The organism is Acinetobacter sp. LT1 (assembly GCF_059800965.1).
In genome coordinates this window covers 288358-346028 of record NZ_JBBAXE010000001.1, presented here as the reverse complement: position 1 = coordinate 346028, position 57671 = coordinate 288358, and the positions used below count along the sequence as shown (strand labels likewise).

Genomic DNA, 57671 nt, shown 5'->3' with positions numbered 1-57671 from the left:
ATTGGGAATGGAAGCTGGAAAAAGCCGTCAGACTAAAGTGAAATATCTCCTCTTAGGTATTTTATTAATTTCTGCTATTTTCTCTCAAAACCTTATTCCAGTTCATATTGCCTTTATTCCTGTACTGGTTCCGCCACTGTTACGGGTAATGAACCATTTAAAATTAGACCGCCGCGCCGCAGCCTGTGTACTTACGTTAGGTTTGGTTGGTACTTATATTTTTCTTCCGGTTGGATTTGGTGCAATTTTCCTTGAACAGATTCTGATGGGAAATATCAACAAAATTGGGGCAGCGTATGGCTTGCATGTTGATCGGGCAATGATGCCAATTGGCATGGCCATTCCTGTTTTAGGTATGGTGTTAGGCACCTTGGTTGCTGTATTTATTAGCTACCGTAAACCAAGAATTTATGCTGATCGTGCGATTACACCTGTGACCACGATTGATCTAGATAAACCTCTTCGCGCAACAACCCAGGATGAAACAGCTGACTTAAAAGCAGATGCTGAAGAGTTAAAGCATGAAGCAGAGCAAGCACCAGTTATTGCAAAGAAAACGATCTTGATGGCATTGCTCGCAATTGGCTTAACGCTCGCTGCGCAGCTGTATTCAGGTTCGATGATTTTGGGTGGTTTAGTCGGTTTTGCTGTTCTATCTACTGCCGGAATTTTTAAATGGCAAGATGCAGATGATGTCTTTGTACAAGGCATGCGAATGATGGCTTTAGTGGGCTTCATCATGATTTCTGCTGCCGGTTTCGCCTCAGTAATGACTCATACTGGTGATATTAATCAGCTAGTAAATGGTGTAGTCGAGATTATTGGAGATAACCGCGCGCTTGCTGCTTTCCTAATGCTTTGTATTGGCTTATTTGTGACAATTGGTATTGGTTCATCTTTCTCAAGTGTTCCTGTATTAGCTGTTATTTATGTGCCTTTATGTGTGCAGTTTGGTTTCTCACCATTAGCAACGATTGCACTTATTGGTACAGCAGCAGCATTAGGTGATGCTGGATCGCCAGCCTCTGACTCAACCTTAGGGCCAACAGCTGGTTTAGGTGTAGATGGGCAACACGATCATATTTGGGATACAGTCGTACCTACCTTTATTCACTTTAATATTCCGCTATTAATTTTTGGCTGGATCGCTGCAATGGTTTTATAAAGTTTTCATAAAATATTAAAGTGTAAACCTTCTTAATAACGATCTTTAGATTTAAATTAAGAAGGTTTTTTTATTGTCTAAATAAAACATGTATTCAAAATAAATTATATTAAAATACTCGGAATTTAAAAGTATATTAAAATGGTTGGTAATATAAAATAATCTTGATTAATGAGGTTGGGATAAAAACCTATTAAAATAGTTGGATAATATATAATTTTATTTAAAACAGTAGTTTAAAAATAAACTATAAAATAATTTTATAATGAGTATTGCATGGTTTTAAAATAAATGTTTATTATAAATATAAATAAGGTTGGAGATATTAAAGTGTTCAAAAAAGCTTTGGTTATTGCATTAATGGGGATGTCTTCTTTTACTTTTGCTGGTAACTGGCAAGTGAAATTTGGTGGTAGTGTTATTGCTCCATCTGAAGATACAACAACACCTTTAGGCGTGGTAAAAGCAGATCATGAATATGCATTTACACCATCGGTAGAATACTTTTTTGGTCAGTCTCCATTTTCGGCAGAATTATTATTAGCAACACCTATTAATCATGATGTATTGCTAGATGGTAAAAATGCAGCACGTATAAAACAATTACCACCAACAATTACTGCAAAATATCATTTTAAAAACTCTACACGTTTCACACCGTATATTGGTATTGGTGCTACAGCATTTATTCCTTGGGATGAAGAAGGTGCAGCGGTAAAGGTTAAAGAAGATTTTGGTTTGGCAGGTCAAGTTGGTTTTAATTTCCAACCTGCTGATGCTAAAAACTGGGGTGTATTTGTAGATGTACGTTATGCTGATATTAGTCCGGAAGTAACAATTGATCCATCAATTGCTAACTACAAGTTTGATCTAGATATTAATCCTTTTGTTTATACTTTGGGTTATAGCTATAAATTTTAAGCATAATAATAAATAGAAAAATATAATAATAAACCTAGACTCAGGCACCTCACATATATTTTATGTGAGGTTTTTTTATGGATTTTATTTGCACTAAAAAAAGCATAAAACAGACAGTTTTATACATATTTTCTGCAAGTTTTTTTCTAAACTAATTTCTATTCATTACAAGCATGGGAATAAAAACATGAATAACAAATTAGCGATTTGTTTAGCACTTTTGAGTGGTATTGCTTTTACTCAAAATTTACAAGCTGCAAGTTTTTCGTGCGATACTGCAAAAACGAAAACGGAAAAAAGTATTTGTAAAAACCGTTCTTTAAATGATGCAGATGTAAAAATGGCAACGACGTATCAAATCGTTTTGCATGCTTTACCTATGGGTGGGCGAGATAACCAGAAAGATACTCAGCAACAATGGCTGAAAAAAAGAAATGCTTGTGCTGCCAATGTCAGTTGTATTAGCAAAGCTTACCAACAACGTCAAAAGCAGTTAGATACGATATTGCAAGATAGGGTGTTAAGCCACGGCCCATTTTAATTAGAGTAAAAATTTTTGATATTCAGGATTGAAAAATTCTAGAAGTACTCCATTCATAAAGCATTCGAGAACAAACAGCTTCAAAATTTAAGGAGTGATTTATGAGTGAACAAGCATCACAAAATTATAGTTTCCAAGCAGAAGTTGCCCAGCTTTTACATTTAGTGACGCATTCTCTCTATTCTAACCCTGAGATTTTCTTACGTGAGCTTATCTCTAATGCATCAGATGCATGTGATAAGTTACGTTTTGAAGGAATTAATCATCCTGAATATTATGAAAATGATCCAGACTTACATGTACGAATCAGTTTAAATAAAGAAGATAAAACGTTAACGATTTCTGATAATGGTATTGGTTTAAGCCAGCAAGAAGCAATTGATAACTTAGGTACAATTGCTAAGTCAGGTACTAAAGATTTCATGTCAAAATTAACTGGCGATCAAAAAGCAGATGCTCAGTTGATTGGTCAATTTGGTGTGGGTTTTTATTCAGGTTTTATTGTTGCCGACAAGATTACGGTTGAATCACGCCGTGCGGGTCTAGAGGCATCTGAAGGGGTGCGCTGGATTAGTGGTGGTACAGGCGAGTTTGAAGTTCAGCAAATTGATAAAGCCTCACGTGGTACTGACATTATTCTTCACTTACGTGATGATGCGCTTGATTATTTAGAATCTTATAAAGTTAAGCAAATCGTTAATAAATATTCTGACCACATTAGCTTGCCAATTGAAATGCAAAAAGAAGTTTGGCAGGAAGAAGAAGTTGCTGAAGGTGAAGAGCCTAAAGGCGGCCAAATGGTCAAAACTGACGAGTGGGAAGCGATTAACTCGGCAAGTGCTTTATGGACACGTAACAAAAGCGAAGTGACTGAAGAGCAATATATTGAGTTCTATAAAAACTTAACTCATGACTTTGAAGCACCACTCGCTTGGGCACACAACCGTGTTGAAGGTAGTACGGAATATACCCAGTTACTTTATATTCCAAGTAAAGCACCACATGACATTTTTACTCGTGAAGCAAAAGCGGGAATTAAGCTATATGTAAAACGCGTCTTTATTATGGACGATGCGGATAATTTAATTCCAAACTATTTGCGCTTTGTGCAAGGTGTAGTGGACAGCGCTGATTTACCGCTTAATGTTAGCCGTGAGTTGTTGCAAGAAAGCCGTGATGTCAAAACGATTCGTGAAGGTAATGCACGCCGTGTATTAACTGTACTTGATAGTTTGGCTAAATCGGAAGATGAAAAAGACCAAGAAAAATTCAAGACCTTCTATAGTGAGTTTGGTTCAGTACTTAAAGAAGGCTTGGGTGAAGACTTTGGTAACCGTGAACGTATTTTAAAATTATTACGTTATGCGACTTCAACAAATGATGAAGTAACGACTTCTTTTGCTGACTATAAGGCACGTATGAAAGAGGGCCAAAAAGCCATCTATTATGTGACTGCTGACAGTCTAGCAGCAGCGAAAAACTCGCCGCAGCTTGAGTTGTTTAAGAAAAAAGGCATTGAAGTGTTATTAATGGCAGAGCGTGTTGACGAATGGGCAATGAATTTTGTTCAAGAGTTTGACGGTACACCATTAAAGAATGTGTCGAAAGGGGCTGTTGATTTAGGCGATTTGCAAGATGCTGAAGAGAAGAAAGCACTTGAGCAAGCAGCTGAACAGTTTAAGCCTGTTGTTGAGAAACTAAGTGACTCATTAAAGGCTAAAACTAAAGAAGTACGTGTAACTACACGACTAGTTGATTCTCCAGCGTGTTTAGTAACAAGTGAAGGTGAATTGTCTCCACAACTTATTCGTATGCTTAAACAAGCGGGGCAAGCCGTACCTGAAATTAAGCCAATTTTAGAAATTAACCCTGAGCATCCTTTAGTGAAAAAACTTGAAGGCTCAGAGCAATTTGATGACTTGGCAAATGTGATTTTCGATCAGGCTGTGATTGCTGAAGGTGGTTTACCTGAAGACCCAGCAGCTTACGTGAAACGCATTAATAGCTTATTGTTGAAATAATTTTTTGATATAAAAAAAAGCCTCTGAACTGTCAGGGGCTTTTTTGTGGATAAAGAAAGAGTTATCCACAACCTGATGATTTTTGTTTAAAAATTAGCTTCAAGATTCATTTGCACACTGAGTTGGTGTTTCGGATCATCATCAATATGGTTAAAAAAATTAAGATCATTTTGGATAAAAATCCAATCTCTCCATATCGGTTGACGCCATGAAATATAAGGCCCCCAGCTATTTAGTCGAATATCATTTTTAGTATATACGCCACCGCTATAAATACCGTAAGTCAGGCTATTATCTTTCACAAACTCAAATTGTTGAAAAGTCCAATTGCCCCAGTTGTAATCTTCATTTTCGCTCTTGTTCACATTAAATTTATTAGAAAATAATGTGTTATCTTGCATTTTCTGCGTTAAGTTTAGGGTAGTTTCAGAATAATTTCGGCTGGTAGAGCCGTAACGAAAGATCTGTTCTGTATCAATTCTAATGTTATGTCTCAAATTCCATTTCTTCTTTGCTAAAAATTGTACGTAGATATCACTATCTGAATTTGAGCCTAAATCGAGGTCATTTTCAAAAGGCATCCATGTTGAAATGGTGGCCCAGCTCGCACTCAGTGGATTTGTGACTGAAACCTGAGTTGATGAATTCTTCTTCTTTCTTTTACCCAAAGCTTTATACGTTTGTTCAGGTTGAGTCGCACGTTTCCATAACGTATCATTTCCAAATACAGCCATAAGCTCTTGAATTAAACCAGCATCAGATAAAGTATTGTTTGCTTCTACTTCACAAGGTGAGCGTGAAAGTGATTGTCTTTTTACTTTAGCGAAACTCGTAGAAGAATAGGGATAACGCCGTGACCGTTGGTGTTTTAAAGAGTTATAAAAAAAATGAGTATGTGGAAGTAAAGCTAATACACCTAAACTATAAATACAAATGAAGACTGTCGATTTATTTTGAAATGGAGAAGAAAATTGATTCATTTTTAAAGATAAGGAATCAAAAACAAAAATTAGAACAGTACTTTAGAAGGCTAAGCTTAAAATTTTATTTAAAAGTATTTTGTTATTTATCACCTTGGATGAGGTCCAAGGTGATGTTTGCTAGCTTAGAAAAGTGCTTCTAAACGTAAGAAGGTGCTGACAAAATGATTACGGTCTTCGCGGTGGTCATTAAAGTAATTTACATCGCCTTGTACAAAGAACCATTCACGTAAAACGGGTTGGCGCCATGAAACAAAGGGTCCCCAACTGTTTAAACGTAAGTCATTGTCGTTGTAATAACCGCTAGTATAAATACCATAGTTAAAACGGTTGTTTGCAAAGAAACTGTGCTCGCGGAATGTTCGGTTTTCCCAAGCTAGATCGTCATCTTGATCATCGGCATAGGTTAGGCTGAACTGATTGGATAAAATCGGTTGATTCGGTCTAGCATGGGTAAGTTCAAGATTAGTACGTAAGTAGTTTTCGCTGTCTATGCCGTAACGATAAATTTGTTCAGCATAAAACTTAAAATCATTACGAAGTTGCCAATCTCTCGATGCTTTTAAACGAACATAAATATCGTCCCCAGAACGAATACCTAAGTCGGCATCGGTTTCGAAAGGCAGTTTTTTAGAAAAATTTGACCAACGTAAGGCAATTGAGCTGTTGTCATCTCGAGTTCGTTTGCCATCTAACTTCTTATTGGAGTCTTGATTTGGGTTTTGGTTAATATTAGCTGGACTGTTATTAAATTCATCATCTAAAGAATCATCACCAAATACCACGCTTAAACGTTTTTCTAGCGTAGGGAGCTTAATTTTACCGCGAATTCTGGGCTTAATTTCAAAGTTGTCGTATTCATTCCAATAGTTATCCACCATGACGCGAATGGTTGCTGTTGCAGGTTTTTGTGGATCAACTTCACCAAACCAATTATCAATTTTTTCAGAAGTACGATCGGCCCAATTACGAATTTTCTTTTGCTTACGATCAACCCAGGTTTGATCTTCGGTTTGTTCGGTAGGCGGAACAATAGGCTCACTAGATTGCTCTGGAAAAATGGTTGGGGTTGCATCTACCCAACGCGGAATTTGATCTAAGAGATTTTCGTCTGTGGTGACTTCAGTTTGTACTCCAGATGATGTACTTCCTACTTGTTGGTTTGCCGAAGAAGAGGCGGTCTCTGCATGAGCGATGCATACTGAACCAAATCCAATCGTTAAAAGTGCAAAAAGCTGCCTGTACGGCATTACATGAAATGTTTTCATATCTATCTTTATGTTTTGTTGTTGTTTCCACTTTTGTTGATTTTTCTAATAAAATCAAGAGGGAGACACAAAAGTTAAGTAAATTTAACTTTTTTTACATATTTGAAATAAATGAAAAAGTTTAAGCTATTAGCGATTATTTTTAGCCAAAAAAAAATCCCCCAGTGAAGGGGGATGATAGATCAAGGAAACTTCAAATTCCGATCATTAAACACATAAAAAACAGAACATTACAGCGCGAATATTCTAAGCGGCAATAATAAACTGATTTTTAGCAATTAGATAGTTCTTTTTTTAGAACGCTCTATTGCTAAAATGATGATAAAACATACGATTTGATCACATTTTAATTGTGTTCATTTATTTCTTTGGAATATCGCAAGTTTCATCGGTACAAGCAGCTGCATCATCTTGCTCGACTTCTTCACTATCTGCTTTGATTTGTGCTTTTTCCAAAACTTGTAAAAAGACTTCACGTGGTTGAGCGCCAGCAAGAGCGATTCTTTGGTCAAATACAAAAAATGGCACGCCAGTTACATTAAGCTGCTCACGTGCAATTTTTTCATCATGACGGACAAAGTCAGATAGTTCGTTGGTATCTAGTACGTATTCAACTTCAGCATTGTCTAAACCAATACGAGATGCAATTTCTTCTACAACTTCACGTTCGCCAATTGCGAGACCTTCGGTCATATAAGCATGGAAAAAAGCTTCTTTAGCTTCATTACCTAAACCTTTGCTTTGCGCAAGGTGAATAATACGGTGTGCATTAAAACTATTGCCTGAGTTGGCTTTTTGCCATTGAAAATCAATACCTTCAGAAGCAGCCATGGCCGCAATATTGCGCTCCATTTCTTCCATCTCTTCATAGGTACGGCCATATTTTTTAGCTAGACGTTCAGTATTTGAAGTGTCATGTTTAGCTGGCGCATCAGGATCTAATTCAAAACTATGCCAGTGAATTTCAAGATCAATACCTGCTTCAGCAGCTACATGCTCAAGGCGTTTTTTACCAATATAACAAAAAGGGCAAACTACATCAGACCAGACATCAACACGCATGGGAGAATCTCATAAATTTTAATTACCCATCATAATAGGGATGATGGATAAGGATTTAAAGCTTTGGGTAGCGAATACAGTGTTGCGTATTGTGAAATAAATGGCATATAAAGAAGAATAAGCTCTATTTTATAACTATAAAGAGCAAAACTATAAGAAGGGAAATAGGAGGTGTGTATGCGCCGAGTTTTGATTGCGATTGCAAGTCTGATTGTTATCACAAGCATTATTTTTTTCACCTATCAACATATCAAACAGCAGCAGGCCAAAGACAGTAGTCAAATGTTTGATGTCGTCATGACTGAAAAAATGAATCAGCTTTATGACCAAGCACAAGACTGGTCTAAACCCGTCCAGCTCGATATTCACGATAAGCGTTTGGCAGGACACTATAAGCAAATTTCAGAATTTCTTTTAAGTTATTGGATTCAAAATATTAATGCACGTAATGCATACTTAAGAGAACTCAAAGCAGCCAAATGGGATACTTTCTTAAATGTGGACCGTTTAGATATTGATAAAAAACAGAAGTATGCAGAAACTGAAAAGATGCTAGCCGATGTCCGTAAAGCATCAGATCAGTACCAGACTGAATATGAAAAGATTCATAAAACTTTCTTAGCAAAGGTTCAAGAATTATCGGTTGATGCAGAGATGAGGCAACTTCTTGAAATGAAATTGGGAACTCAGCAAAAAGCAGATCAAGATCATGCAATTTTTATGATTGAGCTACAAATTTTAGATAAAGCAGAAGAAATGTTTAAGCTTCTAAAAAATTATGAATGGCAAAAGAAAGATCAGATGATTCTTTTTCATGAAAATGCTCAGGTCAAAAAATTTAACGGGCTTTATCAAGATGTTCTAAAGCTAAATGCAAAAATTGAAAAAATTAAGAAAAAGAATGTAGCTGCACTCGAAGGAGATTTAAAAGAATAAGCAAAGCATGAGCATCAAATATTATGATTTGGTGCTCTCGACTTTCCCTTTGGTTAAAAAAGATTGTAATAAACTTTGAGAAGTTTGCAGTTTGTTTAACTGCTCAGACACATGCATGAGTTCAGTTTGCAGTTTTTCTTGAACCACTGAGCACAGCGTAAATACGCGTTCATCTAAATCAAAACAAGGCAGCAAAACCTGAATATCTTTTAGGTGCATGCCTGCATCATTTAATATTTTAATTTTCTTAATATTTTCAATATCTTTTTGCGTATAACTTCGATAGTTATTACTCGCTCGAAGAGGCTGTATAAGCCCTAAGCTCTCGTAATAACGCAGCATACGAGGACTTACTTTTGTAAGCTCGGCAACTTTAGCTAAGTTCATAAAATGGGGTTGACCTTAACAGTGGTGTTATAGTTTAGCATGTTTTTATCTTTCAAAATGGTACTTGTTCAATGATCAGAAAACTCATTTTATTGGTGTTATTCGGATTAATGTCATTTGTTGCAAATGCCAAAACACTTGAACTTCAGGAGAAGAACATGCGTCAAATATTTGTGCTTCACGGTTACTCTGCTTCTATAGATGATCATTGGTTTCTAGATTTAAAACATCAAATAGAAGATGAACATACAACGGTTACCTTAATTCCATTTCCAGATTCTGAGAATCCTGATGTAGATGCATGGCAAAAGGTTTTAGACCAACAGATCCCTAAGGTGGATGAGAATACCTATTTTGTTGCGCACAGTTTAGGGGTGATTACGTTACTGCACTTTTTGCAAAGACATGATTATCAAAATATTGGAGGAATGATTTTAGTATCTGGATTTTCTGGTTTCATTTCAGATTCTTCTGTACTTAATAGTTATATAACCAAGAGTAAAGTCGATACAAATTACTTTAAGGGCATAAAGAAAAAGCTGGTGTATTTATCGGATAATGATGATTTAGTTCCGCCAAAACTGACTATTGAATTGGCGAAAGAAATTGATGCGCCGTACATTACCGTTCCTAATGGTGGGCATTTTTTGGGTAGAGAAGGTTATACGAAATTTCAGCAATTAGTTGATTCTCTAAAAGAGATGTTAGATAGCAAATAAAACCAATAAGTTAAATTGCACTCTATAATCTGAATACTTTTGTTTTGTTCAAGTTATAGAGTGTTTTATATAAATTTCATTCTTGAATAAATAAAGTCCCTTACTATTACATTAAAAATTTTAATTATATTTACCGTTTATCTGAGCCTTACTGAATCATATTCGACTTTGTTGTAGCCTATTTATAGATACTTTTAATTTAATCATCATCTTTTAATTGAAATAGGGTGACTGATTTTTGGAGCAAGTTATGAACTTTCTAAAACAATCAGCCTTCATTGCTGCATTTGCTTTTATGGGTTTACCGACTGTTCAAGCAGAAGAAGTGGCTACTTTACCAACAATTCGCGTTATGGCTGAATCTGAGCTACGTGAAGAGGTGGGATTTGTACCCTTCCAAGAAGATAAAAAAGTGCGTCAGGCGCTGCAACATCATGAGTATAAAACTCATTACGATATACAGAATGCTTTAGTCCCTGAAGGTATGACTACAGTAGATTATCAGCCAGTTATGGCACAGCCTGATTTGTCTCAACTTTCTCCATTCTTACAACAATACATTTTAGCGGTAGCGGGTGGAATACAGTCTTCTGATCCAACCAATGGCATTTTTGAAATGTTAAGACCTTTGAATATTAACCGAAGTAATGTTGGTGCTTATCGTGATGGTACGATGAAAGTTAACCTTAATGACCTCATAAATTTACAACAGCAAATTCAAGATGGTTTAAAAGGCCATTAAAAATAAACACTAGAAGGTCCTTTCCAAGATTATTATGTAACTTATTTTTTTTATTTATAAATTTATCAATGGATTATATGAAATAGTATATGGTTTTGTGCGAAAGGTATCAGTAGAATGAAAAAGTTAATTCGTATTGCGTAATTTTATTAATCTGTGAAGATAACTTCTCTCAAAATAGTTTTTGAATTTTTTGCTATTCATCTGTAGCTGATAGACATTTTTTAGACAAAAATGATAAAATTAGCATTAATTTAATATTTGTAATCTCTATATTCTAATATTTATAAATGAGATGTTTAAAGGTGATTATTATGAATCTATTTAGTGATGTTAAAGCAGCAGAAGTAGCTGCGTACTTTCTTTCTAGATCTGATGGTCAATTGCCTGTTTTAAAATTAATGAAATTGATGTATCTTGCTGAAAGAGAGTCTTTTAAACAGCACCATTTTCCTATAATTGGCGACTATCTTGTCTCAATGCCTCATGGTCCAGTTCTGTCCTTAACTTATGATAGATTAAATGGAAATTGTAGAAATACATATATGAGAGAACTTTTATCTGATAAAGAAAATTATAATATTTCTCTAAAATCAAATATTTCTATAAATAGTGATTTAAAATACTTGAGTAAAGATGACCAAAATATTTTAGAAGAAGTATGGAATGAGTTTGGTCATATGAATAAATGGGAAATTCGAGACTATACGCACAATGGTGGATGTCCAGAATGGTCAGATCCGAATGGGTCAAGTAGACCAATAACATATAGAGATTTATTTAAAGCTTTAGAGTTTGATGAACAAACTGCTTCAAGCATTGAAGATTACCTGAATGAAGAATCAGATATAGATAGTTTTTTTTCAAATTTGGTATAGGACTGCTTAATTTCATGGTCGAAGGTAATAATTCAGAAGATAATAAAAAAGCGAATGAAGAACAAATTACAAAGACTTTATCGAGTATACAGTGGGATGCAAAAGCTGGTGACACTTTATTAGTGCCTTCGGGACCATCTGGAAACCATCTATTTGTTGTATTATTTGATCCTCAGGTACCAATAGATACAAGTTTTGGAAAAAAACTTCACTTAGCTCAAGTTAATTTTACATCTGTACGTCCAGGTATGATACATGATACTAGTTGTATTATTGAATCTGGTGAGCATGAGTTCATTAGCCATCAAAGCTATGTTAATTATAGAGGTTTGAGATACGAGGAATATGAGCCAATCAAAAGAGGTGTAGAAAATGGACGCCTGTCTTTACATACTCCAGTTGAATATGGTTTATTGTGTCGGATTAGAGAAGGTGCACTTATTTCTGGTAAAACACCTCCATATGTTAAATACGAGATTCAAAAATTATTAGATTCTGCTGATATAAGTAAATCAGCATAAAAAATCCCCGCATTGAGCGGGGATTTTTTTTTATCTTGGTGTTAATTAAACACGTTCGATCACTGTTGCAATACCTTGACCAAGGCCGATACACATGGTCGCAAGACCGATTTGAGTATCTTGTTGTTCCATTACGTTCAACAATGTAGTGGTGATACGTGCACCAGAACAGCCTAGTGGGTGACCCAAAGCAATCGCACCACCATTTAAGTTAATGATGTCTTGCTTGTCATAAATACCTAAGCCTTTCATTACTGATAAGCCTTGAGCAGCAAATGCTTCGTTTAACTCGATAGTTTGAATATCAGCCATCGTTAAACCAGCACGTTTAAGCGCTTTTTGAGTTGCTGGAACTGGACCGTAACCCATGATTGCTGCATCACAACCTGCAACGGCCATAGAGCGAATTACAGCGCGTGGTTTTAAACCTAACGCTTGTGCGCGTTCAGCAGACATAAGTAACATTGCAGAAGCACCATCAGATAAAGCTGAAGATGTAGCAGCCGTTACCGTACCACCTTTCGGGTCAAATACAGGACGTAATGCTTTGAACGCTTCAAGGTTTGCATCTGGACGAATTACTTCATCGATGTCGCAAAGGATTTTAAAGCCATTAGCATCGTGGCCTTCAACACCAACGATTTCGTTTTTGAAACGACCTTCTTGAGTTGCAGCCCAAGCACGGCGGTGAGATTCAACACCAAAAGCGTCTTGCTCTTCACGGCTAATGCCATTCATACGACCTAACATTTCAGCAGTTAAGCCCATCATGTTAGATGCTTTTGCATAGTGTTTAGATGCTTCTGGGTTTAGGTCGATGCCATGCATCATACCTACGTGGCCCATGTGCTCTACACCACCAATAATGAAAATATCACCTTGGTTTGTTGCAATCTGTGCAGCAGCAGTATGAAGCGCTTGCATAGAAGAACCACAAAGACGGTTTACTGTTTGACCAGCAACAGTTTTTGGTAAGTCAGCCAATAAGCCGATGTTACGGCCAATGTTCATACCTTGTTCTAGAGTCTGGTTTACACAGCCCCAGATCAGGTCTTCAACTTCGTTTACATCAAACTGGTTACGGGCAACGAGTGCACGAACCAATTCAGCAGATAAGCTGTCAGCACGTACATTACGGAACATACCGTTTTTGGTTTTACCCATTGCAGAACGTACGCCATCAACGATGACAACGTCACGTGGATTTAAAGTAGCCATTCACGTTGCTCCTTAACCGTAGAATTTTTTGTTGTTAGCAGCCATGTCGCGCAACATTTGTGGCGCTTCATAAGCCTTACCTAAGTGTGCATATTTGTCGCAAAGTGCAACGTATTCAGCAACACCAGTCTGGTCGATATAACGACATGGACCACCACGGAATGGAGGGAAACCTACACCCATAATCATCGCCATGTCTGCTTCAGCAGCAGTTGCAACGATGTTGTCTTCTAAGCAACGAACTGTTTCGTTACAGAAAGCAAGCATCATGCGGTCAATGATTTCTTGGTTATCAAACTCGCGTTTCTCACCCGTTACGAAAGGAGCAATGATTTCATATGCTGTTGGATCAACAGTTTTTGCTTTTTTGCCTTTCTTATCAAGTTCGTATTTGTAGAAACCAACGTCATTCTTTTGACCAAGTCGTTTAGCTTCGTACATTGCTTGGATTGAACCTTTAAAGTCTGGCTTCATACGGTCTGGGAAACCTTCAGCCATGACTTCTGCACCATGTACACCTGTGTCGATACCTACAACGTCGATGAGGTAAGCAGGACCCATTGGCCAACCAAACTTAGACATTACATTGTCAACTTGCTGGAAGTCTGCGCCGTCTTTTACAAGAAGGTCAAACGCACCAAAGTAAGGGAACAATACACGGTTAACCAAGAATCCTGGGCAGTCGTTTACAACGATCGGTGTTTTGCCCATTTTTTGAGCAAGCACAACAGTAGTTGCAATCGCTTCTTCAGAAGTCTTTTCACCACGAATTACTTCTACAAGCGGCATCATGTGAACTGGGTTGAAGAAGTGCATACCAACGAAGTTTTCAGGACGTTGTAATGCTTTTGCTAAACGTGTGATTGAAATCGTAGAAGTATTAGAAGCAATAATCGTATTTTCACGAACATTTTTCTCAGTATCCGCAAGTACCATTTCTTTTACTTTTGGATTTTCTGTAACTGCTTCGATCACGATATCAACTTCTTTAAACTCATCGTAGCTTAAAGTAGGACGGATACGTGCAAGCGTTTCACCCATTTGCGCAGGTTTCATTTTCTTACGTTCAACTTGTTTAGTTAACAAGCTGTTCGCTTCTTTCATACCTAGAGCAAGTTGTGGATTACCAATATCTTTCATGATAATTGGTGTGCCTTTGCTTGCCGCTTGGTAAGCAATACCACCACCCATGATACCAGCGCCAAGTACAGCTGCTTGGTTTACAGGGTGTGCACCTTTTTCATATTTTTTAGCAGTTTTCTTAACAACTTGGTCATTGAGGAATAAACCAATCAATGCACCAGCTTGTGGCGTAATCGCAGCTTTTGCAAAGCCTTCAGCTTCAGCTTTTAATGCTTCGTCACGCGCAAGACTTGCACCCGCTTGTAATGAATCAAGTAATAATTTTGGAGCAGGGTATTGAGCAGGGTTTGCTTTAGCAAGCACTGCACCTTTCGCAGTATTGAACGCCATCATTTGTTCAAGTGGGTTCAATTTTACAGCTTCAAGCTTTTCTTGACGTTTTGCTTTCCAGTTTAAACGACCAGAAATTGCTTGCTTAACTAAGTCAGTTGCAGCTTCAAGTAATTTATCAGCAGCTACAACCGCATCTACCGCACCATCTTTTAGGGCAGCAGCTGGTTTTTTAGGAGCAGCCATCGCCATCCATTCAACCGCGTTGTCGATACCAATCAGACGGCTTAAACGTACGCTACCGCCGAAACCTGGGTAAATACCAAGTTTAATTTCCGGTAAGCCCACTTGTGCAGCTTCTGACATCACACGATAGTCACAAACCAAACACATTTCAAAACCGCCACCTAACGCCATACCGTTAATAGCAACAACTTTTGGAATTTCTAAATCTTCAAAGCTATTGAAGATTTCGTGAACAGGCATAAGCCAGTCAACAATTGCTTTTTCGCCTTGTGCGAAGTTTTCACCAAATTCGGTAATGTCTGCCCCAACAATAAATGTCGATTTGCCCGAGGTAACAACTAAGCCTTTAATATCATTATTTGCTTTTACCGCAGCAATAGCAGCTTGGAAATCTTCAATTGTTGCACGGTTAAATTTATTGACCGACTCACCTTGTAAGTCAAAGCGGAATTCTGCAATTCCGTCCGAAAGCATTTGGACGGTAATGGCATTGCCAGCGTGGATCATGCCTGATCTCCTTAGTTTTGGAGGACTTCTAAGTTGATGTTATGAAGCGTGTGCACATCTTAGGTACACATTTATGCTTCGCTAATCTTACGATAACTATATCTAAAAAAAACCTGACAAGTTGTATCAAGCCGTGACGCAAGGGTCATCTTATTTATTATTCAATTCATCTATATGAAATGCATAAAAGAAATCATAAAGATAGCTAATAACGAAAGACATTTGTTTTAATTTAACTTTTTCTTGATAAAGCATAGGAATTATCAATTTTTTATATAAAAACGAATAAGTTTTAAAAGTTAATTTTTTGTCAAAAATGTCAATTGTTAGTGGGATCATCTGTAAATAACAGTAATAATAGTAATAAATTTTAACTTCCTTAAATTTATGGAAAAATACACTATATTTAAAATTTTTATTACACCAGCGCTGTCTATTATTTGACTTAATTTTTTTACATTCGCTTTTTCTAAGTCAATTTTGTTAAAATTTGCACCAATTAAATAAACTTCCGGTTTCTCTCTCCTTAAATATAAGGTGAAGTTGCCCCTAATCTTTTGAAAGAGTAGCAATATGATTAAGTGGATCATATTAGCGATTTTTGTGATATCAGCATTGTATATCCAACATCGCGGCAAAGTGCGTCACTCGTTTTATCGTCAATTTTTTGACCATTCAACCTTGCTCGCACCGATTAACTTTTTAATGTACATCTTTTCAAAGGTGCCGAATCAACCTTATATCGATACACAGCATTTTAAAGATTTAAAAGTGCTGGATGAAAATTGGGAAATGATTCGAGATGAAGCGAAAGCTTTATATGACCAAGGTGGGATTAAAGCTTCAAGTACCTATAACGATTTAGGTTTTAACTCATTCTTTAAAACAGGTTGGAAGCGTTTTTACCTCAAATGGTATGAATCGAGTCATCCATCTGCTGCTGAGCTTTGCCCAAAAACTACAGCACTTCTTAAAACATTGCCGACAATTAAAGCAGCAATGTTTACCGAGCTTGCACCTGACAGCCGTTTGGTAAGACACCGTGATCCGTATGCAGGTTCTTTGCGTTATCACTTAGGTCTAATTACACCAAATGATGACCGTTGTTTTATTGATGTCGATGGCGAAAGATATTCTTGGCGTGATGGTCAAAGTGTCGTGTTTGATGAAACTTATATTCACTATGCTGAAAATAAGACTGATCAAAACCGTATTATTTTCTTTGCAGACGTTGAACGTCCAATGAAAGTAAAATGGATGGAGCGTTTCAACCATTGGTTTGGTCGTAAAGTGATGACTGCGGCAAGTTCACCGAATGAAACAGGCGACCAAACAGGTGGCTTAAATAAAGCTTTTGCTTATCTTTATCAAATTCGTATTAAAGCTAAAGCCTTAAAAGCATCGAACCGTAAGTTGTATTATTTCTTGAAATGGTTCTTGATGCTTGGGATTTTCTTTTTGATTTTTGTTCGACCATATGTATTTTAATAAAAAACGCCCCAAAGGGCGTTTTTTACTTTAAGCAATTTTATTTAAATTATTTTAAATATCAATTCTCTAAAAATAGTTAAAGTTCCAATAAATTAAGTTTTTATTAAGTTTTAATTAATAAAAAGTCACATTGTTCCATTCAGCAGGTTTCTTACTATTTAAAAAATTAATAATTCGAGATGGTTTTATTTCAAGTGTTGCTTGACCGTAGTCCGAGCTAAAAAGAGTATTAATGTAATTTGTAGGTGCCTGATCAATTTCAATCACATTAGGTAAAACCCATTTTCCTGTTGGATTTTCTGGAACCTCATTAACGACTTGAATATTATTTGATGTCTTGGATGTTGCTAAACGCAAAGCATGTGTCAATACCCCATCTTTATGGTAAACAACGGCGTAGGCATTATTACCATATTCTTTTGCTAATGGAGATTGATTGGCGGGTGTATTAATTAGTTCTCCATGTGCACTTACACCTATATGCGTCACTTTACCATCCTTCATCCAGACTACAGCGTGCTCTAGATCATGTCGGTGTCCTATGAAGTCTAAACTACCATTTACGGCTTTATCTTTAACAGTGTAAAGTGCAAAAATACGACCGCAGTAAATGGAATTCTGATAAGTCGTACATTTTTCTTTATAAATAATATTTGCTTTGCTCAATTGATCCCTATAGCTGCATTGACCCTCTAAAGTGCCTGAAGTATCCAAACCATTATTAGGGAAATAGTTTTCACCTTGTTTTTGTACTGGTGCTGAAGCTAAACATCCATCTGTATCGAAATCAAAGACAATTTTTCCATTTTCTAAATTTACAGGTTTCAACGTAGAAAGGCCTGTAATACATGCTGGTTGGTCTGTACTGCATAGAGGAACTTGGCTCCAGTCTTTTGAAAAACCTTGAGTTGAGTAGATCATGCTACCGATTAGAGTAAAGATTAAGATATATATATTCATATATTATGGATATTTTAATAGTTGAATCCAAATATTAAAAAAGTTAAATGACATTATTTTTTCAGTTTTATTAAAATATTATTTTATGTAGACTTTAATAATATTTTATTTTTTAATATTTTTTTATAAAAAATAAATTTATGTAAACTTGTACTAAGTAGATAATATGAAAAATGTATTGATTATTGATCTAAATGATTAATTTTGTGACCTATTTCACAGTGCTGGTAATTTGTTACAACTATTAAGAGCCAATAGGCAATTTTGATTCTACAATGGCGCGGTTTTTTCGAAGACTGGTCAGCGGAAGTAGGTTTTAAAATGGCTCATGCTCATCACGCAGCTCATGCACATGTTCATCATATCGAAGAGAGAAAAGAAGACAGTTCTCAAGGTGATTTAAAAACAAAAGTGATGTTAAGACAAGCAGCTTCGACGACTGAAAAATCTAAACGATCTATAACTAAAAATCATAAAGCTGAAGACCAAAATATTAATTTGCATAAGTTCTCGAGTAAGCTCGAAAGTATCTCTGCCAACCATAGTAAAGAGAAATGCGCCAAAAATATTCGTATTGCTCTACAAGCGGCTGGAGCAGATGTGTCAAAGCATCCTGTAGCTGCTTCTGATTGGGGGCAAACGCTAGAAAAGAATGGTTATAAGAAAATTAAACCTGCTTTCAACCGTCCACAAGAAGGTGACATTTACATTATTGAGCGAACTAGTGGCCACACTTATGGTCATATTGCAGGCTATACAGGCAATGGTTGGTTCTCGGATTTTCGTCAAAAAACCTATGCGGTGTATAAAGAAAAAGACGTTAAATATAGTTACTATCGTCTAGACTCTTAAGCGAGTACGACACAATCTGTCGGACCATATTTAAATTGCTTTCCAAATTTATGTTCTAGCACAGTAAAGCACTTGAAAATTAGGGGTGAAAACATCACATTAGGTATTCAGTATTAAGCCATGCATGCCAATAGTGAATCAAAACGCTCGTCCTCATATTGAAAAAATTTTAGCCAACATGACCCAGCTTCCAGGTGTTTATAAAATGCTAGGGAAGGAGGGTGAATTGTTATATGTCGGCAAAGCGAAAAACCTAAAGAATCGGGTATCGAGTTATTTTGTTAAAACCATTGAGCATCCTAAAACTCAGGCTTTAGTTGCCAGAATTTATGATATTGAAACGTTAGTCACTCGTTCAGAAACTGAAGCATTACTCCTCGAGCAAAATTTAATTAAACAACATCGACCGCCTTATAACATCATGCTGCGGGACGATAAGTCATATGTCTATATTTTTGTGTCGGCAGATAAGCCCTATCCTCGGCTTGCCAGTGGGCGTGGTAAAGGTAAGCACCAAATTGGTAAGTTTTTTGGCCCGTACCCAAGTGCCTATAGTGCACGTGATACGTTACTGGTTTTGCAAAAACTTTTTAATGTGCGTCAGTGCGAAAATAGTTATTTTTCACAGCGCAAGCGTCCATGTTTGCAATACCAGATCAAGCGGTGTTCAGCTCCGTGCGTAGGTCTGATTTCGCCCGAAGATTATAAAGAAGACGTTAATAATAGTATTCGCTTTTTGCAAGGTGATACCAAAGAGCTTAATCAAGAGCTCATTGCCAAAATGGAACAAGCAGCGGCTGAGCTTGAATTTGAAAAAGCTGTTTTTTACCGTGATCGTTTATCTTTATTACGTGAAGTACAAGCCCAACAAGCCGTATTTAAAGTCAAAGGCGAAGCAGATATTCTGGCAATTGCATATCAGGCAGGCGTGACATGCGTGCAAATTATGTATGTACGCAATGGGCGAATGCTGGGTGGAAAAAGTTATTTCCCAGACATGCTTGGTGATGATCTTGGGCAAATGCTGAGTGACTTTATGGCGAACTTTTACTTTCAGGTTGCAGATGAAGTTCCCAATGAGCTTATCGTAAATATTGCTTTGCCTGATTGTAAAGAACTAGAGGAAGCGTTGGCACAGCAGTTTGGCAAAAAGGTTCAGATTAAGAGTAATGTTCGAGAAACTCGTGCCGAGTGGCTGGAACTAGCCGAAATGAACGTTCAACATGCCATTAAGGGGCAGTTGAGTAATCATTTAGAACTTAATGAACGTTTCCATCAGTTAGAGCAAGTGGTGGGAAGACCCGTTGATCGTATTGAGTGTTTTGATATTAGTCATACCATGGGTGAAGCTCCAATTGCCTCATGTGTCGTGTTTGATCAAGGGGGCGCTCGTAAGCGTGACTACCGCCAATTTGCCATTCAAGACATCACAGCAGGCGATGATTATGCTGCTATGCGTCAAGCTTTAACACGTCGTTATAAAAAGGCCATATTGCCTGATTTACTGTTGATTGATGGTGGTAAAGGCCAGCTCCATATGGCAATGGAAGTTATGCAAGAGCTTGGGTTAGACGCTTTTATGGTGGGTGTATCTAAAGGTGAAGGGCGTAAACCCGGACTTGAAACCCTGCATTTTACCGACGGCACAAAAATCCAGTTACCGGAAGACCATAAGGCATTGCACTTGATTCAGCAGGTGCGTGATGAGGCCCATCGTTTTGCGATTACTAAACATCGTGCTAAACGCGACAAACGCCGAAGTACCTCAGTTTTAGAGGCAATTCCTGGGTTGGGGCCAAAGCGCCGTCGAGATTTATTAACTCATTTTGGTGGAATCCAAGGCGTTTTAAAAGCATCTGAAAAAGAGCTTACTCTTGTGCCCGGTTTTGGTGAAATGATGGCAAGAACGATTTATAAAATTCTGCATGAATAAAGATAGGTTTCTATGCTGAATGACCAAATAGTTGGTATATAAGTACAAGAATGATCATTCACATTCCCTTTAAAATGATGAAAGATGTTTCATCAAGAGTCAGAGTGCTTTAGGGAAGTGAATGTCATTACTGCAATTATTTGAAGAAATAAAACAAAAGGAATGGATTGAAATACCCGAAGGGTGGCTACAAGGGCGAACTGTTTTTGGTGGGCTTGTCGCTGGATTACTCATGCAAAAGGCCTGCTGCAATATTCAAGATCCAAATAAAAGATTATTAAGTTGTAGTGTTACTTTCGTGGGCCCTGTACAACAGGGGCCTGCCCAATTGACTATTGAAATTTTAAGAGAAGGGAAATCGGTCACTACGCTTGAAACCCGTTTATGGCAAGATGGTGCGGTACAAACGATTTTGGTCGCAAGCTTTGGTGTGCCGCGTGCGTCGAATATTAAAGTGCGACATGAGCCTATCGTTCCAGTTTATAGGCAACCTGAAGAGTTACAACCTATTCCTTTTGCTAGACAAATGCCAGAATGCTATCAACATTTTGATGTATGCTGGGCAGAAGGTCATTATCCTGTTACAGGAAGTCAGTATGCTGACTTTGGAGGATGGTCAAGGTTTAATCCTAATAAGCATGAAAATCGTCAAATGACTTTGCCAGATTTAATTGTCTTGATGGATATTTGGCCACCTGGTGTATTGCCGATGTTTAAGCAAGTTGCTCCTGCAAGTTCTTTAACTTGGCACATTACCTATGTCCATCCGTTCCAACATCAATTATGTGACTGGTTTAAATATAAAGTGGTAACTGAATATGCAGGTGAAGGTTATTCCACAGAATATGCCCATCTTTGGGACCAAAATGATCATTTAATTGCAATTTTACGGCAAACTGTTACGGTATTTACCTAAGCAGTCCACTTCCTCGATTCATATATTTCGTATAAAGTGGCTGTTACAGATAGATACAATATTGAAGAAAGTATTTTTGTCTGTTACAAGATGCATGAAGACTTAATTGGCGGTGTTTATGACCACAGGGCGAATCCTGAATATCCCAAATATCCTAACATTAGCGCGTATTGCGCTTATTCCTGTATTTTTGGTGATCGCGTATTGGCCGCCTGCAATGGGTATTGGTGAGCACGAAGGAAGTATGAGTCGTCATATTATCTTGACGGCTATTTTTGTGTTTGCTGCTATTACCGATTGGTTTGATGGCTATTTGGCACGAACTTTAAACCAGACTTCAGCATTTGGCCGTTTTTTAGATCCAGTTGCAGATAAGCTCATGGTGGCGGCTGCACTGATTGTTTTAGTGCAGTGGAATCCAACGATCTCAATGGCTTTTGCAGCAATTGTTATTATTTCACGTGAAATTACAGTTTCTGCTTTACGTGAATGGATGGCAGAACTTGGCGCACGAACCAGTGTGGCAGTATCGACTGTAGGTAAATATAAAACAGCCTTTCAGATGATTGCCATTAGTGTGTTCTTACTTAATTGGCAGCCTTTAGAAATGCTTGCCTATGCTTTGTTATATACAGCGGTCATTTTAACTCTATGGTCAATGTTTATTTACCTCAAAGCAGCTTGGCCTTATTTAAAGCAGCCTTAAGTGCATATTGAATGATTAAGCCTTTCTATAATGAAAGGCTTTTTTATTTTTGAAGAGTGCAAGAATCGGGTCGTCATAGGGCTTTGGCTACTTTAATGTAAGATATAAGTGCTAAGGAGGTGACACATGCAAATGCTTTCTTCTCGGCAATTTGCTGTAATTGCCACTGTGATTGAATATTTATATGAACATCTAGACCAGCAACCCAGTCTGGACGATGTGGCGAGTCATATGAATTTAAGCCCAAGCTATATTCAACGCCAGTTTCAGGAATGGGTAGGGATTAGCCCGAAAAAATTTGTGCAATATATGAGTTTGCAACAGGCCAAATATCATCTGTTGCAACAACGGAGTTTATTAGAAACCGCTTTAAATACGGGTTTATCTGGCACAGGACGTTTACACGATCTGTTTATTCAGCTTGAAGGGATGACGCCTGGGGAATATAAACAAAAAGGCGAAGGCGTTATTCTTAATTATTCGGTTGAGACAAGTCCCTTCGGTGAGTTGTTGGTTGTCAGTAGTGAAAAAGGCATATGTTCTATACGGTTTATCGAAACTCACGCCAATATTGAACAACTCATTAAGCAGTACTTTTCGAAAGCTCAATTGAAAAATCAGTCACCGATTTGGCATCAACAAATTGCAAAGTGGTTTGAACAGGATTTTTCAGAACACTTACAGCAGAAACTTCCTCTTAATTTGGCTGGAACTCCATTTCAGCTACAAGTATGGGAAGCCTTGCTCACCATTCCAGAAGGGCAACTTCGGACTTACCAAGATATTGCAGAGCAAATTGGGAAGCCTAAAGCAGTTAGAGCCGTTGCTACAGCAATTGGGCAGAATCCGATTGCATATCTGATTCCCTGTCATCGAGTGATCCGTGCCACAGGGATGGTTGGAGAATATCATTGGCAAAAGGGGCGTAAATTGGCATTGTTAGCTTGGGAGATGTCAAAGCAACATGGAGAGACCGTATGACCTTGGATTTATTTTCTCCAGAGCCTTGTGAGAATTTATTACCCTACGATGGTGAAGTTCAGGACTATGGTTGTATTTTAAGCCCTGAAGAAGCTGAACAATATTTTGATTATCTTTACCAACACCTCGCATGGAAACATGACGAGGCTAAGTTGTATGGCAAGCACTTTATTACAGCTCGAAAAGTTGCATGGTATGGAGATGACTACTATCAATATAAATATTCGGGTGTCGCACGTGATTCTTTACCGTGGGACAAAGCACTCGCTAAATTAAAACAACAGGTAGAGCAAATACTTTCAGAAAAATTTAATTCTTGTTTGGCAAATCTTTATGAAGATGGAACCCAAGGAATGGCTTGGCACAGTGACTCGGATGTTTCTTTGGCAAGAACGACAACAATCGCCTCTTTAAGCTTTGGTGCTACTCGTAAATTTTCTTTTAGACATATTCAAAGTAAAGAGAAAATTGAATTGTGGCTACAGCCAGGCCAACTCATTGTGATGCGTGGTGAGACTCAACAATATTGGCAACACCGTTTAAATCGCTCAACAAAGATTTTACAACCACGTATTAATCTTACTTTTCGGCAATTTAAGTTTTTATAAAAATAAGACAAGAAAAAAGCCCATGATGGCAGCATGAGCTTATTCCTCTGAGGGGGATGCTTCTACTGATGAGCTGCTGATGAAAAGAATCATCAATAGGAGCTAAAATCATAATATGAGAATATTGTGATATATTCAATGTTTTAAAGTGTAAGAAAAGTTTAAATTATCATAAGGTGGAGTTTTAGATTTCACCTTTTTCAGATAATTCCATAAAACGTTGTTCAATAAGTGCTGCATTTTCTTGCAAAATTTCGATGAGCTTTTCAACGTTTAAAAAATCAAAACGATTTTTAGAGGCAACTAAAGTTAAAGCCAAAGGTACTTCTTTGTTTGAAAAACGAACAGGAACAGCTAGACCTGAAACATTTGGGTCAATCTCACCTTGTGAGAAATAGAACCCTTGTTTTTTAATTTTACGCATACGCTGAATAAAGCTCGGTTCATCTTCAGCAAAACCTGATTGTTTTAATTCTTGCTGGTAACGGTGGTAGTAGTCCTGCATGCGCTGCTTACTTAAATGCGAAATCATTGTTTTTGGAGATGATCCAACGTAAATCGGTCTTGGGCAGCCTCGGCCATATGAAAGTAGCTCAGTGTCTTTAAATATTTCATGATGTATGTCAATGCAATAGTCATCATTTAAATAGGTAAGCAAACAGCACAGTTCGGTACGTTCTACAATATTTCGCATAAACGGTGTGCTGATTTGAACCAGTGGGTCGGTTGTTCTGGATATATAGTCAAGAACTGCAATTTTTGAGCCTAAGGTATAATCGCCAGAGGTTCCATTAATGCGTTTTAATAGATCAGCCGATACTAGTTCTTTAAGGTAACGGTAACTCGTTGGTTTGGACAAGCCAAGTTCTTCGCAAATAATATCGACATTAATGATTGGACGCGAAACTGAAAATAGGTCCAGTACGGTTAAAATTTTGCCAAAACTTGAAATTGCCATAATGTCTTGTTCGTATCCTTTAACAACGAGTCATCTTTGAGTTTTTTATAACAGAAAAAAAGAAGATTTGTCTCAATTCTAAAATAAATGCCTGATTTGAGTATTTTACTCTGACAAAGAGAAAACTTCTCTTGGCTTATACATCATATACGATAATTAAAAAATATATCAAATTATCAAATGGAGATATTTTAGTTGACTAAATCGCTTTATTTTGAAAAAATTGCCAAACAAAATATCTAATCGAGAAATTGGTCGGTTCCAGATTGATTTCTTGATACCTCTTCTTTCCAAAGCTTGGCCGTTTAAATGGCGCCCAAACTGAAATCATCTCTGCCAATCAGGCGAGATGTGGAAAAATCATTGTATTGAAGGATGCTCCTCATATCATTTGCTTTGAGGCAAATGGCAAAGTTGTGTTGTCTTTAGAAAGACAATCAAATATTGAAGGGCATGCTCATCAGTTCAAATCTGTATTTGAGATGAGTTCATGTTATTAAAGCAAATACTGGCGTTCCGCCCGAGTAGGCTTGATCTGATCTTTGCCTTAAAAACATTTATTGCCGGAATGTTGGCACTATTTGTTTCATTTGAATTAGATCTGATTAATCCGATGTGGTCGATTGGTACGGTCCTGATTATTGCCAATCCATATTCAGGAATGGTGTCCTCTAAATGTGTCTATCGGGTGGTAGGGACAATTGGTGGAGCTGTGATTGCCTTAACTCTAACACCACATTTAATTAATACACCTTGGATATTTACCGTGGTGTTATCGTTGTGGGTGGGTTTTGCGCTTTATGTGTCGTTACTTGATCGTACTCCACGTAGTTATGCTTTTATGCTGGCGGGTTACTCGACAGCCATGATCGTCTTCAATGCGATTACCTATATTGATCAATACAATATATTCGATATTGCTTTAGCTCGGGTTATAGAAATTTCGATTGGCGTGATTTCAAGTGCAGTGGTTTCTGCCACGATTCTTCCAATGCATATTGGCTCAGCAATTAAACAGCGGGTGATAAAAGCCCTAAAAGATACAGAAAATCTGTTTGCTAATTTATTAAATACAGATTCGCAGCAGAACAATACCCAGCTTTTGGCTGCCATTACTCGCGACACCACAGATATTCATGCCTTGGCAGTACATTTGAGTTATGAAAAGGGTGAACTGCATGGCATGACCAAACCCTTGCAGGAAATGCTTCATCAAATCTCAATGGTGGTTGCTAATCTAGTCGCTTTATCTGAGCGTATCAAGCAACTTCAAGAACTTCGATTTATCGAGACTCATGCAGAAAAACTGCAACAACTTTCAGCTCATGTTGTACAGTTTTTAGAGCAAAAAGATCTAATCGTTGATGAAAATATTTTGCAGTTGCCTGATGAGTTTGAAAGCGATTTCGCAAGTTTGATGGAGTCGGCTTCTACACACCAACAAGTTTTGGTTGCAGCTATGAAAATGGATGTGCGCCATTTCATTAGCAATGTGTTAGCCGTTAAAGTTTTGTGGCAGCGAATTCAGCAAGGTAATAAAGAAATTCCTGACAACATTACCCCAATGACGACCAAATATCCAAGTTTACACCGTGATCATGGTGTGGCGATACGAGGTGGGATTAGTGCAGTCCTTATTACTTTTATCGTGACTGGGGTCTGGATTGTGTCGGGATGGAAAGCTGGATTTATGATGGCGCAAATGGGAGCAGTAACCGCCTGTATTTTAACAGCCTTAGATAACCCGGTTCCGGTTCTGCGTATTTTTATCTGGGGCAGTATAGCTTCAGCAGTTTTAGTCTTTGTTTATGCATTTGGTATTTTTCCGCATGTCACAACTTTTTGGGAACTTGGACTGGTTTTATTACCGATGTTCTTATTCGCAGTGTCTATGATGGCTAACCAGATGTTGATGCCAGTAGGTATGGTGTTGGGTATTAATACCATGATGGGACTAAACCTGCACAATGCTTATAGCATGGATGCAGTGTCTTATCTTGATAGTTCATTTGCCATGATCTTAGGTGTTTTAGTGTCTTTGATTGTCATTGATGTTGTTCGCGCCATGTCACCAGACACGAGTGCAAGCCGTATTTTAGCCTTGCATTACCGTGCCATGCGACAAGCGATCTATCTGCCATATGGTCTTGATTTTAAAGTTCATCTACGCAGTATGCTAGATCGGATTGGGATTCTAAACAGCAAAATGGTGCAATCAGACGAGATTAAAACTTCAATTCATCAGGCCCTGATTGAGTCGAGTAGTATTGTTGATTTAAGCCGATTGCAAGAGTTAGCCAATCAGTTTCCTCAAACATCCGAACTCACTCAGCATATTGGCGATTTGCAACAAAATCTGGATGAGCTGTTTAGAGCTAAAGAAAACGATGAAAATGATACGACAGCTTTAGTAGAGCGAATCTACCGAGCGTTATTTGAATTAAAACAGCTTGCTTCAAATGTTGAAGATATGACTATGCGACAAAGACTACTCATTTCACTGAACAATATTGCTTATAGCATGTGCCATGTTTCATCAGAGCAAATGAATGAAAACAGCACCCTGAGAGGAGCCACAGCAAATGGGTGAGTTTAATGTTTATGGTATTTATGTGCCTTCTTTGCTCATTCAAGCACTCTTGGCATATATCTGTTTCCGTGGGTTAAGTCCTTTAACAAATAAGTTGATTGCACAAGGCTGGATTGCATTACCTAGTATTTTTAATTTGTGTTTTTACCTCTTATTACTTTTGGTAATACATCAAATTTTTGTTGGGGTCGGTGCGTAGAGATGTTTGCGAAATTAAAGATTGAGTTAGGTGAGTGAAATGAATCAGGTGGATTTGAAAAAAGTCATCCGTCCAGTAATTTTGATTGTCGCATTAATGCTGGCGGTCTATACCATTGTGCATTTATGGAATTACTATAATGCAGCGCCGTGGACGCGTGATGGTCGAGTTCGTGGTGACGTTATTCAAGTATCTTCGGATGTCGCGGGGCTTGTGACAGAAGTATTGGTGCAAGATAACCAGACTGTGAAAAAAGGTCAGGTGCTCTTTAAAATTGATGTTTCCCGCCGAGCTTTAGATGTAGAGCAGGCAAAATCTGATTTAGCAAAAGCAAATGCAGCCTTTGCCCAAGCGCAAGCTGGTTTAGCACAAGCCAAAGCGAACCTGATTAAATCAGATACGAATATTAAGTTAGCCGAGAAAAATGCAAGCCGCTACTCAAATCTTATGGATGGCGCCATCTCTAAACAAGAACAAGATCAAGTTTTCGCAACACGTGATCAATCCCATGCTGAACATGAGCAACTCCAAGCTGCTATTCAACAAGCGGAAGCAACTGTTAAACAACAACAAGCTCTGATTGAGGCGGCTACGAGTAACTTGCATTTGGCCGAGCTTAATATGCATCGTGCTGCGGTAATTGCTCCAGCTGATGGTACTTTATCTAACTTTGATATGCGCCCAGGTAACTATGTTCAAGTTGGTCAGGCTGTTGCAGCACTACTTGACCGTAAACAACTCTATGTTGTGGGCTATTTTGAAGAGACTAAATTAAACCGTATTCATGTCGGCGATCAGGCCAGTGTACAGTTAATGGGGGATAGCCAGAAAATTAAAGGCCATGTACAAGGTATTGCATCTGGTATCGAAGATCGTGAACGCTCAAGCAGTTCTAAACTTCTTGCCAATGTAAATCCAACGTTCAGTTGGGTTCGTTTAGCGCAGCGTGTGCCTGTAAAAATCGTATTGGATGAAACACCAAAGAACCAGCTTGCTTTCATCTCTGGACGTACGGCAACTGTGCATATTATCGAGAAATAAAACGAGAACTAAAAAGGAAGGCTTTAGCCTTCCTTTTTTAGTTCTTACGGTGTTAAACCGACTGGATTTCGATACCAACTCTGAATGAGTAAGGCGGCTGCAAAACTATCTGCCGAAAGCTTTTTTGCTCGACCTTGCTCTTGGTAGAAACCGAGTTCTTCTCGTGCTTCACGTGTAGTTAAACGCTCATCTACCATTAATGTTTCAATATTGGTTTGATGGCGTAAACGTCTCGCAAATTTGCGGGCACGTGTAGAAAGTTCTGACTCGCTATCATCCATATTCAAAGGCAAACCAACCAAAAATAGATCAGGTTGCCATTCTTTCACGATTTTTAAGAGCTGATCCCAGTTTGGAATACCATCTTTCATCACAAATAGAGGGAGGGGATTGGCACTTTCAATTGAAGACTGGCCAATCGCCATTCCCATTTTTTGAGTACCAAAGTCAAAAGCCATAATCGATTTTGATTGTGTTTCGGTCATTAAGCATGTCCGATTTCAGATGCTAACCATGCACGATCTACACCGATTTTTTTATAAGCTGCATCCCAACGATCGTCATAAGGCAGGTTAAAAATCAGATCCATATCGGCATCACAAATGAGCCAGTCACCGCGCGTAATTTCATCTTCTAACTGGTTTTTACCCCAGCTCGCATAACCTAAAGCAATTTGATATCGACCAACACCTTCATTGTGGGCAATCGCATCAAGAATATCTTTACTGGTAGTAATACAAACATTTTCACCTACAGCAATAGATGAATGCCATGTCGGTTGTCCAGTATGAAGAACGAATCCAGCCTCGGGACGTAATGGCCCACCTTGTAAAACCACATGTGGATTTACATTGTCTGCTTCAATGTCGAGATCATTGAGTAATTCTTTAATTTGAATGCCGGAAGGGCGGTTAATAATAATGCCTTGAGCACCTTCTTCATCATGACGGGCAAGATAAATTACAGTGTTTGCGAAAAAGTCATCTGCCATTTCTGGCGGGGCAATCAGACAACGGTGAGTCAGATATTGTTTGGTCACCTAAGCGGTTCTCCCTCAAAAAATGTCACTAGAGGGTCTCTCGACCCTTTTATCTATATAGGTTCTTTTTATCAACATACAAGAGTTAATCGGATTTCGCCAATCTTTTTCTCTCATTTTTTATTAATTTGAAGAAGCCTGAAATTTAAGTTGGCGTAATTGTTTTGCGTGTTGCAAGGTTGTTTCATTAATTTCAACTCCGCCTGACATGCGAGCTAACTCTAAAATGATTTGATTTTCATCCAATTCAACAATTGTACTACTGGCTGGATCAGTTTGTTGTTTCTTCACTAGTAAATGCTGATCTGATTGTGCAGCAACTTGTGCCTGATGAGTAATACATAAAAGTTGAACATGTTGGGCTAGGTCGGCAAGTAAACGTCCAACAACTTCTGCTGTACCACCACTAATACCAACATCAATTTCATCAAACACTAACACTTCTGCTTCGGTTTTTTCAGCGTTCATGACTTGCATGACAAGTGCAATACGTGAAAGTTCACCACCTGAAGCTACTCGTGCTAATGGTTGTGGAGGAATACCCTTATTGGCAGTAAATAATAGTTGAATAAAACTTAAACCCTCAGCAGTAGGTTGCTCTAGTGGTTCAAACTTAAACTCAAAATGTGCCTCTGGCAGCGCTAAAGGTTTAACTTGTTCGGTTAATTGTTTAGCAAGTGGAGCAGCCGCTTCACGACGAATATTGTCTAAATGCTGAGCTTTCTCCAAGAACTCCTCATGCGACTTTTCAACTTGTTCTGCCAATGTTTCTGGGTCTTCAAGTTGATGTAATTGCTCAAGCTCACTTTGCCAAGCTTCATATTCTTCTTTAAGCGTTTCTGGTTGAGTTCGGTATTTCCGTGCTAAACGATGGAAAACTTCAAGTTTAGAGTTGAGCTCCTCCATTCGCTCTGGATCAAAACTTTGACGATCAATAAATTGACGCAAGTTTGCCGTTGCATCATCTATTTCACTTTGAGCATTCAGTAAAGAATTATAGATCTCGGAAAGTTGTTCGCTACGCCCCGCGTGGGATTCTAATCTACGAATAATCGAAGACATTTCTTGAGTAATGTTTTGCTCAGCTTCATCAAGCACATTTAGGCTATAGCTACAATCATGCATGATATGTTCATGATGACTGAGGCGATCGAACTCTTGCTCAATTTCTTTATAGTCAGTTTGAATGACCTCTTCGAGCTCTTCAATTTGATGCTCTAAAGTACCAATACGTTGCAGTCGGGTTGCTTGTGCATCTAAGGCTGCTTGATGCAAACGAATGGTACGTTGCCATGTGCTATAGGCTTCACGTACATCATTTGCTTCAGTATAAAAATTATTATAACGATCTAGCCAATGCTTTGGATAAGGCGGTTCAAGCAGCTGCTGCTGGCTGTGCTGACTATAGAGTTGAACCAGCAAGCGACCTAATTCTTTGAGTTCAGATAGACTGCTCGGGCGACCATTAACCCATGCTTTGCTGCGTCCGGTTGCGAAAATCACACGACGTAAATGGATTTCCCCAGAATCATCATCTAGCTCGTGGTCTTGGAGCCATTTTGCTTCAGGACTATTATTTTGATAGGTAAAAACTGCGGTGATATCCGCTTTATCCGAACCATAACGGACATAATTTGTATCTGTACGTTCCCCTAGGCAGGCAGAGAGTGCATCCAGTAATAATGATTTTCCGGCACCTGTTTCGCCTGTTAGAACATTAAATCCTTGTTCTATATCAATAGCCAAATGATCAGCTAATGCAAAATTAATTAAAGTTAAATGTGTGAGCATAAACGCATCCAACGCGCCAAATTATGGGTTAAAGATAGAGAAGTTTTGAATTTGCTACAAGTGATCTATTATTCTAACTGAAATTATAGAACAGCAAGATTGCGGATATTTACAATGAAAAAAACATTAAGCTTACCGAAACCACCAATAGGGATGATCAACCGCCATAAAAAAAATAATCCTGCGGAAATGAATAAAATTTTAAATCAGCATTTTAATGCATTTAAACAGGCAGCAGCACAAGGGGATTATGCCAAAGCTTATCAACATGTTAAACAAGCTGTTAATTTGGTTCCCAAGCATGCTGGCGCCTTATCAGATTTAGCTTATACCGAATTACGCTTAGGCCGTTATAACGATGCCTATCAACATTATTTACAAGCGATTCAAGCAAGTGGAGCTAACGTAAATACAAACTTATATGATGGACTCACAGAAGTTTGTCATCACTTAAAGAAAAAAGAAGAAACAATCAAATTTGGACGCTTGGCAATTGCAACCAAAAAAGAATTAGTGAAGAGCGAACCTGTTTTGTCTATTGCCAATCATGCACCACCAGCATTTAGTGCAAATCCTCAAGAAAATATTATTGCTTTTTCATTGTTTGGGGCAAACCCTCGCTATTGTGAAACCTCTATTTTAAATATTCAGTTAGCCAAACAAATTTATCCTGAATGGACGTGTCGCTTTTATGTCGATGATACTGTGCCAGTACTGGTGCAACAGCGTTTAAAAGAGAAGGGCGCGCAAGTTATTCAGGTTACAGATTCTCAAAAACAGCTATCTGGTTTGTTTTGGCGCTTTTTGGTGATGGATGATCCGACAATTAAGCGTTTTCTGATACGTGATGCCGACTCCATTGTCTCGCACCGCGAAAAAGCAGCTGTAGATGCTTGGCTCAAGAGTGATAAATGGTTTCACTTAATGCGAGACAATTATTCTCATACCGAGTTAATTTTGGCGGGAATGTGGGGTGGATGTACGGGGATTTTTCATAATATTGAAGCACATATCAGGGATTATGTTGCCACCGGACGTTATCTGGATAATCGGGTGATGGATCAGCATTATTTGCGCTACTGTATTTGGCCGACTTTAAAACAAAATGTGCTTATACACGATAGCCAGCAATTCGATTCAGATGCTATCGATTTTCCAGCTTATGATCTGGCGTTAATGCAAAACGACAGCGAAAATTTTCATGTAGGAATGAATGACGGTTCACCGGTAGTTGCTACAGCAGTTGCCCATCCAACTGCACAGAGAGTGTGTTGGGTACTTCTAGATGAAAATCAGGTCGAAGTTTGCAGATACGATGCAATTGTGTCGAATAGTCGAAATATTGAGATTAACTTACCTTATGCTTTTGCCAAAAAAATTCAGGCACAGCAGTGGAAATTACAAGTCTATCCGTATGAAAACTGATTGATTAGTTATTTAGGCACAATTAAACTACATTCATCATAATTTATATAAATACGGCATTATCTGGAGAGTGTGCATGAGTTCAACCCAATTTGATCATGTAACGGTCATCAAAAAATCAAACGTTTATTTTGGTGGAGCATGTATCAGCCATACCGTGCAATTTGAAGATGGAACAAAAAAAACACTAGGTGTTATTTTGCCGACTGAGCAAGCTTTAACTTTTGAAACCCATGTTCCTGAGCGTATGGAAATTATTTCAGGTGAATGCCGCGTAACAATTGCGGACAGTAATGAAAGTGAGTTGTTCCGTGCAGGCCAATCATTTTATGTGCCTGGTAATAGTCTTTTTAAAATCGAAACTGATGAAGTACTCGATTACGTGTGCCATTTAGAAGGCTAAGAAATTCCTATTCAAATCGGGTACACTATGCCCAAAGAAATCCTGTGAAGTTGGCTTTGCAGGATTTTTATTTTTTTGCTCAAACGTTGTTAGAGGTCATGCATGGCAAAACCGGAATATTATTATGGCGTTCATTCAGTGGAGTCATTGTTAGAACTTGAACCGGAACGTGTGCTAACCCTGTTTACTTTAAAAGGACGGGATGACCAGCGTTTGCAAAAGATTTTGCAATTGGCAGAGCCTTTTGGAATTAGTGTACAAAAAGCAAGCCGTGATAGTCTCGAAAAGCTTGCAGGTCTACCGTTTCATCAAGGCGTGGTTGCAGCAGTACGTCCGCATCCGACTTTAAATGAAAAAGATCTAGATCAGATCTTGGCTGAAACCCCAGATGCTTTATTGCTGGCATTAGATCAGGTGACAGACCCGCATAACTTAGGGGCTTGCATCCGTACCGCTGCTGCAATGGGCGTGCAAGCAGTGATTGTACCTCGTGATCGTTCGGCAAGTTTAACCCCAACAGCTCGTAAAGTTGCAGCGGGTGGAGCTGAAAAAGTTAAATTTATTCAAGTCACAAACTTGGCTCGTACATTAGCCCATCTCAAAGAGACGACTCATACACGTGTGATTGGCACTATGCTTGATGAAAGTGCAATGCCAATTCAAAAATGTGATTTCTCTGGCCCAGTCGTGATCGTGATGGGAGCCGAAGATACGGGTTTACGCCCAATTACACAGGCACAGTGTGATCATAAAGTTTATATTCCGATGTCTGGAAATTTACAGAGTCTAAATGTGAGTGTGGCAACAGGTATGGCACTTTATGAGGCTTGCCGTCAGCGTTCTGAGGTATAATCTAGCTGCCTTTCTAGTTTGTAAGCAGTCTTGATATGTCTCCCCGTAAGCAAGGTTATTTTTTTGTATTGGTGACCATGTGCATTTGGGGCGGGTTTACACTTTTTGCCCGTTTAAATGCACAATGGCACATCAGTGCTTGGGATATTGCCGCACTACGCTTTGCTATAGCCTTCCTAATTTTGATGCCTATCTTAATTTATAAAAAAGATCTCGCTTTTTTATGGAGTAAGCATGCGGTTATTTTGGCATTGATTGGTGGAGTCATTTACTGCCTTACGGTTTATACAGCTTTCCTTTATGCACCAGCTGCCCATGCTGCAATATTTTTAAATGGCTGTATTCCTATCTGTACTGCAATTGCAGCATACATTTTATTTAGACAACCATTTGATAAGCATACATGGGTGAGTCTGGCAATTATGATTACTGCCTTGGCTCTCATGAGCGCATTGATGTTGAAAAGTAGTACCTCTGCTTTTGGAATTGGAGATTTACTTCTGTTTATCAGTGCGATTTGGTGGGGGATTTTTACTGTACTACTTAAACAGTGGAAGCTCTCTGCTTGGCATTCTATGGCAAGCGTCGCAATCTGGTCCGCAATTATTTATTTGCCGATTTATTTGTTGTTCTTACCTAAGCACTTTATGGATGTAGATCCTTTGCACTTAGCTGTACAAAGTATTTTCCATGGCGTGTTTGTCGTTATTATTGCGACATTAACCTATGTTGCTGCTATTCAGCGTCTTGGCGCATTTAAAACGGGAAGTATTGTAACTTTGGCGCCGTTTATTGCTGCTATTTTAGCTGTACCTTTACTTGGTGAATCATTAAGCCCATCAATTGTAGTGGGCTTAGTAGGTATGGGAATAGGTGCTTTACAGCCTTGGCGTTGGTTTAGACAAGATAGCCTGACACAAAAGATTAAGCAGCAAAATACACAAAATTAGTTTGCACGCTTCAAATAGCTTTGATGTAAAGGCTCTAATTGCTGATATAAATGTTCGAGTAACCCGTCATTAAACACAATGTCATTGGCAAGTTCACGTTTACGCTCGCGTGGCATTTGTGCTGCAATAATTTTCTGGATTTGTTCTTGGTTTTGCCCATCACGTTGGCTTGCACGCTGAATTTGAGTTTGTTCACTCGCATCAACTAATAGAGTGTGATTAACCAATTCATGCTGGTTGGTTTCAAAAAGTAGGGGGGAAACTAAAATCACATAAGGACTTTTTGGGTTTTGTAGCTGTTGAACAATAGATTGGCGAATGGCTGGATGCGTGATTTTCTCAAGTGTTTGTCTTGCTTCAGGGTTTTGAAAAATATATTCACGTAGTGCACGGCGGTCTAGATTGCCGTCGGGTTGAAGTACCCAATCTCCAAAAGTTTGTTGGATTTTTTGAAGGGCAGGTTGGCCTTTTTCAACCACTTCGCGAGCAACAATATCGGCATCGACGACTTGGATTCCTTGGGATTCAAACCATTGTGTTGCAGCAGATTTTCCACTGCCAATACCACCTGTGACTCCCAGAATAAAAGCCATCTTAACCTCCCAAATAAATTTTCATAATTTGGTCACCCCATAAAAAGGCAACCCAACCCGCAATGGCAATATATGGCCCAAACGCAAAGGGCTGATTATCATTACGTAATTTTAGTAAAATGATGCCAATAATTGCACCTAGTAAAGATGACAATAGCACAATTAATGGCAGCATCAATGGCCCCATCCACGCGCCTAATGCGGCAAGCAATTTAAAGTCGCCGTAGCCCATACCTTCTTTGCCTGTAATCACTTTAAATAAGTAATACACAATCCAAAGGCATAAAAAACCGATTAAATATCCCCAAATAGCTGAGTTAGGCGAGGTGTAAATATTAAAGGTATTAATACCTAAGCCGAGAGCAGCCAAAGGTAGGGTGAAACGGTCAGGTAGTAGCTGAGTATCAAAGTCTATAAATGTTAAAGCAATCAAAATCCAAGTGAGCACTAGCCCCCAAAGCATTTGTAGGGTTGGACCAAAAACCATGACGACTACTAATGAACATAGCATCGTGAGTAATTCAATCGCTGGATAACGAATGCTAATAGGATGTTGGCAATCGCCACATTTTCCTCTTAACATTAACCAGCTTATAACTGGAATATTTTGATACCAACGGATCGGTTGCTGACATGCAGGACATGATGAAGCAGGTTTACTTAATGTCAGCTTTTCATGCTCAATGATGGGTAGTTCGGGATTAAGCAATATTTGACATTCCTGCTGCCAATCTTGTTCCATCATTTTGGGGGTGCGATAAATTACCACATTCAAAAAGCTACCAATACATAGGCTCAATAGTGCGACTGCAATATAAAGTGCAGTTAAGTTTTGAATAAAATAAGCAATAATTTCTTGCATTATATGACTGAGCCCATTTGGAAAATTGGAAGATACATAGCAATCACTAGACCACCTACGAGCACCCCTAAAATTGCCATGATTAAAGGTTCCATCATTGAAGTTAAACCATCAACGGCATTATCAACTTCATTTTCATAATAAGTAGCAACTTTATCGAGCATGCTGTCTAGCGCACCAGATTCTTCACCAATTGCGACCATTTGTATAGCCATAGATGGAAAACGATTTGAAACACGCATTGCAAATTGGAGTTGTTGACCAGTAGCAACATCTTCACGAATTTTCATGACGGCTTCTTCATAAATGACATTGTTGGTTGCACCAGCCGTTGACTCAAGCGCATCAATGAGCGGAACACCAGCGGCAAACGTGGTGGCTAAAGTACGGCTATAACGGGCAATAATCGCCTTATAAACCAGATCGCCAAAGATAGGTAGTTTCAGTGTAAGTTTATCTAATCCATCACGGAATTTTTTACTGCGCTTCTTGGCTTCCAGAAAGGCAGCAATCACTGCTCCAATCACAATAATCATAATGAACCAGTATTCCTGCATCCATTTCGACATATTCACGACCATTTGGGTAAATGCAGGTAAATCTGCACCAAAAGAAGAAAACAGGTCTTGGAAAACAGGCACTACTTTAACCATCAAAATAATGGTAACAACCACAGCAACTACAATAACCGTTGCTGGATATTTCATAGCCTTCTTAATTTTCTGCTTAAGCAATTCACTTTTTTCTTTGTAAATTGCCACACGGTCCAACATGGTTTCAAGCGCACCAGATTGTTCGCCAGACTCTACAAGAGAACAAAACAAGTTATCGAAGTGTTGAGGATACTTCCTTAAAGCTGAAGCAAAGGTACTACCACCTTCAACTTCACCTTTAATCCCGAGTACCACCTCGCGCATGGCTGGGTTTTCCAGACCCTCCGCTACAATTTCAAAGCCTTGTACCAGTGGCACACCTGCTTTCATCATTGTTGCAAGTTGCCTAGTAAAAATTGTGATATCGAGTGTTGATACTTTCTTCTTGAATAAACCCTCAAGAATATTTTTACGCTTTTCCCGAATATTACGGACAGTTACACCTTGTTTGCGTAGGGTGACTTTGGCTAAGGCCATATTCTTAGCTGGAAGTTCGCCCTTAATTTTTACGCCCTTACGGTCAACCCCTTCATAAGCAAAAGTCGGCATCATTTGTGCCTTTTTGACAGTCATGAATTATCCTTATTTTAAATTGTCTTTTATTCACTGGTCACGCGGTTGACTTCTTGTAAGGAAGTAACACCTTGCATGACTTTCTTTAACCCTGAACGACGCAGATTATTAAACCCCAGTTTTTCAGAAGCAGCAGCGATTTCTAAAGCATTGCCATCTTCCATAATAATCTTGGAAATTTCAGGTGTAACTTTCATCACCTCGTAAATACCTACTCGACCTTTGTAGCCTTCACGACACTCAGTACAACCTACAGGTTGAAAAACTTGAAAATCGGGATGGGTTAAATCTTGATCGGTAAAGCCCATTTCTAATAGGCTCTGTTTAGGAATGTCGGCAGGTGTTTTACACTGTGGGCATAACCGACGCGCCAAACGTTGAGCAATCACCAGATTGACAGACGTTGCGATATTAAAGGATGGAACACCCATATTACGTAGGCGAGTAAGTGTTTCTGGAGCACTATTGGTATGCAGTGTTGACATGACCATGTGACCGGTTTGTGCAGCTTTAATCGCAATTTCAGCCGTTTCTAAGTCACGAATCTCACCGACCATAATAATGTCAGGGTCTTGACGTAAAAATGATTTCAGTGCGGCCGAAAAAGTAAGACCTACTTTTGGGTTAACGTTAACCTGATTAATGCCTTCAAGGTTGATTTCGACTGGATCTTCGGCAGTGGAAATATTAGAGCTTTCAGTATTTAAAATATTTAAGCCAGTATATAAAGATACCGTTTTACCAGAACCGGTAGGACCTGTAATTAAAAGCATACCTTGTGGTTTATCGAGTGCTTCTAAAAAAAGAGCTTTCTGATCTTCTTCATATCCTAAAGCATCAATTCCGAGCATTGCGCTAGATGGATCGAGAATACGCAGAACCAGTTTTTCACCAAACAAGGTTGGAAGTGAGTTCACACGAAAATCGATTGCTTTAGTCTTTGATAACTTAAGCTTGATACGACCATCTTGAGGCACTCGTTTTTCGGAAATATCCATTTGAGACATGACTTTTAAACGTGAAGCCAAACGGTTAGCCAATTGCAAAGGTGGATTTGCAATCTGACGTAACACGCCGTCGACTCGATAACGGACCCGATATGATTTCTCGTATGGTTCAAAATGTAAGTCTGAAGCCCCCATACGAATCGCATCGATGAGTAATTTATTAATATATTTAACAATAGGTGCTTCATCGCCTTGAGGTGTTTCTTCCTCATCCTCTTGTGAGGCTGGAGCTTCAAGGTCTACATCAAGATCAAACTCTTCATCACTAAATTCGAAGCTACTTTCTTCGGTAAATTGTTGCGCCAGAATTTTCTCAAGCTTATGGTGCTCGACAATAACTGGTTCAACCATGAGCTTGCTATTAAAGCGAATGGCATCAATCGCTTCAATATTACTCGGGTTGCTGGTTGCGACATATAAAATCTGTCCTCTTTGTATGAGAGGTAAGATCCGATGTTTTAAAACCAGTTTCTGATCGACCAAATCTTTGGGAATTTGGCTTGTATCGTAAACATCCAGATCAAAATATGGTTCAGCAAATTCAATAGAAATTGTTTCAGCTAATAAAGAAGGGGAGAGATGAACCTCTTCAATCAGGTACGCAACCGTATCCCGTTTAGCTCTCTTTGCTGCATCTAATGCTGTTTGCATGGTCGCTGCCGACACATGTTTTTCTTCGACTAATCGTCGAAAAAACCCCGAAAATTTTGGAGATGTATGTATGACTGACATCTGCCTACCTGTGCTCATATGTTTATAATTGGTATATAAAAAATTATACTTTTGTTATCTAAAATTACTACCTGAGAAAATGATGCTCTGGTCTTGATCCACTCGCCAAAGCTTGAACTAGTCGAAGTTTTTATTCATTAATTTTTGAAAGACGATTCTTTAGACTCGATAAAGTTTTATAACTGTTTTCAATGAGTAGAAAAGATATGGGCAAAGCCGTTAAAGAAAAGTATCTGAAATTTGTATAAATGCGTGTAGAATGTGCTGCATTTTTGACGAAAGGTGAGCCGTATGTCGGGTTCGACGATTACGCCTTGGGTAGTTGGCAACTGGAAAATGAACCCAATGCGTGCCAATGCCAAACAACTTATAGAAGAATTTAAACAACTATTGCAACAAAACCAAATTGCAGATGAAAGCTGTCATGTAGGGGTTGCTCCGGTTTCTATTGCGCTTGCAATGGTACAAACACAATTGCAAGATGCTGCAAGAACAGTATATACAGTTGCACAAGATGTATCACGTGTAGCGGGTACTGGTGCGTATACTGGCGAAGTCAGCGCAGAACTATTAAAAGATAGCCAAATTAATTTTGTACTGGTTGGGCATTCTGAGCGCCGTGATATTTTTGGCGATAACGTTGAAATTTTGAAAGCTAAACTCCAAAATGCATTAAATGCGGGCTTGACTGTCATTTATTGTGTTGGTGAAAGCCTCGAACAACGTGAACAAGGTTTGGCAGAGCAAGTTGTATTGCAACAAATTTGTGATATTGCTCCTGTAGTGACTGCTGAGCAATGGCAAAAGCAAATTGTAATTGCCTATGAGCCAATCTGGGCAATTGGGACAGGTAAAACTGCTTCTCCACAAGATGCACAGGCAATGCATGCTAAGATTCGTGAAGGTTTAAGTCAGATTACCCCAGCGGGTTCAGACATTGCGATTTTATATGGCGGTAGTGTAAAAGCTGAAAATGCGGTCGAATTGGCGGCATGTCCAGATATTAATGGTGCGTTGGTAGGCGGTGCTTCATTAAATGCAGTATCTTTTTATCAAATCGTACAAGCCTTTGCACAAAGTAAATAACGAGGATAGGGTATGCACTCTTTTGTACTGATCGTACATATTATTTTAGCGGTACTGATGATTGCCTTGATTCTAGTGCAACACGGTAAAGGTGCTGATGCCGGTGCTTCTTTCGGCGGTGGCGGAGCAGCAACTGTATTTGGTGCATCAGGTTCAGGTAACTTCCTTACTCGACTTACTGCTATCTTAACAGCGTTGTTTTTTGTGACGAGTTTAACTCTCGCTGTTTTTGCGAAAAAACAGACTACTGATGCATATAGTTTGAAAACTGTACAAACTACAGCGCCAGTTCAAACGACATCGCCTGAAACTTCACCAAATGCACCAAAATCGAGTCAATAATTCGAAATAGGGCTTTCCTTTTGCAGTGGGAAGGACTAGAATGCGTCCCACAAGCTGCGGTGGTGGTGGAATTGGTAGACACGCTACCTTGAGGTGGTAGTGCCTTCGGGCGTGGGGGTTCAAGTCCCCCCTTCCGCACCAACTTTGAACCAGAAAGTTGAGTGCAAGCAGTTTTTTGATGCGGGATGGAGCAGTCTGGTAGCTCGTCGGGCTCATAACCCGAAGGTCGTTGGTTCAAATCCAGCTCCCGCTACCAATTTGATTAAGGTGCAACTTAATCAAGCGAATATTAGATAAGTTTACATTGACTTTTTTCGATATTTGTATATAATTTTTGCACGTTGATGCGGGATGGAGCAGTCTGGTAGCTCGTCGGGCTCATAACCCGAAGGTCGTTGGTTCAAATCCAGCTCCCGCTACCAAGTTTCTTAAAAGAGGCTCACAGACAGGTGGGCCTTTTTGCACAGTGGACTATTGTTTTCTGTGCTAAATAGGGGCGATTAACGCCCTTTTTTATTGGTTATCGTATCGCTATCGTGTAGTGTCGACATCAATTGGTCAAATAGTCATGCTTCACTATAGTAGGTCTGTGTCGGTTAAAACAACCGATTGAATCGCACGAGAATGACGAGAGTAAATGAAATTATCAAATAAATCCCAAGCATTGCATGACTTAATTGTTCCTGCAGTGGAAGCATGTGGTGTCGACCTTTGGGGGATCGAGTTTCTCCCACAAGGTAAACGTTCATTATTGCGTATTTATATCGATAAAGCGGTAAGTGAAGATGCTGAGCCTGTAATTAATGAAGATGGTGAAGTAGAACTAGGCCGTGGTATTGGTGTACAAGATTGTGTGCGTGTAACACAACAAGTTGGCGCAATGTTGGATGTTCATGATCCAATCTCAGGTGAGTATTCATTAGAAGTTTCTTCACCAGGTTGGGACCGTCCATTTTTTCAACTAGAACAGTTACAAGGCTACATCGGACAACAAATTGCTTTGCGTTTAATTGCAGCAGTAGAAAACCGTCGTAAATTTCAAGCAAAACTTATCGCAGTAGACCTTGAAAATGAAGAAATTCAGGTTGAAGTTGATGGGAAGCATGTGCTTGTGATCGACAGCAACAATATCGATAAAGCAAACTTGATCTATCAAGATTAAATTTATTTAAATTTTATAAGAAATCGGTAGGTGACTTATGGGCCGCGAAATTCTTACCGTTGTTGAAACGGTTAGTAATGAAAAAGGTGTTAGTCGTGAAGCGATCTTCGAAGCTTTAGAACAAGCTCTAGTTGCTGCAACGAAGAAAAGATTTTACGAAGGTACGCATGCTGAAGAAGCTCAGCTTCGTGTAGAAATTGATCGTAAAACTGGTGATTACCGTACGTTCCGTCAATGGACTGTTGTGGCAGATGAAGATCACGAGATGCCAGCTTGCCAAGATGCAATTTCTGACGTTGATCCAGCTAAATGGTCAATTGGTGACGTGCGTGAACTCGAAGTAGAATCTATTGAGTTTGGTCGTATTGCTGCACAAATTGCAAAACAAGTTATTGTACAAAAAATTCGTGAAGCTGAGCGTGCTTTAGTTGCTGATGCATATGAGTCTAAAGTTGGTGAGTTAATTTACGGTGAAGTGAAAAAACAAACCAAAGATGGCTTCATTATCGACTTAGGCGACAATGCAGAAGCTTATCTTGCACGCGAAGAGATGATTCCAAAAGAAATTCTTCGTCCAAAACAACGTGTAAACGCTATTTTATATAATGTTAACCGTGAAGGTCGTGGCGCTCAGTTGTTGTTATCACGCGCTAAGCCTGAAATGTTAATTGCTTTAATGAAAAAAGAAATTCCTGAAATTTCTGAAGAAATTATTGAAATTAAAGCAGCGGCACGTCAACCGGGCGTTCGTGCTAAAATTGCAGTGAAAACAAATGATCACCGTATTGACCCTGTAGGTGCATGTATTGGTATGCGTGGTACGCGTATTCAAGCTGTACAACAAGAGTTAAATGGTGAACGTATTGATGTAGTGGTCTGGTCTGATGATCCGGCTCAATACATTGCTAGTGCATTAGAACCAGCTGATGTTTCAGGCATCGTGCTTGATGAAGATGCAAGAAGTGCCGACATTATTTTTGCAACCAGCGATCAATTAGCTCGTGCGATTGGCTCTCAAGGTCAAAACGTTCGTTTAGCTTCTGATTTAACTGGCTACAAACTCGACATGATGCTTGAAGAAGAGTATCGTGCTCGTCAGCAAAATGAAGCTCAGCAATATCTTGATATGTTTGTATCACGTCTCGATATTGAAGAAGATTTAGCAATGGCATTGGTGGAAATGGGCTTCACTTCTTTAGAAGAGATTGCTTATGTTCCTGCTGAAACTTTTGACGAAATTGAGCTTGATGCTGAATTGGTTGAGTTATTGCAAAGTCGTGCAAAAGAAGCAGCCCTTACTGATGCTTTGAAACAGCAAGAAAATATTCAAGAACCGAGCGCAGACCTTCTCACTATGGAAGGCATGACTTCTGAGATCGCTTACTCGCTTGCCGCTCGCGGTATTATTACTGTCGACGATTTGGCAGATCAAGCTACTGACGATATCTCTGATATTGAAGGACTTGGTCATGAAAAAGCAGGTCAATTGATCATGAAAGCTCGCGAATCATGGTTTAACTAGGAGATGAAATATGACGGACAAGTCGATTAAAGAGTTAGCTCTCAGTGTAGGACGTCCTGTTGAGAAGCTCCTAGAACAGGCTCGTGAAGCAGGTTTGCCTCAACGTACAGCAGACGACATTATTACCACTGAACAACAGGATACTTTGGTCAATCACTTGAAAAAAGTTCATGGTCAGGAAAGTGGTAACACAGGAAAAATTGCGTTGAAACGTAAAACAACCAGTACCGCTAAAGTTGCAAGTACTTCAGGTAAAGCAAAAACGATTAACGTAGAAGTACGTAAAAAGCAGGTTTTTGCTAAACCAAACCCTGAACAAATTGCAGCTGAAGCAAAAGCACGTGCAGAAGCTGAAGCAAAAGCACGTGTAGAACAGCAAACGCGTGAAACTGCCGAGCAAAAAGCGCGTCTTCAAACAGAGCAAAAAGCTAAAGCAACTTTAGATGCGATGCGTGCTGCTCATCAACAAGATAGTGCTGCACAGACAGCTCCAAAAGCTGCTGTTGTAGTGAAAAAGCGCGGTGGTGGTACAGTTAAACCTGCACCAAAACCAGCTGAAACTCCAGAACAGAAAAGAGCTCGTGAAGAGCAGTCAGCTCAGTTAAAAGCAACTGAAGAAGCTGCACGTCGTAAAGCGGCTGAAGAAGCTCAGCAACGTACACTTGAACAAATGCGCAAAATGGCGTCTAAGTATTCAAATGACGATGCTACTACGACAATTCGTGTGATTGATGATTCTCCACTTGCTTCAGGTCTAGTTGGCCAAGCTTATGAAGATTCATTTAAGCAAGAAGACCGTGAAATTAAACGCGGTGGCGCAACCACTAACCCACGTGCTGGGAAGAAAGGTGGCCGTCGTGGTCAAGAAGAGCAAAGCTTTGTTAACCATAACAAACGTGGTTTAAAATCAAGCCAAGCGAATAAGCATGGATTTGAAAAGCCAGTTAAAAAGCAAGTTTATGATGTAGAAATCGGTTCAAGCATTGTTGTTGCCGATCTTGCTCAAAAAATGGCGATTAAAGTACGTGAAGTTATCAAAACACTTATGAAAATGGGTGAATTGGTTAATCAAGATCAAGCTATTGATCAAGACACAGCGGCACTTGTTGTAGAAGAAATGGGCCACAACCCTGTTTTAGTTTCTGATACACAAGCGGAAGATAACTTGCTTGAAGCAGCTGAAGAAGCTCGTGGTGAGCAAACAACTCGTCCGCCAGTTGTTACCATTATGGGTCACGTTGACCATGGTAAAACATCATTGCTTGACCGTATCCGTCGTTCGAAAGTGGCGGCTGGAGAAGCAGGTGGTATTACCCAGCATATTGGTGCATATCACGTTGAAACAGACAAAGGAATTATTACATTCCTTGATACGCCAGGACATGCGGCATTTACTTCAATGCGTGCACGTGGTGCTAAAGCAACGGATATCGTTGTATTAGTTGTTGCTGCAGATGATGGTGTAATGCCACAAACTGCAGAAGCAATTGACCATGCTCGTGCAGCAGGTACTCCAATTATTGTTGCAATCAACAAAATGGATAAAGAATCTGCTGATCCAGACCGTGTGTTAAATGAATTAACAACGAAACAAATCGTTCCAGAAGAATGGGGTGGTGATGTTCCGATTGCTAAAGTTTCTGCACACAGCGGACAAGGTATTGATGAACTCCTTGATTTAATTCTTATTCAATCAGAATTGATGGAATTAAAAGCATCTGCTGAAGGTGCTGCGCAAGGTGTTGTTATTGAAGCGCGTGTAGATAAAGGCCGTGGTGCAGTAACTTCGATTCTTGTTCAAAACGGTACATTAAACATTGGTGACCTTGTTCTTGCAGGTTCGTCTTATGGTCGTGTCCGTGCAATGTCTGATGAAAATGGTAAGCCAATTAAATCAGCAGGACCATCTATTCCAGTAGAAATTCTGGGTCTTCCAGATGCTCCAATGGCGGGTGATGAAGTTCTTGTTGTAAATGACGAGAAGAAAGCGCGTGAAGTTGCCGATGCTCGTGCTGACCGTGAGCGTCAAAAACGTATTGATCGTCAAAGTGCTATGCGCCTTGAAAATATCATGTCGTCAATGGGCAAAAAAGATGTTCCTACAGTGAACGTTGTTTTGAAAACAGACGTACGTGGTACTTTAGAAGCATTGAATGCTGCTCTACATGAATTATCTACTGACGAAGTAAAAGTTCGTGTAATTAGCTCAGGTGTTGGTGCGATTACTGAGTCTGATGTAATCCTTGCTGAATCTTCAGAAGCTGTATTGTTAGGCTTTAACGTTCGTGCCGATACGACTGCTCGTCAACGAAGTGACCAAGATGGTATTGATATTCGTTACTACAGCATCATCTATGAATTAATTGATGATGTGAAAGATGCCATGAGCGGTAAACTTGCTCCTGAACATCGTGAAACAATCTTGGGTGTTGCGGAAGTACGTGAAGTATTCCACTCAAGTAAGTTTGGTGCAGCAGCAGGCTGTATGGTACTTGAAGGCACATTACATCGTAATAAACCGATTCGCGTATTACGTGATGATGTTGTAATTTTCCAAGGTGAGCTTGAATCTCTTCGTCGTTATAAAGATGTTGTTGATGAAGTTCGTGCTGGTATGGAATGTGGCCTTGCGGTGAAAGGTTATAAAGACATCAAGCCACAAGATAAGATCGAAGTGTATGATGTTCAATTGATTAAACGGAGTCTTTAATGGCGGGTAGCCAACGCTTAAAGCGCATGGCGGATTCAGTACAACGTGAGTTGTCTGAGCTGATCCGTCAAGAGCTTAAAGATCCTCGCTTAGGTGGTCTAGTGACCATCTCTGCGGTGAAAGTCAGTGCGGATATGGGTTATGCTGAAGTTTATGTCACCGTTATGGGACGTGAACTCGGCGATGAGCAAAGTGAAGCAGCAAATAAAGAAACTTTAGATGTATTAAATAAAGCTTCTGGTTTCTTGCGTCATGAATTGAGCCGTCGCATTAAGACTCGTATTACGCCTCGCTTACGTTTCCATTACGATAAGACGAACGCATATGGTAACTATATGTTTGGTCTAATCGAAAAAGCGGTACAAGATTTACCAGAACGTAAGTCAGATGACCAAGAGTAATTAAAACTCAAAATAAAAAAGCCACCTTCGGGTGGCTTTTTTATTGATTCAATTTTTTTATTCTTTAGGAGGTTCCATAGGGGGCTTATTTTGTGAGAAGCGCTGACCAATTTTGTAACGATCCCAAGGTAGAGGACGTTCAATGGCTTCAGGTACTTCACCACTCAGTGAGCGTAAACGTAAATGTAGCGCAGCTTGAGCAATCAAATTAGCCGAAACTGGTGCGGTAATGAAAGCTAAAAGGGTAATGAGTAGCTCGGCAAAACCGAACCGACCTTGGAAAGCAAAAAAGATCATGGAAGCAATCAGAAAGCTTCCTAAGCCGAGCGTACTCGATTTGGTAGGCGCATGTAAGCGCATGAATAAGTCGGGTAAACGGACCATACCGATTGAGCCAACTAACATGAAGAAGGCGCCAAAAACCAGAAAGACCGAAACAATAATTTCCATTGTAAATTGCATTTGACCTCTCCTTAATCGATAACATGACCGGTTGTGAAGTAGCGTGCTAAGGCGGCTGTAGATACGAAACCTAACATCGCAACCAATAGTGCTCCTTCAAATAGAGAAGTCGTCATCCAATAAATGCCTAACACAACAATGAGGCAAGTTGCATTGAGGAAAAGTGTATCGAGCGCTAAAAGGCGGTCTACAATTGATGGGCCCATAACCAATCTAAAAAGGCAAAGTAGCATCGAGATTGTAACGGCAATCAAGCTAATACCTAGAGCATAGGGTAGGATTGTCATGCACTTGCCTCCGTTTTACTTTTCACATCAAAAATTTCCATAAGAGGAATTTCATAACGTTCTTTGATGTCTTGAATATCAGATTCGATATTATCTGTGCTTAAAGCATGAACCAGAATATCCCCGCGTTCCTGATCGATACCCGCAGAAACCGTACCTGGTGTTGTGGTAATGATCATTGCCAGTAAGGTGTTGACCTGCTCATGTTCTGTCTCTAAAGGTACGCGATACCATTTAGGGTGTAATTTTTTAGTAGGTCCCAAAACAAGTTTTGCGACCTTAAAGTTAGAAATAATAATATCCCAAAGAACAACAAAACATAGTTTAACTGCAGGTTTCCAGTGAATATGCGGTGTGCGGGTAATAAACGGTTTGACTAAACGAGGGATGATTAAGCCCAAAAGCATCGCAGTCAAAAGATCACTCGCATCAAGACTATGCGCCAGCATCAACCAAAATAAAACGATGAGAACCGAAACAAATGGATGTGGAAACCAGCGTTCAAGCAAATGAGTTAACTGCATTGTTATGGCTCCATAGGTTTCAATTGACTTTCATCAACAATGGTAGGCGTTTGGAGTTTGTCCTGTTGCTGAATTTGTCGTTGTTTATATTCAGAAATATGTTCACCATTGAACGTATCTTTCGAAATAATATCTGGAACAAGATAAGCATTATGATCTTCAACCTCACCGCCATACTTGGTTTCTGGTAAGTAAGCTGGGTCATATGGTTGCACACTGATGACTTCACCGTTTTGATCTACTTTAAGAATAGAGTGTTGGTAAAGTGCATGATCCTGAATCTGTTGTGCGGTGCTTAATGTGTAATGCTGAATTGGTGCAGCAAAGACAACATAAGCGATTAAACCAGCTAGTAATAGATAGATGACTTGATCGTTACGTGGTGGTGCGTGTTCCGGCAAAGCACGATAAAGAATATAAGCTGGATGGATTGGATCTTGTTCTGGAGCAGATGCGCGCCAGAATAAGATAAAACCAACACGTGTGAGTGCAATAATACTTAATAGGCTCACAACAAGCACAACACCAATAATCCAGCCTTGATAGCTAGCTTCAACTGTCGCTTGTAAAATGAATACTTTTCCAAGAAAACCACTAAAAGGTGGTAATCCAGCCATCATCATCGCAATCAAGAAATAAGTCAGCATAGCTGCTTTTTCTTGTTTGATTCTTGGGGCAACTTTTAAATGATCTTTAAAATCTCCACGTTGTGAAGTGATCCATCCACAAAATAGATAAAAAGCTGCGCCGATCAATGTACTGTGCACTAAGTAATATAAAGCACCAGACCATGCCTGCGTATTAGACATGGCAATTGCTGTAAGCAAGGTGCCAATTGAAGAAAGGACCATAAAGCCCACAAAGCGACGTAAACGATCTGCTCCAATTGCGGCAATCACACCATAGAGTGAAGTAATTAAGCCAATAGGAAGTAACCAGCTTTTTAAGATTTCTTGACTAAGCGCATCGTCAAATACTGTTCCATTTACACGTAAAATAGAATAGATCCCGACTTTAGTCATGATAGTGAAAATTGCAGCTACAGGCGTACTTGCAACAGCATAGGTTTTTGGTAGCCAAAAACCGACAGGAAGCATTGCTGCTTTAATACCGAAAACGACAAGGAGAAGTAAGGAACCCGCGACTGCTAATTTGTGTTGATCTGCTTCAAGTGTCGGTATAAGACGTGAGACATCCGCCATGTTGAGGCTACCCACACTGCCATAAATCATACCAAGCCCAATTAAGAAAAGGGCAGAGGCTAAAAGATTGATAATGACATAGTGAACGCCAAGCTGAAAACGAGGTTTGCCTTGTCCATGTAAGAGCAACACATACGAAGCCATCAACAGGATTTCAAAAAAGACGAAAAGGTTAAATAAGTCGCCTGTTAGAAATGCTCCACAAATCCCCATTAATAGAAAATGTACCATGGCATGGAAATAGCGACCACGCGTATCCCAGTTATCACTTGCATACCATAAAACTGGTACTGCTAATGCGTAAGTCAGTGCCAGCATAAAGGCTGAAAGACGATCGAGTACAAGCACAATACCAAATGGCGCGGACCATTCACTTAATTGGTAAACAGTAATTTGCCCCGTGCTGGCGTAACTAAGATAAACAATAGCGGTAATTAATCCGGCAATTGCTGAGATAAGGCTAATGCCACGACGCCAAGGTTGGCGCCAGTCATCTTTTAAAGCACCTGCCCCAGGGTTGCCTAACAGTAATAAGATAAAAGCAGTAAATGCTGGGATGAGAATGCTAAAAATAGGCGTGTGTTGTTGCCAAAAAGATAAAAAATCAAACATCACGGCTCATCCTCACGTGGGTCGTATGTTGGAGAAGCATCTTCTTTAGCATCAACATGATCACTACCTGATTCATAACGGCTACGTAGCGCAAGTTGTACAATAAACGCTGTAGTTGCAAAACCGATCACGATGGCGGTTAACACCAACGCTTGAGGGAGTGGATCGGTTATTTTTGTCGTTTCAGTTAAAATTGCTGGTGAGCTGATTTGTAATCGACCCATAGCAAATAAAAATAGGTTTACTGCATAACCGATTACAGCCAATCCGAGCACAACAGGGAAAGTACGAGCACGTAAAATCAGATAAATACCTGTGGCAACAAGTAAACCAATAGCAGAAGCCAGTAAGAATTCTAAACTGATCATGATGATTCCTCCCGATGTGGTACAGGACCGGACATACTCGAATGACGAGAGTCGCCTAATACAGAGATGAGCAACATTGTCGCGCCTACAACGGTGATATAAACACCCAAGTCAAAACTTGCAGCTGAAGCTAGATGTAGTTTTCCTAGAATTGGTAATTCAACATAGACATGAGCACTTGTGAGGAACGGACGTAACCAGAACCATGCTGCTATACCAGTCAGACCTGCAATCGTTAATCCTGTGCCAATCCAGACTTCGTAAAGGCGGCCAGACTTCGCTTTTAACAGCTGTTCTGCTTGATCTTGACCTAGTGCAATATATTGAATGATTAGCGCCATTGAGGTGATTAGACCTGCAATGAAACCACCGCCTGGATAGTTATGTCCTCGCAAAAAGATATAAACACTGACGACAAGCGCTAGAGGTAATACCCAAGAGGCCGTAATACGGAACATAAGCGGAGAAGGATTAAAACGGTAGGTGAGGCCTTGCGTCATGGTTGTGCCGTGTACACGCATACCATCCATTAAACATAGGGCACCAATCGCAGCAATGCCTAATACCGTAATTTCACCGAAGGTATCGAAGCCACGGAAGTCAACTAAAATGACATTTACAATATTTGAGCCACCACCAAGTGGTAAAGACTGTTGGGCAAAGAACCAAGAAATTGAATTATGATCACGGGTTAAAATCAGCCAAGTAATCCAGCCAATTCCTAGACCTCCAATAATTGCTAAGGCAGCATCTCTCAAACGTCTAGAACGACGAGATTCATACGGCGTGAGCTGTGGAAGTAAAGATAAGCTCATTAATAAAAGAACAGTCGTTACAACGTCTACTGTAATTTGAGTCAGCGCTAAATCTGGTGCTGACATGGTGACGAAGACCATCGTTACCACTAGACCAATTGCACCACTAATAAGTACTGCTTTAATGCGCTCATGGTGGAACCAGAGCATCATCCAACAGCCTGAGAACAACGTCAGCCAAAGAACCACAGCAATCCATGGAGCATGGGTGAGTTCACGTGTACCTGTGCTCAGCCCTTGATTGAGTAAAGGCATAGTGACCATGATGATGCTAAAAGCAATGATCCAGAACAAATAACTTTGCAATGAACCATTTTCAGTTTTTTGTTTGATTTTTCGGCTTGTAAGCAGCAGATGTTTTAAAAATAAATCAAATAAGATACGGCCTTGTAATTTGCCTAGACGTGGGTCAAGGTCAATTTTACGAATCATGCCGTCTTTTGCTAAAGCAAAGTAGAACAGCGTACCGCCCACTAAAGCAATAATACTCATCACAAGAGGAGCGTTGAATCCATGCCAAATTGCAAGGTGTGTACCCGCAAATTTTGGCTGCATCATGCTTGCTCTAGTTACGCTATTGACCAGTGGTTCTACCAATAAGGAAGGCAGAACGCCGACCAAGATACAGAGTACAGCAAGAAGAATGGCTGGAGCACGCATCCCGATAGGTGGTTCATGTGCATCTTTATTTGGAACTTGTTTACCAATTGGGCCGTCAAAGAACACACCATGCACTAAGCGAATTGAATAACTTACTGCGAAGATACCAGCCAGTGTTGCGATGATGCTGGCAAAGATAACTGTTGAACCTGAAAGATTTGCCAATAGCTCGGTAAAGAACATCTCTTTTGAAATAAAGCCGTTGGTAAGTGGTACACCTGCCATAGAGGCAGCGGTAATCATGGTGAGTGTGGCAGTGAAAGGAAGTAATTGCCAAATACCACTGAGTTTTCGAAGATCACGTGTGCCGGTTTCATGATCAATAATCCCTGCAAGCATAAACAGCGCTGCTTTAAATGTTGCATGGTTAATAATATGGAAAATAGCAGCGGCAACCGCTAAAGGAGAACCGATACCGAGTAAACAAACAATAAGCCCTAAATGACTAATGGTTGAATAGGCTAACAGTCCTTTTAAATCTTCTTTGAAAATGGCAAAACACGCTGCCATACAGAGCGTAAATAGGCCGACAAACGTAACGATATTATGATAAATCGCAGCGCCTATAAAAATTGGAAGTAAGCGGGCAAGTAGAAAAATCCCCGCTTTTACCATGGTCGCAGAGTGTAGGTAAGCAGACACTGGTGTGGGTGCCGCCATTGCGTTAGGTAACCAAAAATGAAAGGGAAACTGAGCACTCTTCGTAAATGCGCCAAGCAAAATAAGCAATAACATTGGAATAAAAAGAGCGTGGGCTTGGATAACATCTTTCATGCCCATGATTTCGCTAATTTCATAGGTTCCGGTGATTTGTCCTAATAGAACAAATCCACCTAGCATCGCTAAACCGCCCATTCCTGTAATGGTGAGTGCCATCCGAGAGCCACGTTGAGCAGCTTCATAGTGACTCCAATAACCCACTAACAAGAAAGATGAAATACTGGTGAGCTCCCAAAAGACTAATAAAATAATAAGATTATTAGAGAGCGAAATTCCCAGCATTGCTGCCATAAACAGCATGAGTAAAGTATAGAGTTTACTTAATGAGTTTTTAGGGCCTAAATAATAATAGGCGTATATATAAATGAGTGTACCGATACCGGTAATAAGAAGAGAAAATAATAAACCAAGAGCATCAAGTCTAAAGCTCAGATTGATCCCTAATTGAGGTAGCCAATCCCAGCTTTGTTGAATGCTTGCACCACCAAGCACAGTTTTAGCTTGAGTCAGTAATAAACCAAAACTGGTTAAACTGACTCCAATTGCCCCTAAAGCCGTTACTCCACGCGAGAACCGTTGAAGCAATGAAACAAGGGTGGTGCCTAATATTAACGGTAATAAGATAATTATCGGTAGCACACTCGTATCCATATGTGATTTAGGTCGAAACCTAAAGGTGAAATTTTAATTTCAGAATAGATAGGAATTCAAAGAGAGTTCCAAAGCTTATTATTCCGAAAACCCAACCAAATTAGAAAATAAAGCGAGAAACAAGTTGTATTGCACAACTTGAAGAATAAAAACGCAAAATGAAATTTATTGTACACTAAAAAAGCATTGAAAATCTGATGTTATTACATGTAGTAACAACATCTAGTTATTTTAATGCCTAAAAAACCGTACTCCACCATATATTTTGTGAGTGTGGTTTTTTTTGATTATAAAACTCAAACCGAAGGGCTTTCTTCCGGTGCGTCTCCCGCATGAATCATCCTTAATAATTCATTTTTTTGTTGTTCATTTAAACCCTGAATCTGCTGAAATAAAACTTCAATCGGTGCTGGTGTTGGGTCTATTAAACTCAAAGGCTGTGCTTCCATAGATGGTATTAAAGGTTCGCTTCTTTGAAGTAAGGTGTAGATATGTTCAAGCTGTTGTTTGGTGGTGTTTAAATCAAGATGGCTAACTTTACCGTGCTCTAATTTTAGACATTGATAGGTTGAAGCATGTTCGAGTAACTCTTCACGACTTCCTGTTGCAATAATTTGTAGGCGTGGGAATGCTTGATGAAGTCGATTTAAGATCTCGGAGCAATGTGTTGAGTCGAGCTGTGCATCAATCTGGTCAATGAGTAAAATGCCGTCTCCTTCAAGGCAAGGGTTTAAACTTAATGGATTGAGTAAACAGAGTCTGCGGGCTATATCGCCTACTAAAGCAATCCAAGTTTTGGTTGTATTTGAAAGCTGCTGAAAAGGTAAGGTTTGACCTTCATAATCAACCATAAGTTGCAACCGAGGCTGATATTGTAAATAGATATCTTTAAGCTCAGGTAAAACTATACTTAATGCATTCTTGAGGGCGTAGAGATTGGGTGAAGTGAGCTGTTTAGGTTGCCCTGATAACTCTTTTTGGAGCTCATTTAATAATTCTGTTTGATCTTGCTGATCTGACTGTTTAGATCTAATCCGTTGTACTAGATATGCAGCTTGAGCATTTTCAATATCACTGATTTCTCGTAGCCATTCAAAAAAGCGTGTAAAAGTTGTAAACGGTAGTGGGCTAATATCATAGGCTGAAATGGCTTGAGTAATGCCAGGTAAATTTTTATTAAGCAGATTAATATCATTTACAAATCGCTCGGCTGGGTAGTAAGCGATTAAGGGAAGTCCTTGTAATGGATCTTTTTTTATGACTTGTTGATAAAGAGCCATGGTTTGGTCAAGTTGCTGAGTTTCAACTTGGCTCACTCCAATCCCACTTGCATTTAAGGTTTTAAAAAGCTTCCAGCTACACAGTGAAGAATCTACCTGCTGAGCAGAGGTACTTTCTGGCAGATGACCAATTTCTGAAGGAACTTGAATAGTCACTTCAATTTTTGATTGTAGACGTGACTGAGTAATGTCTTGATCAGGCATGACAATACCGGGACTGCGCAAATCTTTAAGGCGAGCAGGGAACCAAGTTAAAGCATGGTAAGTATGTTTGAGCAACATACTTTTACCAGTTGCCTGTTCACCTAAAATTAAGGTGATTGGCTGTTTTTCATAGTGAAAGTGTATTTTAAGGTCGTGAAACAGAGCAATATGTTTAAATTGGACAGATTCAAGTTTCATAGGCTCACCTAAATATGAGCGCTTCAACCAACCGACTGACGAAGACTTAAAGGCGCCCTTAGTTTTAATTGTTGTATCAGATCATAAAGATGATGGATATTTAGACTTACTTTAGCACGAGTACAGGCAACGTACAGTAATCTTAATTCTTCATCGGTAATCTTGTGTTCTAACCCATTAATTTTAAATTGATAGTCATCTTCAATATGAACGCGGTTCCATTCTAAGCCTTTCGCTTTGTGGGCTGTAGAGATGACATAATCAGCTTGCTCAAGTGGTGTAATCTTTGCAAGCGCTTTTTTTAGTGGGTCGGTACCGTGGTCATCGACAAGTTTAACCAATGGCTTAATATCACTACCTTCATTAGTTTCACAGTATTCATGAACATCATGCCATGAATTAAACCATGCTAATTCAGGTACATCAGTAACCCGTTTTCCTTGCTTTAAGAGGCTTGCAGCATCTACAAAACGGTTTAGTTTTTGATGGTCAGCCTGCAAACTTACTTTATCGCCGTGAACTAAACCAGCTAATAAAAGTTCCATTGCACGAGCATTGGTACGGCACAAAATCGCATCACGCATTTTAGTGTGTGGTTTATTTACAACACTTGATTTCTGGTTTGGATTACCAAGCAGAGGAACAGTTTCATTTAAGCCGCCCAGCAATGCATTGGCAACATCTGCAATCGTTTCACCAAAACGAAAAGAAGTGGTGAGGCGAGACTCTGGCAATGGTAATTGCTGCATGGCATTAATTGCACCACGCCACGCGTAGATTTGCTGATGTGCATCGCCAACATAGATAACCTGAGTATTTTTTTGACGAAGCAAAATGCCCAACATTAAAGGATCGGCATCTTGTGCTTCATCAAATAGTACATAATCGGCTGGAATGTTCGGTTCAGACAATGCCCAAAGTTTGAGGTAAATATCGTGACCAATTCCTGCCTGATGATTTGGGTCGATCGACTCTAACCAGCGGCGTTCAACAGCAGGGTAAAGATGAGTTTGTAACTCGGTAATATCGTCTGGATGTAACCAGTTTGGTGCCTGAATATGTCGAGGAGCAGGGTATTGCGAGCTGGTCGAGCAAAAATAGCTGACAGCATTGGCGACAAGACTTGCGAGGCGACTTGGCATTAAGACGTATTTTTCATAACGTCCACCCATCATGCGTCGCAAAGTTATAGGTTGTAGTCGATATTCTTTTGCAATAAAGCTTGGGCTTAAGCGAGGTAAGCGTAATTTATCAGTCACACCTCGTGGCACACTGCGAAAAGCGAGGGAGTGAAAAGTACGACAATCTACATTACGATGAAATTTGTTTTGTGCTTCGCCTGCAATTGCCTTGTTAAATGCTAGATACATACCGCGCCGTTCAGGCATGGCATCACTAATCATTTGTAAGGTAGTAGTTTTACCTGTACCCGCATAGGCAATCACTTTAAATGATTGCCCAAGACGTGCGTTATCTATGGCAATTGCTTGCTCATAGGTGGCTTTAGGTTTTTCGATATTCGACACTGAGTGATTTTAAACCTTGTTGCGGTTAGCTTTTTCAACTAAACCAGATAAACCCTGACGACGAGCTAATTCGTCAATAATAAGTTGTGGATTAAGATCGAAATAACCCAACATGACAATGCTATGGAACCACAAATCGGCAGTTTCATAAATCAAGTCATTTAAATTACTTTCTGTATTTTGAGCAGCGTAGTCTTTCGCAGCAATAATGGTTTCTACGCTTTCTTCACCGACTTTTTCCAAGATTTTATTGATGCCCTTTTTGTAGAGGCTTGCAACATATGACGTATCCGCTTCTGCTTGTTTACGCTCTTGCATTAATTGCCCTAAGTGAGCAAGTACATCCACTTGTTCTGTCGTGTGATCATGATCGTGGCTTTCAGTTTTGGCTTTATCGCCATAAATTGCAGTAGGGTCTTTTAATTGTGCATCGACAATTTCCCAGCCCTGTGGGGTAAGTTTACGGTAGAAACAAGACTCACGACCTGTATGGCATGCAATACCGCCGTGTTGCTCAACTTGTAATATGATTACATCGCCGTCGCAGTCCAGACGAATTTCATAAACCGTTTGGAAATGACCTGATTCTTCACCCTTGTGCCAAAGTTTTTGGCGAGAGCGAGAGAAATACACCGCCTGATTTTTTTCTGCTGTGAGCGCAAGTGATTCACGGTTCATCCACGCCACCATCAAAATACGTCCGGTTTGATGATGTTGAGCAATGGCAGGGATAAGACCTTGTTCGTTAAATTTTACTTCATCGAGCCATTGCGTGTTATTCATGAGGAATCACCAAAGAAATATGAACTATAAATTGATTTCAATCAGATGCTAAAAATAGCTTGTATAGTGTACGGCATCAACGTCGCTTTGCGGAAAAATTCTTTGTCCTTTTTGTCTTTGTCAGCGTAATGAGTAGCTTGTACTTTTTACTCATAAGTGCCTTATTCAGATGGCTGAGTCATTAGAATATTTGAAATCTCAATCAAATTTTGATCTGGATCACGAATATAAACTGAAAGAATAGGATGCATTGCACCAGTACGTTCAATCGGACCTTCTTCAATTTGAATATTTAATTGATTAAGGTACGCAACTACTTCTGAAATGGGAGTGTCAGAAATAAAACACAAATCGGCAGATCCAGGAGTCGGCTGTAATGCCTTGGGTTCAAACTCATTGCCTTGCTGGTGTAAATTTATTTTTTGATTTCCAAACTTTAGGGCCTTTCTATTACCTTTAAACGTGATGACCTCAAACCCCAATACGGTTTGATAGAAATGACAGGTGGTTTCAATA

56 protein-coding genes and 3 tRNA genes (2 of these 59 only partly in view) are annotated in these 57671 nt (G+C 39.4%); 33 read left to right on the top strand and 26 right to left on the bottom strand.

Annotated elements, in window-relative coordinates; translation table 11 throughout:
- From WBW42_RS01615 to htpG, 4 genes are all read left to right on the top strand, one after another.
- A protein-coding gene (locus tag WBW42_RS01615) for a Na+/H+ antiporter family protein (protein ID WP_032005724.1) crosses the window boundary here: on the top strand, positions 1-1165 show its 3' portion. The gene continues 260 nt to the left of window position 1, outside the view; 1165 of the gene's 1425 nt are visible here — the last part of the coding sequence; its start codon lies off the left edge, out of view; it ends in the stop codon at positions 1163-1165.
- 330 nt (positions 1166-1495) lie between these two features.
- Positions 1496-2086, top strand: a complete 591-nt coding sequence (locus tag WBW42_RS01610) for an OmpW/AlkL family protein (RefSeq protein ID WP_005065804.1) — start codon at positions 1496-1498, stop codon at positions 2084-2086.
- Between the two features lie 187 nt (positions 2087-2273).
- Positions 2274-2627, top strand: a complete 354-nt coding sequence (locus tag WBW42_RS01605) for a lysozyme inhibitor LprI family protein (protein WP_005065806.1) — start codon at positions 2274-2276, stop codon at positions 2625-2627.
- Positions 2628-2728: 101 nt separating this feature from the next.
- A complete protein-coding gene (htpG, locus tag WBW42_RS01600; RefSeq protein WP_005065808.1) occupies positions 2729-4648 on the top strand; it encodes a molecular chaperone HtpG in 1920 nt (639 codons plus the stop codon).
- 86 nt (positions 4649-4734) lie between these two features.
- Here the strand turns inward: htpG and WBW42_RS01595 are convergent, their stop codons facing one another.
- The 3 genes from WBW42_RS01595 to WBW42_RS01585 all read right to left on the bottom strand — a co-directional run bounded on the left by WBW42_RS01595 (position 4735) and on the right by WBW42_RS01585 (position 7958).
- On the bottom strand, positions 4735-5628 hold the full coding sequence (locus WBW42_RS01595; protein WP_005065811.1) for a hypothetical protein: 894 nt from the start codon (positions 5626-5628) through the stop codon (positions 4735-4737).
- Positions 5629-5753: 125 nt separating this feature from the next.
- The gene (locus WBW42_RS01590; RefSeq protein ID WP_032070763.1) at positions 5754-6896 is read right to left on the bottom strand and encodes a hypothetical protein; all 1143 of its coding nucleotides are present in this window, start codon (positions 6894-6896) and stop codon (positions 5754-5756) included.
- A gap of 360 nt (positions 6897-7256) precedes the next feature.
- Complete coding sequence (locus WBW42_RS01585) at positions 7257-7958, bottom strand: DsbA family oxidoreductase (protein WP_002114847.1); 702 nt, start codon at positions 7956-7958, stop codon at positions 7257-7259.
- A 177-nt stretch (positions 7959-8135) separates the two neighbouring features.
- Between WBW42_RS01585 and WBW42_RS01580 the strand changes: the two genes are divergently transcribed.
- The gene (locus tag WBW42_RS01580; RefSeq protein WP_032070764.1) at positions 8136-8894 is read left to right on the top strand and encodes a hypothetical protein; all 759 of its coding nucleotides are present in this window, start codon (positions 8136-8138) and stop codon (positions 8892-8894) included.
- Between the two features lie 21 nt (positions 8895-8915).
- Here WBW42_RS01580 and WBW42_RS01575 read toward each other — a convergent pair whose 3' ends face one another.
- Positions 8916-9281 (bottom strand): MerR family transcriptional regulator, encoded by a 366-nt coding sequence (locus WBW42_RS01575; RefSeq protein WP_002114700.1) that lies wholly within the window; start codon positions 9279-9281, stop codon positions 8916-8918.
- A gap of 71 nt (positions 9282-9352) precedes the next feature.
- On the opposite strand from WBW42_RS01575, the gene WBW42_RS01570 reads away from it, so the two are divergent.
- The 4 genes from WBW42_RS01570 to WBW42_RS01555 all read left to right on the top strand — a co-directional run bounded on the left by WBW42_RS01570 (position 9353) and on the right by WBW42_RS01555 (position 12141).
- Positions 9353-10000 (top strand): RBBP9/YdeN family alpha/beta hydrolase, encoded by a 648-nt coding sequence (locus tag WBW42_RS01570; protein ID WP_068938187.1) that lies wholly within the window; start codon positions 9353-9355, stop codon positions 9998-10000.
- A gap of 250 nt (positions 10001-10250) precedes the next feature.
- Entirely contained in the window at positions 10251-10742 is a 492-nt protein-coding gene (locus WBW42_RS01565) for a hypothetical protein (protein ID WP_045126412.1), read from the top strand.
- Between the two features lie 314 nt (positions 10743-11056).
- Entirely contained in the window at positions 11057-11620 is a 564-nt protein-coding gene (locus WBW42_RS01560; RefSeq protein WP_032005709.1) for a Panacea domain-containing protein, read from the top strand.
- A 14-nt stretch (positions 11621-11634) separates the two neighbouring features.
- Positions 11635-12141 (top strand): hypothetical protein, encoded by a 507-nt coding sequence (locus tag WBW42_RS01555; RefSeq protein WP_050450586.1) that lies wholly within the window; start codon positions 11635-11637, stop codon positions 12139-12141.
- Between the two features lie 45 nt (positions 12142-12186).
- On the opposite strand, the gene fadA is transcribed toward WBW42_RS01555, so the two are convergent.
- The 3 genes from fadA to WBW42_RS01540 form a co-directional block, all read right to left on the bottom strand.
- Positions 12187-13359, bottom strand: coding sequence for an acetyl-CoA C-acyltransferase FadA (gene fadA / locus WBW42_RS01550; protein WP_005065826.1), 1173 nt, complete (start codon positions 13357-13359; stop codon positions 12187-12189).
- Positions 13360-13371: 12 nt separating this feature from the next.
- On the bottom strand, positions 13372-15525 hold the full coding sequence (fadB, locus tag WBW42_RS01545; protein WP_017398716.1) for a fatty acid oxidation complex subunit alpha FadB: 2154 nt from the start codon (positions 15523-15525) through the stop codon (positions 13372-13374).
- Positions 15526-15675: 150 nt separating this feature from the next.
- A complete protein-coding gene (locus tag WBW42_RS01540) occupies positions 15676-15792 on the bottom strand; it encodes a hypothetical protein (RefSeq protein ID WP_078210141.1) in 117 nt (38 codons plus the stop codon).
- A gap of 306 nt (positions 15793-16098) precedes the next feature.
- Between WBW42_RS01540 and lpxO the strand changes: the two genes are divergently transcribed.
- The gene (gene lpxO, locus WBW42_RS01535) at positions 16099-17013 is read left to right on the top strand and encodes a lipid A hydroxylase LpxO (protein WP_002114943.1); all 915 of its coding nucleotides are present in this window, start codon (positions 16099-16101) and stop codon (positions 17011-17013) included.
- Positions 17014-17130: 117 nt separating this feature from the next.
- Here the strand turns inward: lpxO and WBW42_RS01530 are convergent, their stop codons facing one another.
- Complete coding sequence (locus tag WBW42_RS01530) at positions 17131-17937, bottom strand: NPP1 family protein (RefSeq protein WP_002114678.1); 807 nt, start codon at positions 17935-17937, stop codon at positions 17131-17133.
- Positions 17938-18297: 360 nt separating this feature from the next.
- On the opposite strand from WBW42_RS01530, the gene WBW42_RS01525 reads away from it, so the two are divergent.
- From WBW42_RS01525 to WBW42_RS01500, 6 genes are all read left to right on the top strand, one after another.
- The gene (locus WBW42_RS01525) at positions 18298-18828 is read left to right on the top strand and encodes a peptidoglycan hydrolase (RefSeq protein ID WP_025469759.1); all 531 of its coding nucleotides are present in this window, start codon (positions 18298-18300) and stop codon (positions 18826-18828) included.
- Positions 18829-18961: 133 nt separating this feature from the next.
- A complete protein-coding gene (uvrC, locus tag WBW42_RS01520) occupies positions 18962-20761 on the top strand; it encodes an excinuclease ABC subunit UvrC (protein ID WP_002114749.1) in 1800 nt (599 codons plus the stop codon).
- Positions 20762-20882: 121 nt separating this feature from the next.
- The gene (locus WBW42_RS01515; protein WP_005065839.1) at positions 20883-21677 is read left to right on the top strand and encodes a thioesterase family protein; all 795 of its coding nucleotides are present in this window, start codon (positions 20883-20885) and stop codon (positions 21675-21677) included.
- Between the two features lie 118 nt (positions 21678-21795).
- Entirely contained in the window at positions 21796-22383 is a 588-nt protein-coding gene (pgsA, locus tag WBW42_RS01510; RefSeq protein WP_002114808.1) for a CDP-diacylglycerol--glycerol-3-phosphate 3-phosphatidyltransferase, read from the top strand.
- A gap of 126 nt (positions 22384-22509) precedes the next feature.
- Positions 22510-23364: a methylated-DNA--[protein]-cysteine S-methyltransferase gene (locus tag WBW42_RS01505; RefSeq protein ID WP_005065841.1), complete on the top strand. Its 855-nt coding sequence runs from the start codon at positions 22510-22512 to the stop codon at positions 23362-23364.
- Positions 23361-23972: an alpha-ketoglutarate-dependent dioxygenase AlkB family protein gene (locus WBW42_RS01500; protein ID WP_005065844.1), complete on the top strand. Its 612-nt coding sequence runs from the start codon at positions 23361-23363 to the stop codon at positions 23970-23972. Before WBW42_RS01505 ends, WBW42_RS01500 begins: the two co-directional genes overlap by 4 nt.
- A 184-nt stretch (positions 23973-24156) precedes the next feature.
- Here the strand turns inward: WBW42_RS01500 and WBW42_RS01495 are convergent, their stop codons facing one another.
- Positions 24157-24930: an IclR family transcriptional regulator gene (locus WBW42_RS01495; protein WP_005065846.1), complete on the bottom strand. Its 774-nt coding sequence runs from the start codon at positions 24928-24930 to the stop codon at positions 24157-24159.
- Positions 24931-25298: 368 nt separating this feature from the next.
- Here WBW42_RS01495 and WBW42_RS01490 point away from each other — a divergent pair, with 368 nt between their 5' ends.
- Genes WBW42_RS01490 through WBW42_RS01475 form a run of 4 tightly spaced genes read left to right on the top strand, consistent with a single transcriptional unit; the run spans position 25299 to position 28760 of the window.
- Positions 25299-25430 carry a hypothetical protein gene (locus tag WBW42_RS01490; protein WP_002115031.1) on the top strand — a complete coding sequence of 44 codons (132 nt, stop codon included), beginning with the start codon at positions 25299-25301 and terminating at the stop codon, positions 25428-25430.
- Complete coding sequence (locus WBW42_RS01485) at positions 25421-27520, top strand: FUSC family protein (protein ID WP_005065849.1); 2100 nt, start codon at positions 25421-25423, stop codon at positions 27518-27520. Before WBW42_RS01490 ends, WBW42_RS01485 begins: the two co-directional genes overlap by 10 nt.
- Positions 27513-27719 (top strand): DUF1656 domain-containing protein, encoded by a 207-nt coding sequence (locus WBW42_RS01480; protein WP_005065851.1) that lies wholly within the window; start codon positions 27513-27515, stop codon positions 27717-27719. The genes WBW42_RS01485 and WBW42_RS01480 overlap by 8 nt, the downstream gene beginning before the upstream one ends.
- A gap of 39 nt (positions 27720-27758) precedes the next feature.
- On the top strand, positions 27759-28760 hold the full coding sequence (locus tag WBW42_RS01475) for an HlyD family secretion protein (protein ID WP_005065853.1): 1002 nt from the start codon (positions 27759-27761) through the stop codon (positions 28758-28760).
- 44 nt (positions 28761-28804) lie between these two features.
- Here the strand turns inward: WBW42_RS01475 and ruvX are convergent, their stop codons facing one another.
- The 3 genes from ruvX to recN form a co-directional block, all read right to left on the bottom strand.
- Positions 28805-29245 (bottom strand): Holliday junction resolvase RuvX, encoded by a 441-nt coding sequence (ruvX, locus tag WBW42_RS01470; RefSeq protein WP_002115066.1) that lies wholly within the window; start codon positions 29243-29245, stop codon positions 28805-28807.
- On the bottom strand, positions 29245-29799 hold the full coding sequence (locus WBW42_RS01465; protein WP_002114753.1) for a YqgE/AlgH family protein: 555 nt from the start codon (positions 29797-29799) through the stop codon (positions 29245-29247). The genes ruvX and WBW42_RS01465 overlap by 1 nt, the downstream gene beginning before the upstream one ends.
- Positions 29800-29922: 123 nt before the next feature.
- Positions 29923-31590, bottom strand: a complete 1668-nt coding sequence (gene recN / locus WBW42_RS01460) for a DNA repair protein RecN (RefSeq protein ID WP_163114255.1) — start codon at positions 31588-31590, stop codon at positions 29923-29925.
- Between the two features lie 114 nt (positions 31591-31704).
- On the opposite strand from recN, the gene WBW42_RS01455 reads away from it, so the two are divergent.
- The 4 genes from WBW42_RS01455 to WBW42_RS01440 all read left to right on the top strand — a co-directional run bounded on the left by WBW42_RS01455 (position 31705) and on the right by WBW42_RS01440 (position 35220).
- On the top strand, positions 31705-33015 hold the full coding sequence (locus WBW42_RS01455; protein ID WP_032063688.1) for a tetratricopeptide repeat protein: 1311 nt from the start codon (positions 31705-31707) through the stop codon (positions 33013-33015).
- A 76-nt stretch (positions 33016-33091) separates the two neighbouring features.
- Positions 33092-33418 carry a pyrimidine/purine nucleoside phosphorylase gene (gene ppnP, locus WBW42_RS01450; protein WP_002115102.1) on the top strand — a complete coding sequence of 109 codons (327 nt, stop codon included), beginning with the start codon at positions 33092-33094 and terminating at the stop codon, positions 33416-33418.
- A gap of 102 nt (positions 33419-33520) precedes the next feature.
- Positions 33521-34270 (top strand): 23S rRNA (guanosine(2251)-2'-O)-methyltransferase RlmB, encoded by a 750-nt coding sequence (gene rlmB, locus WBW42_RS01445; RefSeq protein WP_005079348.1) that lies wholly within the window; start codon positions 33521-33523, stop codon positions 34268-34270.
- A gap of 35 nt (positions 34271-34305) precedes the next feature.
- Positions 34306-35220 carry a DMT family transporter gene (locus WBW42_RS01440; RefSeq protein WP_032070756.1) on the top strand — a complete coding sequence of 305 codons (915 nt, stop codon included), beginning with the start codon at positions 34306-34308 and terminating at the stop codon, positions 35218-35220.
- On the opposite strand, the gene coaE is transcribed toward WBW42_RS01440, so the two are convergent.
- The 4 genes from coaE to pilB are packed head-to-tail and all read right to left on the bottom strand — an operon-like array spanning position 35217 to position 39640.
- Positions 35217-35813: a dephospho-CoA kinase gene (gene coaE / locus WBW42_RS01435; RefSeq protein WP_032070755.1), complete on the bottom strand. Its 597-nt coding sequence runs from the start codon at positions 35811-35813 to the stop codon at positions 35217-35219. The two genes, WBW42_RS01440 and coaE, sit on opposite strands and share 4 nt — an antisense overlap.
- Before the next feature lies 1 nt (position 35814).
- Positions 35815-36675, bottom strand: a complete 861-nt coding sequence (locus WBW42_RS01430; RefSeq protein WP_032070754.1) for a prepilin peptidase — start codon at positions 36673-36675, stop codon at positions 35815-35817.
- Positions 36675-37901, bottom strand: coding sequence for a type II secretion system F family protein (locus WBW42_RS01425; RefSeq protein ID WP_005079343.1), 1227 nt, complete (start codon positions 37899-37901; stop codon positions 36675-36677). The genes WBW42_RS01430 and WBW42_RS01425 overlap by 1 nt, the downstream gene beginning before the upstream one ends.
- A 26-nt stretch (positions 37902-37927) precedes the next feature.
- Positions 37928-39640 carry a type IV-A pilus assembly ATPase PilB gene (pilB, locus tag WBW42_RS01420; RefSeq protein WP_032070753.1) on the bottom strand — a complete coding sequence of 571 codons (1713 nt, stop codon included), beginning with the start codon at positions 39638-39640 and terminating at the stop codon, positions 37928-37930.
- A 291-nt stretch (positions 39641-39931) separates the two neighbouring features.
- Here pilB and tpiA point away from each other — a divergent pair, with 291 nt between their 5' ends.
- From tpiA to WBW42_RS01375, 9 genes are all read left to right on the top strand, one after another.
- Positions 39932-40726, top strand: coding sequence for a triose-phosphate isomerase (tpiA, locus tag WBW42_RS01415; RefSeq protein WP_032063691.1), 795 nt, complete (start codon positions 39932-39934; stop codon positions 40724-40726).
- Between the two features lie 12 nt (positions 40727-40738).
- A complete protein-coding gene (gene secG, locus WBW42_RS01410; RefSeq protein WP_002115012.1) occupies positions 40739-41068 on the top strand; it encodes a preprotein translocase subunit SecG in 330 nt (109 codons plus the stop codon).
- A 56-nt stretch (positions 41069-41124) separates the two neighbouring features.
- A tRNA-Leu gene (locus tag WBW42_RS01405) sits at positions 41125-41209 on the top strand.
- A 38-nt stretch (positions 41210-41247) separates the two neighbouring features.
- Positions 41248-41324: transfer RNA gene (locus WBW42_RS01400), tRNA-Met, on the top strand.
- Between the two features lie 89 nt (positions 41325-41413).
- Positions 41414-41490, top strand: a tRNA-Met gene (locus WBW42_RS01395).
- A gap of 215 nt (positions 41491-41705) precedes the next feature.
- On the top strand, positions 41706-42230 hold the full coding sequence (rimP, locus tag WBW42_RS01390; protein ID WP_002114922.1) for a ribosome maturation factor RimP: 525 nt from the start codon (positions 41706-41708) through the stop codon (positions 42228-42230).
- A gap of 37 nt (positions 42231-42267) precedes the next feature.
- Positions 42268-43752 carry a transcription termination factor NusA gene (nusA, locus tag WBW42_RS01385; protein WP_002115134.1) on the top strand — a complete coding sequence of 495 codons (1485 nt, stop codon included), beginning with the start codon at positions 42268-42270 and terminating at the stop codon, positions 43750-43752.
- Positions 43753-43762: 10 nt separating this feature from the next.
- Positions 43763-46462 carry a translation initiation factor IF-2 gene (gene infB, locus WBW42_RS01380; RefSeq protein ID WP_002114697.1) on the top strand — a complete coding sequence of 900 codons (2700 nt, stop codon included), beginning with the start codon at positions 43763-43765 and terminating at the stop codon, positions 46460-46462.
- A complete protein-coding gene (locus WBW42_RS01375) occupies positions 46462-46863 on the top strand; it encodes a ribosome-binding factor A (protein ID WP_002114836.1) in 402 nt (133 codons plus the stop codon). Before infB ends, WBW42_RS01375 begins: the two co-directional genes overlap by 1 nt.
- Before the next feature lie 57 nt (positions 46864-46920).
- On the opposite strand, the gene WBW42_RS01370 is transcribed toward WBW42_RS01375, so the two are convergent.
- The 10 genes from WBW42_RS01370 to WBW42_RS01325 all read right to left on the bottom strand — a co-directional run.
- On the bottom strand, positions 46921-47325 hold the full coding sequence (locus tag WBW42_RS01370; RefSeq protein ID WP_005065884.1) for a Na+/H+ antiporter subunit G: 405 nt from the start codon (positions 47323-47325) through the stop codon (positions 46921-46923).
- A gap of 11 nt (positions 47326-47336) precedes the next feature.
- Positions 47337-47612, bottom strand: a complete 276-nt coding sequence (locus WBW42_RS01365; RefSeq protein ID WP_005065886.1) for a monovalent cation/H+ antiporter subunit F — start codon at positions 47610-47612, stop codon at positions 47337-47339.
- Entirely contained in the window at positions 47609-48136 is a 528-nt protein-coding gene (locus WBW42_RS01360) for a Na+/H+ antiporter subunit E (protein WP_005065887.1), read from the bottom strand. Before WBW42_RS01360 ends, WBW42_RS01365 begins: the two co-directional genes overlap by 4 nt.
- 2 nt (positions 48137-48138) lie before the next feature.
- Positions 48139-49950, bottom strand: a complete 1812-nt coding sequence (locus WBW42_RS01355; RefSeq protein ID WP_032062855.1) for a monovalent cation/H+ antiporter subunit D — start codon at positions 49948-49950, stop codon at positions 48139-48141.
- Positions 49950-50318, bottom strand: coding sequence for a Na+/H+ antiporter subunit C (locus tag WBW42_RS01350; RefSeq protein ID WP_002115033.1), 369 nt, complete (start codon positions 50316-50318; stop codon positions 49950-49952). Before WBW42_RS01350 ends, WBW42_RS01355 begins: the two co-directional genes overlap by 1 nt.
- Complete coding sequence (locus WBW42_RS01345; RefSeq protein ID WP_032062856.1) at positions 50315-53164, bottom strand: monovalent cation/H+ antiporter subunit A; 2850 nt, start codon at positions 53162-53164, stop codon at positions 50315-50317. The genes WBW42_RS01350 and WBW42_RS01345 overlap by 4 nt, the downstream gene beginning before the upstream one ends.
- Positions 53165-53460: 296 nt before the next feature.
- Positions 53461-54846, bottom strand: a complete 1386-nt coding sequence (locus WBW42_RS01340) for an AAA family ATPase (protein ID WP_032062858.1) — start codon at positions 54844-54846, stop codon at positions 53461-53463.
- Between the two features lie 23 nt (positions 54847-54869).
- Positions 54870-56372, bottom strand: a complete 1503-nt coding sequence (locus tag WBW42_RS01335) for a UvrD-helicase domain-containing protein (RefSeq protein ID WP_032062860.1) — start codon at positions 56370-56372, stop codon at positions 54870-54872.
- A 9-nt stretch (positions 56373-56381) separates the two neighbouring features.
- Positions 56382-57155 carry a bifunctional phosphoribosyl-AMP cyclohydrolase/phosphoribosyl-ATP diphosphatase HisIE gene (gene hisIE / locus WBW42_RS01330; protein WP_032062861.1) on the bottom strand — a complete coding sequence of 258 codons (774 nt, stop codon included), beginning with the start codon at positions 57153-57155 and terminating at the stop codon, positions 56382-56384.
- 161 nt (positions 57156-57316) lie between these two features.
- On the bottom strand, positions 57317-57671 hold the 3' portion of the coding sequence (locus WBW42_RS01325) for a VOC family protein (protein ID WP_032062863.1). Its footprint extends 44 nt past the window's final position; the window shows 355 of its 399 coding nt (coding positions 45-399); its start codon lies beyond the right edge, outside the window; it ends in the stop codon at positions 57317-57319.

Excerpts from the sequence above, each read along its gene's own strand:
- WBW42_RS01605 (WP_005065806.1), top strand. The coding sequence starts at position 2,274 with ATGAATAACAAATTAGCGATTTGTTTAGCACTTTTGAGTGGTATTGCT.
- htpG (WP_005065808.1), top strand. The coding sequence starts at position 2,729 with ATGAGTGAACAAGCATCACAAAATTATAGTTTCCAAGCAGAAGTTGCC.
- WBW42_RS01595 (WP_005065811.1), bottom strand. The coding sequence starts at position 5,628 with ATGAATCAATTTTCTTCTCCATTTCAAAATAAATCGACAGTCTTCATT.
- WBW42_RS01590 (WP_032070763.1), bottom strand. The coding sequence starts at position 6,896 with ATGAAAACATTTCATGTAATGCCGTACAGGCAGCTTTTTGCACTTTTA.
- WBW42_RS01585 (WP_002114847.1), bottom strand. The coding sequence starts at position 7,958 with ATGCGTGTTGATGTCTGGTCTGATGTAGTTTGCCCTTTTTGTTATATT.
- WBW42_RS01580 (WP_032070764.1), top strand. The coding sequence starts at position 8,136 with ATGCGCCGAGTTTTGATTGCGATTGCAAGTCTGATTGTTATCACAAGC.
- WBW42_RS01575 (WP_002114700.1), bottom strand. The coding sequence starts at position 9,281 with ATGAACTTAGCTAAAGTTGCCGAGCTTACAAAAGTAAGTCCTCGTATG.
- WBW42_RS01570 (WP_068938187.1), top strand. The coding sequence starts at position 9,353 with ATGATCAGAAAACTCATTTTATTGGTGTTATTCGGATTAATGTCATTT.
- WBW42_RS01565 (WP_045126412.1), top strand. The coding sequence starts at position 10,251 with ATGAACTTTCTAAAACAATCAGCCTTCATTGCTGCATTTGCTTTTATG.
- WBW42_RS01560 (WP_032005709.1), top strand. The coding sequence starts at position 11,057 with ATGAATCTATTTAGTGATGTTAAAGCAGCAGAAGTAGCTGCGTACTTT.
- WBW42_RS01555 (WP_050450586.1), top strand. The coding sequence starts at position 11,635 with ATGGTCGAAGGTAATAATTCAGAAGATAATAAAAAAGCGAATGAAGAA.
- fadA (WP_005065826.1), bottom strand. The coding sequence starts at position 13,359 with ATGGCTACTTTAAATCCACGTGACGTTGTCATCGTTGATGGCGTACGT.
- fadB (WP_017398716.1), bottom strand. The coding sequence starts at position 15,525 with ATGATCCACGCTGGCAATGCCATTACCGTCCAAATGCTTTCGGACGGA.
- lpxO (WP_002114943.1), top strand. The coding sequence starts at position 16,099 with ATGATTAAGTGGATCATATTAGCGATTTTTGTGATATCAGCATTGTAT.
- WBW42_RS01530 (WP_002114678.1), bottom strand. The coding sequence starts at position 17,937 with ATGATCTACTCAACTCAAGGTTTTTCAAAAGACTGGAGCCAAGTTCCT.
- WBW42_RS01525 (WP_025469759.1), top strand. The coding sequence starts at position 18,298 with ATGGCTCATGCTCATCACGCAGCTCATGCACATGTTCATCATATCGAA.
- WBW42_RS01515 (WP_005065839.1), top strand. The coding sequence starts at position 20,883 with ATGTCATTACTGCAATTATTTGAAGAAATAAAACAAAAGGAATGGATT.
- pgsA (WP_002114808.1), top strand. The coding sequence starts at position 21,796 with ATGACCACAGGGCGAATCCTGAATATCCCAAATATCCTAACATTAGCG.
- WBW42_RS01505 (WP_005065841.1), top strand. The coding sequence starts at position 22,510 with ATGCAAATGCTTTCTTCTCGGCAATTTGCTGTAATTGCCACTGTGATT.
- WBW42_RS01500 (WP_005065844.1), top strand. The coding sequence starts at position 23,361 with ATGACCTTGGATTTATTTTCTCCAGAGCCTTGTGAGAATTTATTACCC.
- WBW42_RS01495 (WP_005065846.1), bottom strand. The coding sequence starts at position 24,930 with ATGGCAATTTCAAGTTTTGGCAAAATTTTAACCGTACTGGACCTATTT.
- WBW42_RS01485 (WP_005065849.1), top strand. The coding sequence starts at position 25,421 with ATGTTATTAAAGCAAATACTGGCGTTCCGCCCGAGTAGGCTTGATCTG.
- WBW42_RS01480 (WP_005065851.1), top strand. The coding sequence starts at position 27,513 with ATGGGTGAGTTTAATGTTTATGGTATTTATGTGCCTTCTTTGCTCATT.
- WBW42_RS01475 (WP_005065853.1), top strand. The coding sequence starts at position 27,759 with ATGAATCAGGTGGATTTGAAAAAAGTCATCCGTCCAGTAATTTTGATT.
- ruvX (WP_002115066.1), bottom strand. The coding sequence starts at position 29,245 with ATGACCGAAACACAATCAAAATCGATTATGGCTTTTGACTTTGGTACT.
- recN (WP_163114255.1), bottom strand. The coding sequence starts at position 31,590 with ATGCTCACACATTTAACTTTAATTAATTTTGCATTAGCTGATCATTTG.
- WBW42_RS01455 (WP_032063688.1), top strand. The coding sequence starts at position 31,705 with ATGAAAAAAACATTAAGCTTACCGAAACCACCAATAGGGATGATCAAC.
- ppnP (WP_002115102.1), top strand. The coding sequence starts at position 33,092 with ATGAGTTCAACCCAATTTGATCATGTAACGGTCATCAAAAAATCAAAC.
- rlmB (WP_005079348.1), top strand. The coding sequence starts at position 33,521 with ATGGCAAAACCGGAATATTATTATGGCGTTCATTCAGTGGAGTCATTG.
- WBW42_RS01440 (WP_032070756.1), top strand. The coding sequence starts at position 34,306 with ATGTCTCCCCGTAAGCAAGGTTATTTTTTTGTATTGGTGACCATGTGC.
- coaE (WP_032070755.1), bottom strand. The coding sequence starts at position 35,813 with ATGGCTTTTATTCTGGGAGTCACAGGTGGTATTGGCAGTGGAAAATCT.
- WBW42_RS01430 (WP_032070754.1), bottom strand. The coding sequence starts at position 36,675 with ATGCAAGAAATTATTGCTTATTTTATTCAAAACTTAACTGCACTTTAT.
- WBW42_RS01425 (WP_005079343.1), bottom strand. The coding sequence starts at position 37,901 with ATGACTGTCAAAAAGGCACAAATGATGCCGACTTTTGCTTATGAAGGG.
- pilB (WP_032070753.1), bottom strand. The coding sequence starts at position 39,640 with ATGTCAGTCATACATACATCTCCAAAATTTTCGGGGTTTTTTCGACGA.
- tpiA (WP_032063691.1), top strand. The coding sequence starts at position 39,932 with ATGTCGGGTTCGACGATTACGCCTTGGGTAGTTGGCAACTGGAAAATG.
- secG (WP_002115012.1), top strand. The coding sequence starts at position 40,739 with ATGCACTCTTTTGTACTGATCGTACATATTATTTTAGCGGTACTGATG.
- rimP (WP_002114922.1), top strand. The coding sequence starts at position 41,706 with ATGAAATTATCAAATAAATCCCAAGCATTGCATGACTTAATTGTTCCT.
- nusA (WP_002115134.1), top strand. The coding sequence starts at position 42,268 with ATGGGCCGCGAAATTCTTACCGTTGTTGAAACGGTTAGTAATGAAAAA.
- infB (WP_002114697.1), top strand. The coding sequence starts at position 43,763 with ATGACGGACAAGTCGATTAAAGAGTTAGCTCTCAGTGTAGGACGTCCT.
- WBW42_RS01375 (WP_002114836.1), top strand. The coding sequence starts at position 46,462 with ATGGCGGGTAGCCAACGCTTAAAGCGCATGGCGGATTCAGTACAACGT.
- WBW42_RS01370 (WP_005065884.1), bottom strand. The coding sequence starts at position 47,325 with ATGCAATTTACAATGGAAATTATTGTTTCGGTCTTTCTGGTTTTTGGC.
- WBW42_RS01365 (WP_005065886.1), bottom strand. The coding sequence starts at position 47,612 with ATGACAATCCTACCCTATGCTCTAGGTATTAGCTTGATTGCCGTTACA.
- WBW42_RS01360 (WP_005065887.1), bottom strand. The coding sequence starts at position 48,136 with ATGCAGTTAACTCATTTGCTTGAACGCTGGTTTCCACATCCATTTGTT.
- WBW42_RS01355 (WP_032062855.1), bottom strand. The coding sequence starts at position 49,950 with ATGTTTGATTTTTTATCTTTTTGGCAACAACACACGCCTATTTTTAGC.
- WBW42_RS01350 (WP_002115033.1), bottom strand. The coding sequence starts at position 50,318 with ATGATCAGTTTAGAATTCTTACTGGCTTCTGCTATTGGTTTACTTGTT.
- WBW42_RS01345 (WP_032062856.1), bottom strand. The coding sequence starts at position 53,164 with ATGGATACGAGTGTGCTACCGATAATTATCTTATTACCGTTAATATTA.
- WBW42_RS01340 (WP_032062858.1), bottom strand. The coding sequence starts at position 54,846 with ATGAAACTTGAATCTGTCCAATTTAAACATATTGCTCTGTTTCACGAC.
- hisIE (WP_032062861.1), bottom strand. The coding sequence starts at position 57,155 with ATGAATAACACGCAATGGCTCGATGAAGTAAAATTTAACGAACAAGGT.